The organism is Acidimicrobiales bacterium (assembly GCA_022452145.1).
Taxonomy (GTDB): Bacteria; Actinomycetota; Acidimicrobiia; order Acidimicrobiales; family MedAcidi-G1; genus UBA9410.
In genome coordinates this window covers 1-55,259 of record JAKURY010000007.1, presented here as the reverse complement: position 1 = coordinate 55,259, position 55,259 = coordinate 1, and the positions used below count along the sequence as shown (strand labels likewise).

At 68.7% G+C, this 55,259-nt stretch carries 64 protein-coding genes and 3 tRNA genes (1 of these 67 running past the window's edge); 41 read left to right on the top strand and 26 right to left on the bottom strand.

The features are described 5' to 3' along the window. The 4 genes in view from purB to purQ are tightly spaced (at most 25 nt apart) and all read left to right on the top strand, a layout consistent with a single transcriptional unit that may run on beyond the window. Window positions 1–140: the 3' portion of an adenylosuccinate lyase gene (gene purB, locus MK177_04015; GenBank protein ID MCH2426480.1), read on the top strand. It extends 1,276 nt beyond the left edge of the window; only the last 140 of its 1,416 coding nucleotides appear in the window; its start codon lies off the left edge, out of view; it ends in the stop codon at window positions 138–140. Between the two features lie 25 nt (window positions 141–165). After that, window positions 166–1,065: a phosphoribosylaminoimidazolesuccinocarboxamide synthase gene (locus tag MK177_04010; protein MCH2426479.1), complete on the top strand. Its 900-nt coding sequence runs from the start codon at window positions 166–168 to the stop codon at window positions 1,063–1,065. Between the two features lie 25 nt (window positions 1,066–1,090). Beyond that, a complete protein-coding gene (gene purS / locus MK177_04005) occupies window positions 1,091–1,354 on the top strand; it encodes a phosphoribosylformylglycinamidine synthase subunit PurS (protein ID MCH2426478.1) in 264 nt (87 codons plus the stop codon). Beyond that, window positions 1,354–2,016, top strand: a complete 663-nt coding sequence (gene purQ / locus MK177_04000) for a phosphoribosylformylglycinamidine synthase subunit PurQ (GenBank protein MCH2426477.1) — start codon at window positions 1,354–1,356, stop codon at window positions 2,014–2,016. The genes purS and purQ overlap by 1 nt, the downstream gene beginning before the upstream one ends. 35 nt (window positions 2,017–2,051) lie before the next feature. Here purQ and MK177_03995 read toward each other — a convergent pair whose 3' ends face one another. After that, window positions 2,052–2,423 (bottom strand): hypothetical protein, encoded by a 372-nt coding sequence (locus tag MK177_03995; protein ID MCH2426476.1) that lies wholly within the window; start codon window positions 2,421–2,423, stop codon window positions 2,052–2,054. 229 nt (window positions 2,424–2,652) lie between these two features. Between MK177_03995 and purL the strand changes: the two genes are divergently transcribed. The 8 genes from purL (at window position 2,653) to MK177_03955 (ending at window position 12,416) form a co-directional block, all read left to right on the top strand. Next, complete coding sequence (gene purL / locus MK177_03990) at window positions 2,653–4,851, top strand: phosphoribosylformylglycinamidine synthase subunit PurL (protein ID MCH2426475.1); 2,199 nt, start codon at window positions 2,653–2,655, stop codon at window positions 4,849–4,851. Beyond that, window positions 4,848–6,410, top strand: a complete 1,563-nt coding sequence (gene purF / locus MK177_03985; GenBank protein ID MCH2426474.1) for an amidophosphoribosyltransferase — start codon at window positions 4,848–4,850, stop codon at window positions 6,408–6,410. The genes purL and purF overlap by 4 nt, the downstream gene beginning before the upstream one ends. A gap of 5 nt (window positions 6,411–6,415) precedes the next feature. After that, window positions 6,416–7,495: a phosphoribosylformylglycinamidine cyclo-ligase gene (purM, locus tag MK177_03980; protein ID MCH2426473.1), complete on the top strand. Its 1,080-nt coding sequence runs from the start codon at window positions 6,416–6,418 to the stop codon at window positions 7,493–7,495. Further along, entirely contained in the window at window positions 7,492–8,064 is a 573-nt protein-coding gene (pyrE, locus tag MK177_03975; GenBank protein ID MCH2426472.1) for an orotate phosphoribosyltransferase, read from the top strand. The genes purM and pyrE overlap by 4 nt, the downstream gene beginning before the upstream one ends. A 333-nt stretch (window positions 8,065–8,397) precedes the next feature. Beyond that, the gene (locus tag MK177_03970) at window positions 8,398–9,534 is read left to right on the top strand and encodes an NADP-dependent malic enzyme (GenBank protein ID MCH2426471.1); all 1,137 of its coding nucleotides are present in this window, start codon (window positions 8,398–8,400) and stop codon (window positions 9,532–9,534) included. 34 nt (window positions 9,535–9,568) lie between these two features. Continuing rightward, window positions 9,569–10,291, top strand: a complete 723-nt coding sequence (locus MK177_03965; GenBank protein ID MCH2426470.1) for an HAD family hydrolase — start codon at window positions 9,569–9,571, stop codon at window positions 10,289–10,291. Between the two features lie 50 nt (window positions 10,292–10,341). Continuing rightward, window positions 10,342–11,616 carry an LLM class flavin-dependent oxidoreductase gene (locus MK177_03960; GenBank protein ID MCH2426469.1) on the top strand — a complete coding sequence of 425 codons (1,275 nt, stop codon included), beginning with the start codon at window positions 10,342–10,344 and terminating at the stop codon, window positions 11,614–11,616. Next, the gene (locus MK177_03955; GenBank protein MCH2426468.1) at window positions 11,613–12,416 is read left to right on the top strand and encodes a hypothetical protein; all 804 of its coding nucleotides are present in this window, start codon (window positions 11,613–11,615) and stop codon (window positions 12,414–12,416) included. The genes MK177_03960 and MK177_03955 overlap by 4 nt, the downstream gene beginning before the upstream one ends. Before the next feature lie 87 nt (window positions 12,417–12,503). Here the strand turns inward: MK177_03955 and MK177_03950 are convergent, their stop codons facing one another. Continuing rightward, window positions 12,504–13,595: a Zn-dependent alcohol dehydrogenase gene (locus MK177_03950; GenBank protein MCH2426467.1), complete on the bottom strand. Its 1,092-nt coding sequence runs from the start codon at window positions 13,593–13,595 to the stop codon at window positions 12,504–12,506. Between the two features lie 92 nt (window positions 13,596–13,687). Between MK177_03950 and MK177_03945 the strand changes: the two genes are divergently transcribed. The 5 genes from MK177_03945 to MK177_03925 are packed head-to-tail and all read left to right on the top strand — an operon-like array spanning window position 13,688 to window position 17,525. Further along, window positions 13,688–14,404 carry a TSUP family transporter gene (locus MK177_03945; protein MCH2426466.1) on the top strand — a complete coding sequence of 239 codons (717 nt, stop codon included), beginning with the start codon at window positions 13,688–13,690 and terminating at the stop codon, window positions 14,402–14,404. A gap of 16 nt (window positions 14,405–14,420) precedes the next feature. Continuing rightward, window positions 14,421–15,548 (top strand): nitronate monooxygenase, encoded by a 1,128-nt coding sequence (locus MK177_03940; protein MCH2426465.1) that lies wholly within the window; start codon window positions 14,421–14,423, stop codon window positions 15,546–15,548. Next, window positions 15,548–16,327, top strand: a complete 780-nt coding sequence (locus MK177_03935; protein ID MCH2426464.1) for an enoyl-CoA hydratase/isomerase family protein — start codon at window positions 15,548–15,550, stop codon at window positions 16,325–16,327. Before MK177_03940 ends, MK177_03935 begins: the two co-directional genes overlap by 1 nt. Further along, entirely contained in the window at window positions 16,324–16,902 is a 579-nt protein-coding gene (locus MK177_03930) for a TetR/AcrR family transcriptional regulator (protein MCH2426463.1), read from the top strand. Before MK177_03935 ends, MK177_03930 begins: the two co-directional genes overlap by 4 nt. A 38-nt stretch (window positions 16,903–16,940) precedes the next feature. After that, window positions 16,941–17,525, top strand: a complete 585-nt coding sequence (locus MK177_03925; protein MCH2426462.1) for a TetR/AcrR family transcriptional regulator — start codon at window positions 16,941–16,943, stop codon at window positions 17,523–17,525. Here MK177_03925 and MK177_03920 read toward each other — a convergent pair. Then, window positions 17,500–18,753 carry an acyl-CoA dehydrogenase family protein gene (locus tag MK177_03920; protein ID MCH2426461.1) on the bottom strand — a complete coding sequence of 418 codons (1,254 nt, stop codon included), beginning with the start codon at window positions 18,751–18,753 and terminating at the stop codon, window positions 17,500–17,502. The two genes, MK177_03925 and MK177_03920, sit on opposite strands and share 26 nt — an antisense overlap. 244 nt (window positions 18,754–18,997) lie before the next feature. On the opposite strand from MK177_03920, the gene MK177_03915 reads away from it, so the two are divergent. Both MK177_03915 and MK177_03910 read left to right on the top strand, forming a co-directional pair. Beyond that, window positions 18,998–20,284, top strand: a complete 1,287-nt coding sequence (locus tag MK177_03915) for a CoA transferase (protein ID MCH2426460.1) — start codon at window positions 18,998–19,000, stop codon at window positions 20,282–20,284. Window positions 20,285–20,289: 5 nt separating this feature from the next. After that, window positions 20,290–22,632 carry an arylsulfatase gene (locus MK177_03910; protein ID MCH2426459.1) on the top strand — a complete coding sequence of 781 codons (2,343 nt, stop codon included), beginning with the start codon at window positions 20,290–20,292 and terminating at the stop codon, window positions 22,630–22,632. A gap of 33 nt (window positions 22,633–22,665) precedes the next feature. Here the strand turns inward: MK177_03910 and MK177_03905 are convergent, their stop codons facing one another. From MK177_03905 to MK177_03860, 10 genes are all read right to left on the bottom strand, one after another. Then, window positions 22,666–23,919, bottom strand: coding sequence for a cytochrome P450 (locus MK177_03905; GenBank protein MCH2426458.1), 1,254 nt, complete (start codon window positions 23,917–23,919; stop codon window positions 22,666–22,668). A 4-nt stretch (window positions 23,920–23,923) separates the two neighbouring features. Beyond that, on the bottom strand, window positions 23,924–24,121 hold the full coding sequence (locus MK177_03900) for a ferredoxin (GenBank protein ID MCH2426457.1): 198 nt from the start codon (window positions 24,119–24,121) through the stop codon (window positions 23,924–23,926). A 158-nt stretch (window positions 24,122–24,279) separates the two neighbouring features. After that, complete coding sequence (locus MK177_03895; protein MCH2426456.1) at window positions 24,280–25,707, bottom strand: aldehyde dehydrogenase family protein; 1,428 nt, start codon at window positions 25,705–25,707, stop codon at window positions 24,280–24,282. 176 nt (window positions 25,708–25,883) lie between these two features. After that, window positions 25,884–26,693: a tyrosine-protein phosphatase gene (locus tag MK177_03890; protein MCH2426455.1), complete on the bottom strand. Its 810-nt coding sequence runs from the start codon at window positions 26,691–26,693 to the stop codon at window positions 25,884–25,886. Between the two features lie 91 nt (window positions 26,694–26,784). Beyond that, window positions 26,785–26,857: transfer RNA gene (locus tag MK177_03885), tRNA-Phe, on the bottom strand. 32 nt (window positions 26,858–26,889) lie between these two features. Further along, window positions 26,890–26,967 (bottom strand) — tRNA-Asp (locus tag MK177_03880). 33 nt (window positions 26,968–27,000) lie between these two features. Beyond that, window positions 27,001–27,073 (bottom strand) — tRNA-Glu (locus MK177_03875). 90 nt (window positions 27,074–27,163) lie between these two features. Then, window positions 27,164–27,646, bottom strand: coding sequence for a DUF2017 domain-containing protein (locus MK177_03870; GenBank protein MCH2426454.1), 483 nt, complete (start codon window positions 27,644–27,646; stop codon window positions 27,164–27,166). 11 nt (window positions 27,647–27,657) lie between these two features. Continuing rightward, window positions 27,658–27,960: an ATP-dependent Clp protease adapter ClpS gene (clpS, locus tag MK177_03865; protein ID MCH2426453.1), complete on the bottom strand. Its 303-nt coding sequence runs from the start codon at window positions 27,958–27,960 to the stop codon at window positions 27,658–27,660. After that, window positions 27,957–28,880 carry a COX15/CtaA family protein gene (locus MK177_03860; GenBank protein MCH2426452.1) on the bottom strand — a complete coding sequence of 308 codons (924 nt, stop codon included), beginning with the start codon at window positions 28,878–28,880 and terminating at the stop codon, window positions 27,957–27,959. Before MK177_03860 ends, clpS begins: the two co-directional genes overlap by 4 nt. Before the next feature lie 130 nt (window positions 28,881–29,010). Here MK177_03860 and MK177_03855 point away from each other — a divergent pair, with 130 nt between their 5' ends. The 11 genes from MK177_03855 to serS all read left to right on the top strand — a co-directional run bounded on the left by MK177_03855 (window position 29,011) and on the right by serS (window position 40,236). Further along, complete coding sequence (locus MK177_03855; protein ID MCH2426451.1) at window positions 29,011–29,838, top strand: SDR family oxidoreductase; 828 nt, start codon at window positions 29,011–29,013, stop codon at window positions 29,836–29,838. 51 nt (window positions 29,839–29,889) lie between these two features. Further along, a complete protein-coding gene (locus MK177_03850) occupies window positions 29,890–30,786 on the top strand; it encodes a heme o synthase (GenBank protein MCH2426450.1) in 897 nt (298 codons plus the stop codon). Window positions 30,787–30,954: 168 nt separating this feature from the next. Continuing rightward, window positions 30,955–32,433 (top strand): cbb3-type cytochrome c oxidase subunit I, encoded by a 1,479-nt coding sequence (locus MK177_03845; GenBank protein MCH2426449.1) that lies wholly within the window; start codon window positions 30,955–30,957, stop codon window positions 32,431–32,433. Beyond that, the gene (locus MK177_03840) at window positions 32,433–33,011 is read left to right on the top strand and encodes a cytochrome c oxidase subunit 3 (protein MCH2426448.1); all 579 of its coding nucleotides are present in this window, start codon (window positions 32,433–32,435) and stop codon (window positions 33,009–33,011) included. Before MK177_03845 ends, MK177_03840 begins: the two co-directional genes overlap by 1 nt. Window positions 33,012–33,025: 14 nt before the next feature. Next, complete coding sequence (locus MK177_03835; GenBank protein MCH2426447.1) at window positions 33,026–33,817, top strand: hypothetical protein; 792 nt, start codon at window positions 33,026–33,028, stop codon at window positions 33,815–33,817. 17 nt (window positions 33,818–33,834) lie between these two features. Continuing rightward, window positions 33,835–35,016: a cytochrome c oxidase subunit II gene (gene coxB / locus MK177_03830; protein MCH2426446.1), complete on the top strand. Its 1,182-nt coding sequence runs from the start codon at window positions 33,835–33,837 to the stop codon at window positions 35,014–35,016. After that, the gene (gene ctaD, locus MK177_03825) at window positions 35,016–37,010 is read left to right on the top strand and encodes a cytochrome c oxidase subunit I (GenBank protein ID MCH2426445.1); all 1,995 of its coding nucleotides are present in this window, start codon (window positions 35,016–35,018) and stop codon (window positions 37,008–37,010) included. The genes coxB and ctaD overlap by 1 nt, the downstream gene beginning before the upstream one ends. Continuing rightward, window positions 37,003–37,608 carry a heme-copper oxidase subunit III gene (locus tag MK177_03820; protein ID MCH2426444.1) on the top strand — a complete coding sequence of 202 codons (606 nt, stop codon included), beginning with the start codon at window positions 37,003–37,005 and terminating at the stop codon, window positions 37,606–37,608. The genes ctaD and MK177_03820 overlap by 8 nt, the downstream gene beginning before the upstream one ends. A gap of 16 nt (window positions 37,609–37,624) precedes the next feature. Next, complete coding sequence (locus tag MK177_03815; GenBank protein MCH2426443.1) at window positions 37,625–37,960, top strand: cytochrome C oxidase subunit IV family protein; 336 nt, start codon at window positions 37,625–37,627, stop codon at window positions 37,958–37,960. Between the two features lie 74 nt (window positions 37,961–38,034). Next, window positions 38,035–38,925, top strand: coding sequence for a cytochrome c oxidase assembly protein (locus tag MK177_03810; GenBank protein MCH2426442.1), 891 nt, complete (start codon window positions 38,035–38,037; stop codon window positions 38,923–38,925). A 30-nt stretch (window positions 38,926–38,955) separates the two neighbouring features. Beyond that, on the top strand, window positions 38,956–40,236 hold the full coding sequence (serS, locus tag MK177_03805) for a serine--tRNA ligase (GenBank protein MCH2426441.1): 1,281 nt from the start codon (window positions 38,956–38,958) through the stop codon (window positions 40,234–40,236). 83 nt (window positions 40,237–40,319) lie between these two features. Here the strand turns inward: serS and MK177_03800 are convergent, their stop codons facing one another. Both MK177_03800 and crcB read right to left on the bottom strand, forming a co-directional pair. Further along, window positions 40,320–40,649, bottom strand: a complete 330-nt coding sequence (locus MK177_03800; protein MCH2426440.1) for a CrcB family protein — start codon at window positions 40,647–40,649, stop codon at window positions 40,320–40,322. Then, complete coding sequence (crcB, locus tag MK177_03795; GenBank protein MCH2426439.1) at window positions 40,643–41,017, bottom strand: fluoride efflux transporter CrcB; 375 nt, start codon at window positions 41,015–41,017, stop codon at window positions 40,643–40,645. The genes MK177_03800 and crcB overlap by 7 nt, the downstream gene beginning before the upstream one ends. 76 nt (window positions 41,018–41,093) lie before the next feature. On the opposite strand from crcB, the gene pdxH reads away from it, so the two are divergent. Continuing rightward, a complete protein-coding gene (gene pdxH / locus MK177_03790) occupies window positions 41,094–41,729 on the top strand; it encodes a pyridoxamine 5'-phosphate oxidase (protein ID MCH2426438.1) in 636 nt (211 codons plus the stop codon). Here pdxH and MK177_03785 read toward each other — a convergent pair. The 7 genes from MK177_03785 to orn all read right to left on the bottom strand — a co-directional run bounded on the left by MK177_03785 (window position 41,726) and on the right by orn (window position 46,653). After that, the gene (locus MK177_03785) at window positions 41,726–42,403 is read right to left on the bottom strand and encodes a poly-gamma-glutamate hydrolase family protein (protein ID MCH2426437.1); all 678 of its coding nucleotides are present in this window, start codon (window positions 42,401–42,403) and stop codon (window positions 41,726–41,728) included. The two genes, pdxH and MK177_03785, sit on opposite strands and share 4 nt — an antisense overlap. Next, entirely contained in the window at window positions 42,400–43,500 is a 1,101-nt protein-coding gene (locus MK177_03780; protein MCH2426436.1) for a hypothetical protein, read from the bottom strand. The genes MK177_03785 and MK177_03780 overlap by 4 nt, the downstream gene beginning before the upstream one ends. A gap of 25 nt (window positions 43,501–43,525) precedes the next feature. Beyond that, window positions 43,526–44,032, bottom strand: a complete 507-nt coding sequence (locus MK177_03775; GenBank protein MCH2426435.1) for a TlpA family protein disulfide reductase — start codon at window positions 44,030–44,032, stop codon at window positions 43,526–43,528. A gap of 155 nt (window positions 44,033–44,187) precedes the next feature. Continuing rightward, entirely contained in the window at window positions 44,188–44,523 is a 336-nt protein-coding gene (locus MK177_03770) for a WhiB family transcriptional regulator (protein MCH2426434.1), read from the bottom strand. 129 nt (window positions 44,524–44,652) lie between these two features. Continuing rightward, on the bottom strand, window positions 44,653–44,838 hold the full coding sequence (locus MK177_03765) for a hypothetical protein (protein MCH2426433.1): 186 nt from the start codon (window positions 44,836–44,838) through the stop codon (window positions 44,653–44,655). Window positions 44,839–44,967: 129 nt separating this feature from the next. Then, on the bottom strand, window positions 44,968–46,065 hold the full coding sequence (locus tag MK177_03760) for an MBL fold metallo-hydrolase (GenBank protein MCH2426432.1): 1,098 nt from the start codon (window positions 46,063–46,065) through the stop codon (window positions 44,968–44,970). A 45-nt stretch (window positions 46,066–46,110) separates the two neighbouring features. Continuing rightward, window positions 46,111–46,653, bottom strand: a complete 543-nt coding sequence (orn, locus tag MK177_03755; protein MCH2426431.1) for an oligoribonuclease — start codon at window positions 46,651–46,653, stop codon at window positions 46,111–46,113. 51 nt (window positions 46,654–46,704) lie between these two features. On the opposite strand from orn, the gene dut reads away from it, so the two are divergent. Further along, window positions 46,705–47,142 carry a dUTP diphosphatase gene (dut, locus tag MK177_03750; GenBank protein ID MCH2426430.1) on the top strand — a complete coding sequence of 146 codons (438 nt, stop codon included), beginning with the start codon at window positions 46,705–46,707 and terminating at the stop codon, window positions 47,140–47,142. A 15-nt stretch (window positions 47,143–47,157) separates the two neighbouring features. Next, window positions 47,158–47,811, top strand: coding sequence for a class I SAM-dependent methyltransferase (locus MK177_03745; protein ID MCH2426429.1), 654 nt, complete (start codon window positions 47,158–47,160; stop codon window positions 47,809–47,811). A 9-nt stretch (window positions 47,812–47,820) separates the two neighbouring features. Here the strand turns inward: MK177_03745 and MK177_03740 are convergent, their stop codons facing one another. Then, window positions 47,821–48,099: a hypothetical protein gene (locus tag MK177_03740; GenBank protein ID MCH2426428.1), complete on the bottom strand. Its 279-nt coding sequence runs from the start codon at window positions 48,097–48,099 to the stop codon at window positions 47,821–47,823. A 97-nt stretch (window positions 48,100–48,196) separates the two neighbouring features. On the opposite strand from MK177_03740, the gene MK177_03735 reads away from it, so the two are divergent. Both MK177_03735 and MK177_03730 read left to right on the top strand, forming a co-directional pair. Next, window positions 48,197–48,736, top strand: a complete 540-nt coding sequence (locus tag MK177_03735; GenBank protein ID MCH2426427.1) for a DUF4031 domain-containing protein — start codon at window positions 48,197–48,199, stop codon at window positions 48,734–48,736. Further along, window positions 48,733–49,245, top strand: a complete 513-nt coding sequence (locus MK177_03730; protein ID MCH2426426.1) for a hypothetical protein — start codon at window positions 48,733–48,735, stop codon at window positions 49,243–49,245. The genes MK177_03735 and MK177_03730 overlap by 4 nt, the downstream gene beginning before the upstream one ends. A 35-nt stretch (window positions 49,246–49,280) precedes the next feature. On the opposite strand, the gene MK177_03725 is transcribed toward MK177_03730, so the two are convergent. Next, window positions 49,281–50,018, bottom strand: a complete 738-nt coding sequence (locus tag MK177_03725; protein MCH2426425.1) for a hypothetical protein — start codon at window positions 50,016–50,018, stop codon at window positions 49,281–49,283. 9 nt (window positions 50,019–50,027) lie between these two features. Beyond that, window positions 50,028–50,273 carry a hypothetical protein gene (locus tag MK177_03720; GenBank protein MCH2426424.1) on the bottom strand — a complete coding sequence of 82 codons (246 nt, stop codon included), beginning with the start codon at window positions 50,271–50,273 and terminating at the stop codon, window positions 50,028–50,030. Window positions 50,274–50,310: 37 nt separating this feature from the next. Between MK177_03720 and MK177_03715 the strand changes: the two genes are divergently transcribed. The 5 genes from MK177_03715 (at window position 50,311) to MK177_03695 (ending at window position 53,583) form a co-directional block, all read left to right on the top strand. Continuing rightward, a complete protein-coding gene (locus MK177_03715; GenBank protein MCH2426423.1) occupies window positions 50,311–51,291 on the top strand; it encodes a hypothetical protein in 981 nt (326 codons plus the stop codon). 12 nt (window positions 51,292–51,303) lie between these two features. Continuing rightward, on the top strand, window positions 51,304–51,744 hold the full coding sequence (locus MK177_03710; protein MCH2426422.1) for a nucleoside deaminase: 441 nt from the start codon (window positions 51,304–51,306) through the stop codon (window positions 51,742–51,744). A gap of 323 nt (window positions 51,745–52,067) precedes the next feature. After that, window positions 52,068–52,271, top strand: coding sequence for a hypothetical protein (locus MK177_03705; protein ID MCH2426421.1), 204 nt, complete (start codon window positions 52,068–52,070; stop codon window positions 52,269–52,271). A 50-nt stretch (window positions 52,272–52,321) separates the two neighbouring features. After that, window positions 52,322–53,266 (top strand): DMT family transporter, encoded by a 945-nt coding sequence (locus tag MK177_03700; GenBank protein ID MCH2426420.1) that lies wholly within the window; start codon window positions 52,322–52,324, stop codon window positions 53,264–53,266. A 149-nt stretch (window positions 53,267–53,415) separates the two neighbouring features. Then, complete coding sequence (locus MK177_03695) at window positions 53,416–53,583, top strand: hypothetical protein (GenBank protein MCH2426419.1); 168 nt, start codon at window positions 53,416–53,418, stop codon at window positions 53,581–53,583. Between the two features lie 11 nt (window positions 53,584–53,594). Here MK177_03695 and MK177_03690 read toward each other — a convergent pair whose 3' ends face one another. Further along, window positions 53,595–54,602 (bottom strand): BMP family ABC transporter substrate-binding protein, encoded by a 1,008-nt coding sequence (locus tag MK177_03690; GenBank protein ID MCH2426418.1) that lies wholly within the window; start codon window positions 54,600–54,602, stop codon window positions 53,595–53,597. 58 nt (window positions 54,603–54,660) lie between these two features. On the opposite strand from MK177_03690, the gene MK177_03685 reads away from it, so the two are divergent. Continuing rightward, the gene (locus tag MK177_03685; GenBank protein MCH2426417.1) at window positions 54,661–54,981 is read left to right on the top strand and encodes a hypothetical protein; all 321 of its coding nucleotides are present in this window, start codon (window positions 54,661–54,663) and stop codon (window positions 54,979–54,981) included. The last annotated feature ends 278 nt before the right edge of the window (window positions 54,982–55,259 follow it).

Below are 55,259 nucleotides of genomic sequence, written 5' to 3'. Positions count from 1 at the left end.
CCCTCGACGCCGTGGTCGAAGACCCGTCGGCGTTCGCCGGCAACGCCCCGGCGCAGGTGGCGGCCGTCGTAGAACGGATCGCCGTGGTGGTGGCCGCCCGCCCGTGGGCCGCGGCATACGATCCCGAACCGATCCTCTGATCCACGACCGCACCCTGGAGTCCCGATGAGCCCGACGGTCGACCTTCCGCTCCTGCACTCGGGCAAGGTCCGCGACGTCTATGACGCAGGCGACGGCCGCCTCCTGATGGTCACGTCGGATCGCATCTCGGCATTCGACGTGGTCATGGACGAGCCGATCCGCGACAAGGGCCGGGTGCTCACCGCCATGACGGCCTTCTGGTTCGAGCAGTTCGCCGACCTGGTGGATGGACACCTGATCTCCACCGACGTGGGCGACCTGGACGATGTCCTGGGAGGCCCGGCACCTGACGATCTGGTCGGCCGGGCCATGCTCTGCCACAGGGCCGAGATGCTTCCGATCGAGTGCATAGTCCGGGGCTACATCACCGGATCGGCATGGAAGGAGTACCGGACGTCCGGCACCATGCATGGCAGCCCGATGCCGGCGGGCCTCCTGGAGGCCGGCCGCCTGCCCGACCCCGTCTGCCCCCCGTCGACCACGGCCGACGAGGGACATGATGCCAACATCTCGTATGCCGAGGCCGTCGACCTGGTCGGTGGCGAGGTCGCCGCCCGGGCCCGGGAGGCGTCAATTGCCTGCTACAGGTGGGGTGCCGGGTGGGCGGCCGAGCGGGGCATCGTCATCGCCGACACGAAGTTCGAGTTCGGGCTGGTCGACGGCCGCCTGGTGCTGGCCGACGAGGTGCTCACCCCGGACTCGTCGCGGTTCTGGCCGGCCGATGCCTGGGTTCCCGGGTCCACCCCGCCGTCGTTCGACAAGCAGCCGGTCCGCGACTACCTGGACGGGCTGGACTGGGACAAGCAGCCCCCCGCCCCGCCCCTACCGGACGAGGTGGTATCGGCCACCTCGTCACGGTACGTGGATGCCTATGAACGCATCACTGGCCGGTCGTTCGGCGACTGGCCCGGAGTCGGCGGCTGACCGGGAACTGGAGCAGGAGGCGACAATGGAATTCGACGTGCTGGTGGACGTGCGGCTGCGGGGAGGCATCGCCGACCCGGCTGGGGCCACGATCGAGCGGGCGCTGCCGGCCCTCGGCTACGACGGGGTCAGCGGTGTCACCGTGGGCAAGACGGTGAGGTTCACCATCGAGGCCACCGGTATCGCAGAGGCCACGGCCCGTGCCGAGGATCTCTGTGCCTCGTTCCTCATCAACCCCGTGATCGAGGACGCGTCGGTGGCGGTCTCGCCCGCGGACCCGGTCGGCTGATGGCCACCACCGTCGGAGTCGTGGTCTTCCCCGGCACCAACTGCGAGATGGACGCTGTGGTCGCCGTGGAACGCCTGGGTGGCGACGGCCGGATGCTCTGGCACGCCGATGACGACCTCGGTGGGGTGGACGCGGTGATCGTCCCCGGTGGCTTCGCCCACGGCGACTACCTGCGTCCGGGTGCCATCGCCCGCTTCTCTCCGATGATGGGCGCCGTGGCCCGGTTCGCCGCCGATGGCGGGCCGGTGGTCGGCATCTGCAACGGCTTCCAGGTGTTGACCGAGGCCGGGCTGCTACCGGGCGCGCTGCAGAAGAACACGGGACTCAGGTTCCTCTGCCAGCCGACGATGCTACGGGTGGCGACCTCGGCGTCGGTCCTGACCAGCCGGGCGTCGGTGGGCACCGAGTTGTCGGTGCCGATCAACCACTTCGAGGGCAACTACACCTGCGACTCCGAGACGCTCGCCCAACTCAGGGACGAGGACCGGATCGTCCTGCGCTATGTGGACAACCCGAACGGGTCGGTCGACGACATAGCCGGCGTCTGCAGTGAGGGCCGCAACGTGGTCGGGCTGATGCCCCACCCGGAGCGGGCCTGCGACGAGTTGCTGGGCAGCGCCGATGGAGCGGTGCTCATCGGTTCGCTGCTGGACGCCGCCTGAGGCCGCCAGGCCCCTGCCCCGAGCGGGCCGGAGGGTCAGGTGTTGCGGCGGATGCCGGCCGACTTGAGAGTCGTCGACGACACGCCGACCTCCCTCCAGGCGGCGTAGGAGATGCCCCGACGGCCGCCGTAGGCCGCAGCGTGGGTGGCGAACCCTGCCTCCAGCGCAGACAGGTCGACCGACTCGGCCTGCTGGAGGGCCTCCAGGTCGGTTTCCAGGTTGATGCGTTGCTGGATGAGGCCGAGCCGCTTGGTGACCGAGGCACCCTCCATCTCGCCTTCCAGCACGGCGAGTTGCCGTTCCACGCTCTCAGGGGTGCGCTTGCGGCCGCGCCGGGGGGCGTTCTGCTCCAGCGCCTTGAGGTAGTCGCGGACCGCTGCGACCTCTGTCTTCTCGGTTTCGGTCATCTTCGTACGCGCCATAGGAATCGCTTTCTTGGTGAAAATTAATTGGTATAAGGGGCAGTTTGACCCCGACGGAAATTGAGGATATAGCAATTCATTCAGAGACTGAAACGTGTTCTACTGCTGTGACCTTTCGCCCTACGACGCCGTTCACGGACTGGGGAAGGACGGTGCTGGACGTCACCGGGGAGGCGGGACCGGAGGGTATCCGGCGACGAGTACGGTGCCCGACGTGAGCCAGCCACTCCACCGCGCCCTCGGACTCACCGACGACGAGGCCGCGAGGATCGACAGGATCCTGGGACGACCGGCAAACGGCCTCGAGCTGGCCATGTACTCGGTCATGTGGTCCGAGCACTGCTCCTACAAGAGCAGCCGCACCCACCTCGGGCGCCTCCCCACGGAGGCCCCGTGGGTCCTGGTCGGGCCCGGTGAGAACGCTGGCGTGGTGGATGTGGGCGACGGCATAGCCGCGGCCATCCGCATCGAGTCCCACAACCACCCGTCGGCCATAGAGCCGTACCAGGGTGCCGCAACCGGCGTGGGTGGCATCCTCCGCGACATCTTCACCATGGGCGCACGCCCGATCGCCCTTATGGATCCACTGCGCTTCGGACCGCTCGACGATCCTCGCAGCCGGTGGATTGCCGAGGGCGTGGTGTCCGGCGTGTCGGGCTACGGCAACGCCGTCGGGGTGCCGACGGTCGGTGGCGAGGTGGTCTTCGACCGCACCTACAAGGGCAACCCGCTGGTGAACGTGCTGTGCCTCGGGGTGCTTCCCACCGAGCGCCTGGTGCTCGGCCGGGCATCTGGCGTCGGCAACCTGGCCGTGCTGCTGGGTTCCAGCACCGGCCGGGACGGCATCGGCGGGGTCAGCGTTCTGGCCTCGGCCGGCTTCTCCGAGGACGACGACGGCGACAAGCGGCCCAGCGTCCAGGTCGGCGACCCGTACGAGGAGAAGCGCCTAATCGAGGCGTGCCTCCAGTTGCTCGACGAGGGGCTGGTTGTCGGCATCCAGGACCTGGGTGGCGCCGGGCTGACGTGTGCCACCAGCGAGACGGCGTCGCGCGGCGGGGTCGGCATGGACGTGGACGTGTCGGCCGTGCCCCGACGGGAGCCGGGGATGGAGGCCCACGAGGTCATGACCAGCGAATCCCAGGAGCGGATGCTGGCCATCGTGGAGCCCGACGGCCTCGACCGGGTGATGGCCATCTGCGAGAGGTGGGAGGTCCGGGCCGCAGTCATCGGCCGGGTCACCGACTGCGGCTCGTTGCGCATCCTGGACGGCTTCGACGGCGAGGTGCTGGCCGACATGCCGGCCGCCTCCCTCCACGAGGACGCACCCCTGTACGACCGTCCCTGCTCCGCACCGGAGGCACCCACGGGCCCATCGGGCGAAGACCTGGAGGCACCGGAGGATGCGGGTCTCGACCTGTTGGACCTGCTGGTGGATCCGGCCTGGGTCTACCGGCAGTACGACCACCAGCTGTTCCTGAACACGGTGGTGGGTCCGGGCGACGATGCCGCGGTGCTGAAGCTCCGGCACCCCACCACCGGCGTCGAGACCGGTCGGGGCCTGGCCATGACCACCGACGGCAACCACCGCTGGTGTGCCGTCGACCCCCGCGGTGGTACGGCCCGGGTGGTCGCCGAGTCGCTGATGAACCTGGCCTGCGTTGGGGCCCGACCGTTGGCCGTCGTGAACTGCCTCAACTTCGGCAATCCCGAGCACCCCGAGGTGATGTGGCAACTCTCGGAGGCCGTGGACGGCATTGCCGAGGCCTGTGTCGCCTTCGGGGTCCCGGTTGTCGGTGGCAACGTCAGCCTCTACAACGAGTCGGCGGGCGCCGACATTGATCCCACGCCCGTCATCGGCCTCCTTGGCATGGTCGACGACCTGGACCGGCGACCTCCCGGGGCCACCCTCGTCGATGGGCACCGCCTGGTTCTGCTCGGGCCGTCCGACGTCTCGTTGAGCGGATCGCTGTGGGGAGCGGCCCGGGACGCCCGGGGCGGGCACCTGGCGCCGCTTGACCTGGAGCTCCACCGCAGCGTCGTCCACCTCGTGAGGGCGCTGGTCGTCTCCGGCCAGGTGGACGGGGTGCACGACGTCTCGGCCGGGGGCCTGGGCGTCGCCGTCGCCGAGATGGTGGCCCGGTCCGGCGGCGGTGCCCACCTGGCCCGGATCGCCGACCACCGGGCCCTGTTCGGAGAGGGCCCGAGCCGCGTAGTGGTGGTCGTGGACCCCGAACGCCTGACCGAGGTCCTGGCCGCCGCCGAGGCCGGCGGGGTGCCCACCACCCGCATAGGCCTGGCCACCGGTGACCGCCTCATCGTGAAGGGCCTGTTGGATCTGGCGGTGGACGCCGTGGTGGCCGCCCACGCCGGTCGGCTCCCTGCGGCATTGGGCGCAGGGACAACGAACCGATGATCCTTCCGGCGACCGATCCCGTTGTCGCCGGGGTACGTCCGGACGATGACACACCGAAGGAGGCATGCGGCGTCTTCGGCCTCTACGCCCCGGGTCTGCCGGTCGCCCACCTGACCTACCTCGGCCTGTACGCCCTGCAGCACCGCGGCCAGGAGTCGGCCGGCATGGCGGTCAGCGACTGCGGGGCCCTTACCGTTGTCAAGGACATGGGCCTGGTCTCCAACGTCTTCGGCGACCGCACGCTGGCTGCACTCACCGGCGACCTGGCCATCGGCCAGACCCGCTACTCGACCACCGGATCCAGTACCTGGCGCAACGCCCAGCCGGTTTACCGGGGGGTCGACCACTTCGAATTCGCCCTCGGCCACAACGGCAACCTGATCAACACCGAGCAGCTGGCCGCCGATGCCGGGATGCTGCCCGGCACCGTCACCTCGGACAGCGACCTGGTGGCCGAGCTCCTGGCTGCGGAGTTGGCAGCGCGGGGCGGGATGGATCCTGGTGAGGCCTTCGACGAGGCACTGATCGAGGTTCTGCCGCGCCTGCGGGGGGCCTTCACCCTGGTGCTGGCCGACAACGAGCGGATCGTCGGGGTACGCGATCCGAACGGCTTCCGGCCCCTCTGCCTCGGGCGCCTGGAGGGCGGCTGGGTCCTGGCATCGGAGTCGCCGGCCCTGGACGTGATCGGCGCCCACATGGTCAGGGAGCTGGAGCCGGGCGAGGTGGTGGTGATCGACCAGAGCGGCTGTCGCTCGATTCGACCCTTCGACGACGACGTCGTGGACCCCAGGCTGTGCCTGTTCGAGTTCGTCTACTTCGCCCGTCCGGACGCCGTCCTGTACGGGCAGAGCGTCCACCATGCCCGGGTGCGAATGGGCGAGATGCTGGCGGCCCAGGCCCCGGTCGAGGCCGACCTGGTGATGGGTGTGCCGGAGTCCGGTATGCCTGCCGCCGAGGGCTACGCCCGGGCCAGCGGGATCGCCTACGGCCAGGGGCTGGTCAAGAACCGGTACATAGGCCGCACGTTCATCGCCCCGACGCAGGCACTGCGTTCGGCCGCCGTCCGCATGAAGCTGAACCCGCTGCGTGACAGCACCGAGGGCCAGCGCCTCGTGGTGGTGGACGACTCGATCGTCCGGGGGACCACGACACGTGCCATGGTTCGGATGCTGCGCGCCGCGGGTGCCACCGAGGTGCACATGCGGGTCTCGTCACCGCCCTACCGCTGGCCGTGCTTCTACGGGATGGACACCGGGGCCCGCAGCGAGTTGCTGGCCGCCAACCTGACCGTGGACGAGATCCGCGAGTACCTGGAGGTGGACAGCCTCACCTACCTGACGCTGGAGCACCTCCTTGAGGCCACCGGGGCGGTCGGTGCCGGCTTCTGCGACGCCTGCCTGACCGGCACGTATCCGATCGAGATCCCGGTCAACCTGTCCAAGGGCGTCCTGGAGGTCGGCGAGGGGCCGCCTCCAGAGCGGGCCATGCCGGTGCGCGATGGCGACCCGGACATGGAGATGCCAACCGATGCCGCCAACCGCCTGTTCGGGAGGGGTTGATCAGCGTGTCCGACGAGAAGGGCACCGCCGAGGTGGGCTACCTGGCGGCCGGTGTCGACATCGATGCCGGAGCCGAGGCTGTCCGCCGGATCGGCCCCCTCGTGAGGTCCACCTACCGCCCTGAGGTGGTGGGCGACCTCGGCGGCTTCGGAGGGCTGTTCGATCTGGCGCGGTCGGGCTACAGCGACCCGCTCCTGGTGTCGGCAACCGACGGGGTGGGGACCAAGGCGGAGATCGCCCGCCTGACCGGTCGCCTGGACACCATCGGTCGCGACCTCGTCGCCATGTGCGTCGACGACCTGGTCTGCTCCGGAGCGGCACCCCTGTTCTTCCTGGACTACCTGGCGGTCGGCCACCTGGATCCCGATGCCGTCGAGCAGTTGGTGGCAGGCATCGCCGCCGGCTGTTCGGAGGCCGGTTGCGCCCTGATCGGCGGTGAGATGGCCGAGCATCCGGGCGTGATGGCGGCCGACCAGTTCGACCTGGTGGGGTTCGCCGTCGGAGCCGTGGAGCGTGCCGACGTGATGGACGGCTCGGCCACCTCGGCGGGTGACCTGCTGGTGGCCCTGGACAGCCCGAACCTGCGATCCAACGGCTTCTCCCTCGCACGCCACCTGGTCTTCGAGGTGGCCGGCCGGTTGCTGGACGACCCCGCATGGGCCGGGGCCGACACCACGCTGGCCGACGAGCTGCTGGCCCCCAGCGTCATCTATGCACCGGCCGTGGTGGCCGTCCTGGCCGCCCACGAGGTCCACGCGGTGGCACACGTGACCGGTGGTGGCCTACCCGGCAACCTGCCACGGGTGCTGGGCGACACGGTCGATGCCGTCGTCGACCCCACGGCCTGGGAGGTGCCCCGGATCTTCCGGGAGTTGCAGGACATGGGTGGCGTCAGTGACGGGGAGATGGCCAGGGTGTTCAACCTGGGCGTGGGCATGGTGCTGGCCGTGCCGCGGGCCGAGGCCGATGGGGTGGTGGCCACCCTGGCAGACAACGACCGCCGGGCCCGGGTGATCGGCGAGCTGGCGGCCGGCACCGGCGCCGTGGTGTACCGGGAGTCCGGCGGAGGGGAGGCGGGGCCGTGACGAACACACGGGATGCCCTGGTTGCACACCTGATGGAACACTCCATAAGGACCGGGGAGTTCACGCTGAAGTCCGGTCGGACGAGCTCGTGGTTCTGCGACGCCAAGCAGACGGCCTGTCGGCCCGACGGCATCCTGCTGGTCGCCGACGCAGCCCTGGAGGCCATCGCCACCCTCGAGGACGAGGCTGGCCCGATCACCGCCATCGGCGGCCTGACAGCGGGCGCCGACCCGGTGGCGTTTGGGATCGCAGCGGTGGCCGCCACCCGCGGCCGCCACCTGCGGTCGTTCAGCATCCGCAAGGAGTCCAAGGGCCACGGCGTCGAGGGTCGCCTGGCCGGCGCCCTTCGACCCGGCGACCGGGTCGTGGTGTGCGAAGACACCGTCACCCGCGGCGTCTCCCCGCTGGAGGCCGCCGCTGTGGTCCGTGACCTGGGTGCTGATCCGGTTGCGGTACTTGCGATCGTGGATCGGGGAGGGACGTGCGGTGAGGCTGCCGCCGAGGCCGGCATGTCCTTCCTTCCCCTGGTGACCGCTCCGGACCTCGGCTTCCCGTACGAAGGGCCCTGAACCGGGTCGGCGACAGGGGTCGATTCCGGTGGCATGGCCACGTTGAACCACTCCTAGGCTCGGCTGATGCCATTTCTTCCCACGGCCGCCTACTCCATCCACCTGCAGGTGGCGCTGGACAACGTCCCCAACACCCTCGGTCGCCTCGCCACCTCGATCGGGGAGGCCGGCGCCAACATCTTGTCCATGGGCGGTTTCGACGTTCGGGGGGACCTGCTGGTCAACGACGTGGTCGTGAACTGTCGCGACGAGGAGCACGCGGCGACGGTGGTGGCCGCCGTCAGGGAACTCTCGGGAGTCGAGCTCCTGCACTGGCACGACCGCACCTTCGACATGCACGAGGGCGGCAAGATCGAGGTGGTCTCCCTCGCCGAAGTGAACGACCGGCACGACCTGTCGATGGCCTATACGCCCGGGGTGGCCCGCGTCTGCATGGCGATCCACGAGAACCCGGCCCGGTCCCACGACCTGACCATCAGGAAGAACACCGTCGCCGTCGTGACTGACGGGACCGCCGTGCTGGGCCTCGGCGACATCGGTCCGACGGCCGCCATGCCGGTCATGGAGGGCAAGGCGCTCCTGTTCAAGGAGTTCGCCGGGGTGGATGCCTTCCCGATCTGCCTGGACGTGGATGATCCGCAGGAGATCATCGACACGGTGATCCGCATCGCGCCGACGTTCGGAGGCATCAACCTCGAGGACATAGCCGCACCGGCTGCCTTCCAGGTGGAAGAGGCGCTCCGCGAGGCCCTGGACATCCCGGTCTTCCACGACGACCAGCATGGAACGGCGGTGGTGGTGCTCGCCGCCCTCTGGAACTCCTGCCGGCTGACCGGGCGCGACATCGGGGACCTGTCGGTGGTGATAGCCGGGATGGGAGCGGCCGGCGTGGCCGTCGGCAGGATCCTCCTGGATGCGGGGGTGGGTGGGATCGTCGGGGTGGACCGGTCGGGCGCCGTCTACTCGGGTCGTGACAACCTGAACCCGGCCAAGACCTGGTTCGCGGAGCACACCAACGCGGAGAGGAAGATGGGCGCCCTCGCCGACATCCTCGTCGGTGCCGACGTGTTCATCGGCCTCAGCGGACCGGGCCTGATCGACGCAGCCGACCTGCGAACCATGAACCCCGAGCCGATCGTGTTCGCCATGGCCAACCCGGAACCGGAGATCCGCCCTGAGGAGGCCGACGGGCTGGCCGCCGTGATGGCCACCGGCCGGAGCGACTACCCGAACCAGATCAACAACGTGCTGGCCTTCCCGGGAATCTTCCGGGGGGCACTGGACGTAGGTGCCACCGACATCACCGAGAACATGAAGTTGGCGGCGGCCAGGGCCATCGCCGATTCGGTGCCCGAGGTCGACCTGGCCTCTACCTTCGTGGTGCCGTCGGTGTTCGACAAGACGGTGCCGTACCGCGTGGCCGAGGCCGTCTCGGCCGCTGCGGTGGCCGACGGCGTCTGTCGCTCATGATCTGCACCCCCTGACGGGCCTGACGCAGTTCGAGATGGCGCCTCTCCGTGCGGTCACCTTCGACCTCTGGAACACGTTGCTGACGAGTGCTCCGGGTGGCCTGGAGATCCGACGTCGGTACTGGCAGGAGGTCATCGACAGGCGGAACCTGGACGTTCCGCCAGACCTCCTGGGGGGAGTCCTGTCGATTCTGCCTGATCGGTTCGAGACCGAGTGGCGGGCCGGTAGGCACTACGGCCCGGAGCGTGCTCTCGAGGAGTCCTTCACTGCCTTCGGTGATCGAGTCGACGCCGAGGACCGGCAGGCCCTCATCGAGGCATTCGATCTTGCGTCGTACCACCTGCAGGTGATGCCGGTGCCCGACGCGGCGGACGTCCTGTCCGCCGTGGCGGATACCGGCATCACCATCGGCATCGTGTCGGACACGAACCTGGCGGTAGGGAGGCACCTGAGGACATACCTCGACCACCACGGCATCCTCGAGCACGTCTCCTTCGCCGCCTTCTCCGACGAGGTCGGCGTCTACAAGCCCGACCCGGCGATCTTCGCCGCAGCGATGTCGGGGCTCGGCGTCACCGATCCCTTAACCGTGGCCCACGTTGGCGACCTGAAGCGGACCGACGTGGCCGGTGCCCGGGCCGTGGGCATGGCGACGGTGCGGTTCCGAGGGGTGGTCGACGATCCCGACGGTGGCGACGAGGCCGACCACGTCATAGACCGTCTGGTCGACCTGCCGGCCGTGCTGGACCTGGGCTGATCCCGGGGCCGGGTTGGTTCTGGGCGGGTGAACGGGGAGAGGATCGTGAAGTGAAGGCCCTGTGGTTCCACCTGATGCCCTACCCGGAACTCCCGGAGGGGTTCCGTGACGACCACCGGTCGGTGTGGGTCGACATCGATCCGGCCCTCTACGACCCAGCGGTCGGCCATAGGGCGTACAACGACTACCTCGACGAGTTGGAACACGCGGCAACGTGTGGCTTCGACGGGGTTTGCGTGAACGAGCACCACGCCAATGCGTACGGCCTGATGCCCAGCCCGAACCTCATGGCATCGGCCCTGGCCCGCTCGACCGAGGACGCCGCAATCGTCGTCATGGGCACCTCCCTGGCCCTCTACAACCCGCCGATCCGGGTGGCCGAGGAGTTGGCCATGATCGACGGCCTGTCCGGAGGGCGTCTGGTGGCCGGGTTCCCGGTCGGCACGCCCATGGACACCTGCTTCGCCTACGGGATGAACCCCGCCACCCTGCGGGAGAGGTACCACGAGGCCCATGACCTGGTCATTCGGGCCTGGACCGCTGACGAGCCGTTCGCCTTCAACGGGACGTACACGAAGTTGCGGTACGTGAACTCGTGGCCGAGGCCGGTACAGGACCCCCACCCTCCCGTCTGGATTCCCGGTGGCGGCTCGGTGGAGACCTGGGAGTGGTGTGCCCAGATGGGCTACGTGTACTCGTACCTCTCGTACTTCGGGTACAAGGCGGGGCAGGCCACCATGAAGGGCTTCTGGGACCGCATGGCCGCCTTGGGACACGAACCGAATCCGTTCCAGGCCGGATTCATCCAGTTCGTGGGGGTGGCAGACAGCGAGGCCGAGGCCCGGCGCCTCTACCGGGGACCGGCGGAGTACTTCTTCAACCGATGCCTGCACCTCTACCCGCCGTTCGCCGATCCGCCGGGCTACCGGACAGAGGCCACGGTCCGGGCCGGGGTGGAGGGCATGGTCAAGCAGGCGGCCGACAGGGTGAAGGCCGCCTCCGGGCCCTCGAAGTCCGGGTCCTCCGGGGGCCTGTCGTTCGACGAGATGGTCGATCGGGGCTATGTGGTCATCGGTACGCCGACCTCGGTCGCCGAACAGCTCACCGAGGTGGCCACCAGCCTCAACGTGGGCAACCTCATGCTGCTCTGCCAGTTCGGGAACATGGACCGCGACCTGACCAGGTTCAACACGGAGCTGATGGCCCGGGAGGTCCTGCCGGAGATCCGGGACCTGTTCGCAGACGAGTGGGAGCACCGGTGGTGGATCCGCCCGATGGAGGCCGACGAGAGCGGGTCACCGACACCGCCGGGGATGGCCTGGTGATAGACCCGGGGATGGACGTCGACCGGCGCGAGGTCCACGTGGCCGGTGGGCAGGTGGCGGTGTTCGAGCTCGGGTCGGGCCCGGCGCTGGGGGTCCTGCACGGCATGGCAGGCCTGGACGGACCCACGGCCGCCATGGTTGACCTGGCTACCGACCATCGGGTGATCGCCCCGTGCCTCCCCGGGTTCGGTCCCACCGCGGATGATCCGTCACTGCGTTCGATCCACGACTGGGTTGTGGCCCTCTCGGAGATCGTCGACGCCGTGGGCATTACCGGAGCCCCGTGGTTGGCCTCTTCGACCTCGGCCATGCTGGCCCTGGAGTTGGCCGCCATCCGGCCCGAGGCCTTCGCCTCCCTGGTGGCCGTGGCCCCGACGGGGCTCTGGGATGACGATGACCCCGGCGCCGACCTGTACTCCTACCCCCTGGGCGCCCAGGCCCGCCTACTGGCCAATGACGTCGGGGCACTCGGGCTGCTGGCGGCCGATCCGGACGGGTTGGGCGGCGACGACCTGATCGAGGTTGGGGTGTCGCGCTACATAAGACGCCGGACCGCGGCCTCGCTGGTCTGGCCCCTGCCCGACCATGGCCTGGCCGGCCGACTCCACCGGGTGTCGGCGCCGGTCACCCTGGTCTGGGGCGCCGACGACCGCCTGGTACCACCGTCCTACGGGGTGCGCTTCGCCGGCCTCCTTCCGGAGGCGACCCTCGTTCCGCCCATCGCCGGTGCCTCCCACCTGGCGGAACTGGATGCCCCGGCCGAGGTGGCCGGCCTCGTGCGGGAGGCCACCCGTGCGTGATGGCCGACAGGGCGACGGCGCCGGCATCGTGATCCGCGCCCTTTCGGGAAAGGGCTCCCTCCGCTGGGGCTCTCGTCGGGCCGACGCTCAGTCGAAGGTGATCACGGATCGGACGGTGGTGCCGGCGCGGAGCTCTGCGTAGCCGTCGTTCACCTCGTCGAGGGAGATGCGCGCTGAGACCAGGCGGTCCAGCTCCAGGCGTCCCTCCAGGTAGTGGTGGGCCAGCCGGGGCATCTCCACCCTGAAGTTGCTGTTGCCCATGAACAGCCCGCGGACGCCCTTGGCCTGGAGAACCATGGCCGCACCGGAGAGGTTCATGGTGCTGGTTACCGGTGGGACGCCCACCAGGTACGCGGTGCGGCCCGGTCGGACCATGGCTAGGGCCTGGTCGGCGGTTGCCGTCAGCCCGATGGCCTCGAACGCTGCGTCCACCCCACCGTCAGTGAGCCGCTGGACGACCTCCACCGGATCCTCCACCGATGCGTCGACCACCTCGGTGGCACCGAACCCGCGGGCCATCTCCAACTTCTCGGGGTTCAGGTCGACGGCGATTATCCGCCCGGCTCCGGCCAGGCGGCAGCCCTGCACGATGTTGAGGCCGATACCGCCGCAGCCGATCACGGCGACGGTCTCGCCGGGACGGATCCGGGCGCCGTTGATTGCAGAACCCACACCGGTCAGCACAGCGCAGCCGATGAGGGCGGCCACGTCGAACGGTACGTCCGGGTCCACGGCCACCACGCCGTTCTCGTGCACCAGCATCTGCTCGGCGAACGCACCGAGGCCGGCCATCTGGAGGACCGGTTGGTCGCCCAGAGCCAGGCGGGGGATCTCGTTCGGACCCCGGACGAGGCTGTGGCGGTTCGGACAGATCCAGATCCGGCCGGCCAGGCACTCGGCGCAGATGCCACAGAACTGGGTCAGGCAGGTGATGACGTGGTCGCCGGGGCCGAAGGCCGTCACGTCGGGACCGACCGCCTCGACGATTCCGGAGGCCTCGTGGCCGAGCGCTGCCGGCAGCGAGGGCAGGGGCAGCAGCCCCTCGATCACGTGGAGGTCGCTGTGGCAGAGGCCGGCGGCCTTCGTGCGGATGAGCACCTCGCGGCCGGTGGGCGACGCGATGTCGAGGTCCTCGATCATGAGGTCGCCGGGTGCTTCGTGGAGGACCGCGGCGCGCATGGGTGGCTCCTTCGACTATGGGTGCATAACGGCTGGTCAGAGAGGTTAGCCGACTGGCTAAGAGGCTGCCCTGCCCGGCTAGGGTCGAGCCGGTGTCCCCGGTCGAGATCCTCCTCGTTGTGGTGGCCGTCGTTGTCGGGGCGATGGTCCAGGCTTCGGCGGGCATCGGCATAACCCTGGTCGCCGCACCCGTCCTGCTGGCTGTCGATCCGGCGTTCGTCCCGCTTCCGCTGATCCTCGGAGGAACCGTGGTCGGCGTCCGGAACGTGGTCATGGAGTTCCCCGGATTCGACGCCCATCGGTGGCGACGGTGCCTGCTGGGTGCCCCGGCCGGGCTGCTGCTGGGTGAGGTGGCTCTGGCCAACCTGTCCGAACGGGGGCTGACCTTGGCCGTCGGGCTGCTGGTGGTGGTGTCGGTGGTCGCTGTGGCCTCGGGGTGGCATCCACCACGACGCTCCTGGACATCGGTCCTGACAGGGGTGCTGGTGGCACTCACGCATCGGGTCGCCGCCCTCCCGGGCCCGCCCTACGCCATCCTCCACCATGACGATCCGCCTGAGGTCCTGCGGCCGAACATCTCGTCGTTGATCCTGGTTCTCAGCGGCACGATCTTCATAAGGTTGCTGGTCGGTGGTGAGGTGGACGCGGCGGATATGGGTCGGAGCGCCCTCGTGATGGGATCGGCGCTCATCGGGCTCCTGCTGGCTCCGCCGGTCCGCCGCTATGTCGACACCAACTGGTTCCGTCCGGCGGTGCTCTGCGTCTGTGGGCTGGGTGGCCTGGCTACCACGATCGGGGTGATCCTGTGACCAGGACGAAATGGGGATGACTGCGGTGGTGACGACAAGGATCTGCGAGCGGTTGGGATGCGTGAACCCGGTCTTCGGCTTCAGCTGGTGGGAACCCGACGTGGCCATGGCCGTGTCGAGGGCGGGCGGCGTAGGCATATGGGGCTGCACCCGACGGACGCCTGACGAGATCGAGGCGGGCATCAGCCGGATGAAGGCCGGGTTGGGGGGACTCCCCTGGGGCGTGGACCTGGTCATCCCGGCCGGCATGCCCGAGACGGACGACCGGTCGGCCATCGAGGCCACCCTCCCGCCTGCCCACGTGGCCTTCGTCGATTACCTGCGGGATAAGTACGAGGTGCCGGACGACGGCCTACCGGGCTTCCGGTCCCGCTTCGTCAGGAGCGAGGAGACCGCCCGCGAGCAGTTAGCGGTGGTCATGGACCACCGGATCCCGGTCCTGGCACTCGGGATCGGGTCGCCCACCTGGGCCGTGGAGGCGGCCCACGAGTGGGGTTCGCTCATCGTGAGCCTGGTGGGCGCGCCCGCGCACGCAGAGTCGGCGATCCGGGCGGGTGCGGACCTGCTGGTGGCCCAGGGGACGGACGCCGGCGGCCACACCGGGCCGATCGGTACGTTCTCCCTGGTCCCCCAGGTGGTCGACGTGGCCGCAGGTCGACCGGTGCTGGCGGCCGGAGGAGTGGCGACCGGTCGCCACCTCGCCGCCGCCCTGGCCCTCGGTGCCGAAGGGGTCTGGATGGGCACGGCATTCCTGGCTTCGGTGGACGCACGGCCCAGCGGGTCGGTGTTGGACAAGTTGCTGGCAGCCGGTCCCGGCGACACGGTGGTCAGCCGTTCCGACAGTGGGAAGACGCTACGGATGCTCCGCTCGGCCTGGAGCGACGAGTGGGAGGCCCCCGAAGCCCCGACGCCGCTGGGCATGCCGTACCAGGACATCCTCATAGGGGACCTCCTGGGCCAGATACTCCGGCACGAGGTGGCACCGCTGGTCCACGAGGCCGCCGGCCAGGGCGTGGCACACCTGACGGCTCAGGAACCAGTGGCCGAGATCATGGGCCGGCTCGTCCGCGAGGCCGATCAGGTGCTGGCAGACCTCGGCACCGCCCGCTCGGCGTCACCGGCTCCGATGCGACCGGCGACATGATGGACGGCATCCGATCAGAGGAGCAGGCCTACGGTCCTGAGGTCGTGCTGTCGGTGGACGAGGGTGTGGCGACCGTCGTCCTGAATCGTCCCGCCCGGAAGAACGCCATCACCGGTCCGATGGGTGACCTGCTGGCTGAGGCGTTCCGCGACGTCGCCGCCCGTGATGACGTTGGAGCGGTGCTCTTCCACGGTGCCGACGGTGGCTTCTGCTCCGGCCTCGACCTGAAGGAGTACAACGCTGATCCGCCACCGGCCTGGCTGTCCACTGCGCGTGAGTCGCTCATCGGCGCACATCGGGCCATCTTCGATTGTCCGGTGCCCATCATCGGAGCCCTCGAGCACTTCGCCATCAACGGTGGTGCTGCATTTGCCCTGTCCTGTGACCTCCTCGTGGTCGGGGAGTCGGCCTTCCTACAGGTGGGCGAGATCCGCCAGGGCATGGCGGCGCCGATGAACCTGGCCTGGCTGCTGGCCCGCCACCCCGCCTCGGTCGCCGAGCAACTGGCCCTCACCGGTCGACGGTTCAACGGCCGCGACCTCCATCGCCTCGGTGTCGCCCTTGATGTTGTCGCCGACGACGCCGTCCTGGAGGCGGCCAGGATACTGGCCGCGGAGATCGCCTCGTATCCACGGGCCGAGGCCCGAGCCATCAAGGCCACCATCCGGGTCCTCGCCGTACCCGGTGGACCCGTTGGCGGCGCCGACCGGTTCGACCTCGCCCAGAGCGGCAACCCCCTGCCTGCCGGGGGATTGCTGCGACCGAGGCGGGCCGAATGAGCGCCTCATCGCCCGGTCGGTCATCGACGGCGCGCCACGACCTGATGGACGCTGCCATCCGCCTCATGTCCAGACGACAGCCATCGACCATCTCGGGTCGTGACCTGGCCGCCGAGGCCGGGGTCAACTACGGGCTGGTCCACTACTACTTCGACTCGGCCCGGGACCTCATGCTCGAGGCCCAGCGTCGGCACGGTTCGTGGCTCGTCGAGGACCTGATGGAGGGTGGTACCAGGCCCCTGGCCGTGGAGGTGGCACTCGAGGACCGGCGCATCTTCGGCTTCATGGCCCACGTGGCCCTCGACGACGCATATCGGGATCCCGGGGCTCCGCATCCGGCCTTGGACGCGATGCTGGACCTGGTACGGGGAGCCGACCCCGACGGCGATCCGGCCCACCATCGCGCAACTATCGCCGCCATCGCCCTGTTGCTCTTGGGATGGCCGATATTCGTCGAGCACATCGCCCACAGCCTCGGCCTGGATCCCGAAGGCGATCACGACCGGATCCGGTCCCGATTCCTCGGCGTGGTTCTGAGCCTCTACGCCTCGGTCGGCCTGGAGGTCGACGGGTGACGGCCGACGGGCGGCGACCCCGGGGAACCGACGAGGTCGTGGAGGCACTAGTCGCCGCGGCGGCACGTCTGCTGGGGGATGACCCACCGGAGCGCATCTCCGGGCGCAGGCTGGCGGCCGAGGCGGGGGTGAACTACGGCCTGATACACCACTACTTCGGTGGCAAGGAGGCGGTCCTACGCGAGGGGTTCAATCGCCTGGCCGAGTCGTATGGCGCAGGACCCGAGGACGGCTCCTGGGCGCCTACCGATCCGTTCTCGATGCGCCAGCGACCTGACTTCGTCCGGGCGCTCGCCTTCGCCTCCCTCTCCGGCGAGGTTTACGACGCCCACGTCGTGCATCCGACGATCGATGCGGCCCTTGAGCGGGCCAGGCGGGGCCGGCCCGCGGATGAGGATGCCGCGGTCCGCGTCGACGTGGGGATCGCCGCGGTCCTGCACCTGAGTCGATGCCTGTTCGAGTCCACCCTGTCCCCGTGGATCGAGGCGGATGGCCCGGAGACCGCAGAGGTCGTGGAGGAACACCTGGTCCTGGTCCTCCGGGCCCTGATGTTCGGGTTGGACCCCGGCGTAGCCGCCAGGGGTGAGCGTCAGACTGTCAGCCGTTCTTCGGCACCTGGCTGAACGGGATCCCCCGGTCGGTGGCCGGTTCGCGTGGAAGGCCCAGTACCCGTTCACCCAGGGTGTTCTTCTGCACCTCGTCGGTTCCGCCTCCGAGCGAGTGGGCCCTGGAGTCGCAGATTCCGTAGGCCCAGTGCGAGCCGTCGGCGTCGGCGAAGTCGCCGGGTTCGGTGGTACCCAGGGGATCTCCCAGCCAGGCGGCACCACCCGGGAAGGCCAGGCGTGACGTGACCTCGGCGGCATCGCGCCCCTGACGGCTGCGCCAGAGTTTCGGGATGGACGGGTGAATGCCGGGACGGAGGTTCAGCCACCGGACGATCCGGGTGCCGGTAACGAGGCGGGCGAGGTCCTGGCGGACCAGGGGGTCGGCGGCTCGTCCCGCCGATCGGGCAAGATCGACAATTCGGTCGGTCGGGATGGGCTGGCGACCCCCACCACCACCGATCGATGAGCGTTCGTGTGCCAGCAGGGCAACTGCCATGCGCCAGCCGTCGCCCTCCTCGCCGACCACCCAGTCCGCTGGGACCCGGGCACCGTCCATGAAGACCTCGTTGAAGTGGGCGACGCCGGTCATCTGGTGGAGCGGCCTGACCTCCACATTCGCCTGACGCATGGGGAGGACCAGCATTGAGATGCCGGCGTGCTTCGGAGCCTCCCAGTCGGTGCGGGCCAGCAGGATGCCGAAGTCTGCATCGGTGGCTCCGGACGTCCAGACCTTCTGGCCTGTTACCACCCATTCGTCGCCGTCCCGGACGGCCCGGGTGGTGAGGCCGGCGAGGTCCGAACCGGCCCCCGGTTCCGAATACAGCTGGCACCAGACCTCGTCGCCGCGGAGGCCGGGCCTCAGGAAGCGCGCCCGGAGGGCGCTGCTGCCGTGGTCGCGGATGGTGGGGAGGCACATGCCGATGCCGATCCCGAAGCCCGAGGCACCGTCACTGGTGATCCGGTCGGCCGACTCGGCGCGGAAGACCTCCACGTACCGTCGGTCCAGGCCGCGCCCCCCGTCGTCGACCGGGTAGTCGATGGCCCCCAGGCCCGCGTCGAACCGGGCGGCGAGGTATGCGCGGCTGCGCTCGAGGGTCCGTTGGCCGGAGGCGTGCGCTGTAAGGTCCCCGACGTCGTCCAGGAACCGCCTTACCTCGGTCCGGAACGCCTCCAGCCCGGCGTCGTCGCCGGGATCGGCGACAGGGCCGTCGGTGGCGTCGTCGACCATGGGGAGAGTATTAGCCATACGGCTAACATTGGTCAACACGGGTCCACGAACATCTCGGGGCTACGGTCTGGCGGGTCGGTCGGGCCGGGCGGCCAGGCCAGGCAGAACCGGCACGAGGGGGATTGCATGCTTCGATGGATCCGTGTCCGTCCGTGGTGACGGTCGACTACGCGGGCGACAGCGGATTCGGGGGAAAGTGACCACCACAGGGCCTGAAGCCTTTACCCCCGCTGACCCTGTAGGGACGCTGTCCGGCATACGGGTGGTCGAGATCGCCCAGAACGCCGCGGTGCCCTACTGCGGTCGCCTTCTGGCCGGCATGGGCGCCGACGTGGTCAAGGTCGAGCCACCGGATGGTGACGCCATGCGCCGCCTGGCCGACCTCGGCCCGAACGAGGCAAGGGCATACGCGGCCATCAACCCCGGCAAGAGGAGCATCGTGCTCGACCTCGGGACCGAAGATGCCGGTGAGGTGCTGCACGGGCTCTTCCGGTGGGCCGACGTCGTGCTGGTCGGGGTAAAGGGCTCCGACCTGGACCGGTTCGGCATCGGCTGGGACCATGTCAGGGAGGTGAATCCCCGTGCAGTGCACCTCACCCACACCGCGTTCGGACCCGACGGTCCGGATGCCGATGTGGGTGGCTACGACGTCCTAGTCCAGGCGTTGAGCGGCGCCGGGTTCATCATGAACCGGTCGGAGAACGGGGTCCCCATACCGACGCGGCCGGCTGTCAACGACTTCGGGACCGGTATCGCCTCTGCGCTCGCCGTGGTGGCGGCCCTCTGGGACCGGGACCGGACGGGCGAGGGCCAGCGGGTCGACACCTCGCTGCTGGCCACCGCCCTCGGCCTCGGGACGGCGCTCCTCCATCGGTTCGAGGCCGACGGGGACGACCTCAGGTCCTTCCGTTCCGACCTCGAGGAGATCCGGTCATCGGGGGGTGGGTTCGACGAGCAGCGGGCTCTCTACGAGAGCGACATGCTCCAGGGCCAGACGGCCTTCCGCCTCTACTTCCGGACTTACGCGACCGTCGACGGCCTGGTGTCAGTGGCCGGCCTGTCACCCGGGCTGTACCGCAAGTTCCATGAGGTCACCGGGATCCCGCGGCCTGCATCCCGGATCGGAGCCTCGTCGCCGGAGTTCCTGGCGGTGGTCGACGAGGCCGAGCGGTGCTTCGCGGCCGAGACCACCGGGCACTGGTTGGAGGCGTTCAGGACAGTCGGGTACCCGTGCGGCCGCTACAACCTTCCGGACGAGGCGCTCGAGGATCCCCAGGTGGTGGCCAACGACTTCGTAGTGGGCCTGGACCACCCGGAGTTCGGCCACTACGTCACGACGGGGATGCCGTTGCGGATGGAGGCGTCCCAGGTCGCCGTCCGGGGACCGTCGCCGGGCCTGGGTGCCCACACGGTCGAGGTCCTGTACGAGATCGGATTCAGCCGGCGACGCATCGAGGAGCTGTCGTCGGCCGGTGCCGTCACACCGGGTGGGTCGCAGTCGGAGGCGTCCGGACCCGGCGAGCAGCGATCGATCCAGAAGGGCCCTTGATCCGGATGGACGACCCGACCGGGATAGCCATCCCCCGCCCCACGCAGCCGTACGCCGGCACCACCAGCCGGCTCACCGACGATTGCGAGCCGGCCCGGATGGTTCTTGACGGAGCCCCGGAAGGCGCCCCAAACGTGGTGATCGTGCTGCTCGACGACGTGGGCTTCGGCTCGTTCTCCACGTTCGGTGGGCCGGTTCCGGCGCCGGCCCTGGAGCGGGTCGCCACAGATGGGCTGCGGTTCAACCAGTTCCACACGACCGCGATCTGCGCGCCGACGCGTGCGTCGCTTCTGACCGGCCGCAACCACCACACGGTGCACATGGGAAGGATCACCGAGGCGGCCAACAGCTTCCCGGCCTACGACACGGTCATCCCCCGTGAGGCGGCCACCATCGCCGAGGTCCTCCGACAGAACGGCTACGCCACCGGCATGTTCGGCAAGGGCCACCTCACGCCGCAGTGGGAGATGGGTCCGGCGGGGCCATTCGACCGGTGGCCCACCGGGCTGGGATTCGACCGCTTCTACGGGTTCCCGGGGGCCGAGACCTCCCAGTTCGAGCCCGACCTGTACGACCAGACCACCCCCATAGCCCCCTACCTCGGGCGCGGCGACTACCACCTCACAGAGGACATCGCCGACCGGGCAATCGACTGGATGCAGCGGGTCAAGGCGCACCGACCGGACAGGCCCTTCCTCTGCTACTTCGCCCCCGGCGCCGTCCATACGCCGCTGCACGTGCCCGATGCCTGGCTGGACCGCTTCAAGGGGTTCTTCGACGAGGGCTGGGACGACCTGAGGAAGGACATCTTCGAGCAGCAACTGGACCTGGGGGTGATCCCGTCCGACACGGTCAACACGCCGCGACCCGACGTGATCCCGTCATGGGACGAGTACCCGGACCGGTTCAAGCCGGTGGCCCGCCGCCTCATGGAGGTATTTGCCGCATTCCTCGCCCACACCGACGCCCAGGTCGCCCGACTCATCGAGGCCATCGAGGCGATGGGCGAATGGGACGACACGCTCTTCGTCTACATCACCGGGGACAACGGAGCCTCGGCCGAGGGGCGCATCCACGGCACGTGGTCGTTGCCGGCCCTCCAGAACGGTGCCGAGGAGGATCCGGAATTCCTGCTCGAGCACATCGACGACCTCGGAACCGCCCGGAGTGAATGCCACTACAACGTCGGCTGGGCATGGGCCCTGGACGCACCCTTCCAGTGGATGAAGCAGGTCGCCTCCCACTTCGGCGGCACCCGCAACGGCCTGGCCATCTCCTGGCCTCGGCGGATCACCGACGGCGGCGGCCTGCGCACCCAGTTCCACCACGTCATCGACCTGGCACCGACCATCCTGGAGGCGGCCGGCATCGAGGCGCCGACGTCGGTGAACGGCATCCGACAGATGCCGATCGAGGGCACGTCGATGGGCTACACGTTCGGCGATCCTGAGGCGGCCAGCGCCCGTCGAACCCAGTACTTCGAGATGATGGGCAACCGGGGCATCTACCACGACGGCTTCATGGCCTCCTGCTTCCACGGGAGGGTGCCGTGGGTGCGCTTCGGCTCTGCACCGTTCGACGGCCCGCAGGAACAGTGGGAGCTGTACGACATCAGGGAGGACTTCTCCCAGGGTCGGGACCTCGCCGCCGACCGGCCCGAGCTGCTGGCCGAGATGCAGGACCTGTTCGACTCCGAATGCCTGCGCAACGGCGTGTACCCGCTGCGCGATGCCGCCATGAACATTTCGCCGGAGGCCCGGGCACCCAGCCCGCTGTCCGGGTTGACCCGGATGACCTACACGACGGCCCACGTGCGCATGCCAGAGCGGTCGGTGCTGAACCTCAAGAACCGGTCGTACCTGATCTGGGCCGACCTGGAGGTGCCCGAAGGCGGAGCCGAGGGCGTCGTCGTCTGCCAGGGAGGCAGCTTCAACGGTTGGTCGATCTACCTGGACGACGGCGTTCCAACCTGGCACTACAACCTCTACGGCCACGAGCGCACCACGGTGGTCGGAGATTCGGTCCTGGATCCCGGGCGCCACGAGGTCCGGTTGCTCTTCGACCATGACGGGGGCTTCGGTGCCGGTGGCACCGCCACCCTTGCCGTGGACGGCGTGGTCGTCGGCTCCGGGCGCCTGGAGCGCACGGTTCCCGTGGTGTTCTCGGGGGGTGGCGAGACGTTCGACGTCGGCGTGGACACCGGGTCACCGGTAGGGCCGTACCCCCACGGGTTCGAGTGCACGGCGACCATCCACGGGGTCACCATCGAGTTGCTGGACGAGGTGGACGAGGCCACTCGGGCCGCCGTGGCGGCCGGGATGCTCCACGCCGAGGCGGTCAACCAGTAGCGGCCTGCCCGCAGCGGTGGGTCAGCGTCTGGTTCAGCCGAAGGTGACGGGCAGGATGCGTGGCCCGCGGACCTGGCCGCCGGCCCACGTCACAGCGTCCGGGTCGGACAGCGTGAACTCGCCGATGCGCTCGAACCACGACTTGAGCGCCACCTCCATCTCCATGCGGGCCAGGTTCGACCCGGCGCACCGGTGGATGCCGATGCCGAAGGCGACGTGTCGGTTGCGCTGGCGGTCGAGTTGCACCTCGTGTGCGTTCTCGAAGTGGTCGGGGTCGTGGTTGGCTCCCGGGAAGTTCATGAGGATCTTGTCGCCCTTCTTGAACTCGACCCCGCCGTACTCGACGTCCTCTGCTGCGTTGCGGGCCATAGTGACCGGGGCGTAGAAGCGCAGTAGTTCCTCGATGGCGGTGTCCCACAGGCCGGGTTCGGCGACCATGCGCCTCCGGTCGTCCTCGTGGCCGGCGAAGTGCCACAGGGCCGAGCCGATGGACGACCAGGTGGTGTCGATCCCGGCCACCAGCTGCAGGTTGCACATGCCGACAACGACCTCGTCGGGAAGCAGTTCGCCCTCGTGCTCGGTCTGGCAGAGGGCGGTGATGAGGTCGTCCTTCGGGTTGGCCCGACGGTCCGCCACCTCGGCGGCGAAGAAGGTCCGGATGATGTCGCGGTACTTGGCCCGCAGCTCGGGCTGCTGAAGGCCGAGCTCCAGGACGCCGCGCACCCACTCGATGAACTCGTCGACCATCCCGTCGTCGACGCCCAGCTTCTTGGCGATCACCCGCGGCGGGATCTGCTGGGCGTAGTCGACCGCTGCGTCGCACCTTCCCTCGTCGATGAAGCCATCTATCAACTCGTGGCAGAGCCGTTCGGTGTACTCCCGGTCAGCCGCGATGCCCTTGGGGGTGAAGTGGGGGAGCAGGGCGCGACGGGTCCAGCTCTGCTCGGGCGGGTCGGCGCTGATGGGGGAAGCCGCGTTGTAGCCGGTGGCGTCCTCCTTGACGAGCGCCTCAGGCATATCGATCACGATGGGCGACTTGGACGACAGGACCGGGACCATCTTGGCCATGGCCTGGAGGTCGTCGTACCTGGTGGGCAGCCAGGACCCGCCGTAGCGCTCAGTGTGGGCTATCGGGCAGGTGTCGCGCAGCTCGGCCCATGCCGAGTACGGGTCCCGGAGGTAATCGGGGTCGAACATGTCGTAGTCGGTGGCCAGATCGGTCACCGGGCAACGCTCGGGGATGGAGTCGGCCACCGGGTCGGTTGAGGTGTCGGCGGTGTCGGTCATCTCGTCAGCCCTCCTCGATCATGATGGCGAACTCTGGGCAGTTGTCGACGATCAGCCGGGCCTTGTCCTCAAGCCCGGCCGGTACCTCCCCGGCGTCCAGCTCGAAGGCGTTGCCCAGGTCGTCGACGTCGACCAGCTCGGGAGCCAGCGAATAGCAGCGGCTGTGGCCCTCGCACTTCTCAGCGTCGACCCTGATCCTCATCGTGTCCCCCTCGTCCTTCTAACGGGCTTCCGGGCCCGCGAACCGTCAGGTCCCACCGTATGGCGGCCCGCTGTGTCGACCGTACCGAAACCCGCCGGTCGCGTGAGAACCCGGGGATACCGTCGTCCGACCGGCTTTGGGTGGGTCATGTCCACGGGTCAGCCCATGGGCAGGTTGATCGACTTCGACTCCACGAACTCAGCCAGCCCGTAGCGGCCCAGCTCACGTCCGTTGCCGGACTTCTTGTAGCCGCCGAACGGGGCATCGGTGTTCAGGAAGGCGCCGTTCATGTCGACCAGGCCGGTCCGGAGCCGCTTGGCGACCTCCAGGGCCTTGTCGGGGTCGGTGCCCCACACCCCTCCGGCCAGCCCGTACTCGGTGTCGTTGGCGATGGCGACCGCGTCGTCGACGTCGGCGTAGCCGATGATCGAGAGGACCGGCCCGAAGATCTCCTCGCGGGCGATGGTCATCGAGTTCGAGACGTCGGCGAACACCGTGGGCTTGACGTAGTAGCCGGTGTCCAGACCGTCCGGCTTGCCAGTGCCGCCGGTGACCAGGGTGGCGCCCTCGTCGATGCCGGCCTGGATGAAGCCCTGGACCCGGTCCCACTGGACCTGCGACACCAGGGGGCCGAGGCGGCTGCCGTCGTCGTCGGCCGGACCGACCGTGTAGCCGGCCGCGGTCTCGCCGGCGATGGCTGCCACCTCGTCCATCTTGTCGGCCGGGACCAGCAGGCGGGTCAGAGCCGAGCAGGTCTGTCCGGAGTTGAGGTAGCACGCACCCACCGCGGCGGGAATGGCAGCCGACAGGTCGGCGTCGTCGAGGATGATGTTGGCCGACTTGCCGCCCAGCTCCTGGTGGACCCGGGTGACGTTGGTGGCAGCCACCTCGGCGACCCGGGTGCCGGCCCTCGTCGAGCCGGTGAACGACACCATGTCGACATCCGGATGCGCCGCGATGGCCTCTCCGACCACCGGGCCGACTCCGGACACGAGGTTGAAGACGCCGGGCGGGAAGCCCAGGCCGTCGATGATCTCGGCCAGCAGGAAAGCGCTCAGCGGCGCCACCTCGCTGGGTTTGAGGACCACGGTGCAGCCCACGGCCATGGCCGGTGCGATCTTCGCCATCACCTGGTGCAGTGGATAGTTCCACGGGGTGATGCACCCCACCACGCCCACCGGCTCACGGGTGACCAGCGTCCGGTTGATCGTCTCCTCGAAGGCGAACTCCCGGGCCGTCGCCGGTACGCCACCAGTGGTCGCTGCCGGCATCCCGGCCTGGATCATCGTGGACATGCCACGGGGCATCCCGACCTCGTCTGAGATGAGCGTGCCGATCTCCTCCATGCGGGCGCCCAGTTGGCCGGCCAGCCCCTCGATCAGGCCGAGGCGGTCCTCCAGCGGCGTGGCCGCCCAACCGTCGAACGCGTCGCGGGCCGCGGCAACCGCGCTGTCGACGTCGACCGCCGTGCCTGCGGGCACCGAGCCGATGACCTCCTCGTTGGACGGGTTGACGACGTCGATGCTGTCGTCGCCGTCAGATGCGACCCACTTGCCGCCGACGTAGATCTGCTCATGCTTCTGCATGGTTCCACCCTCTCCATCGCCCCCTCGGGGCCGGGTCGTGCACACTGGCTGGCCAAGATCATGCGACAGGACGGGCCGGGTTGCCAACGGGGCCGCTGCACCGTTGAAGAGCACGGCTGTACCCCTCCCCGGTGCCCGACCGTGACCCGGGTCCGGTGACCTGCATGGTCCAGGCGTCAGTCCAGGAGGGCATCCCGGTAGGTGGCGAAGCGGTCCTCGTCCAAACCCAGCCCGTCCCGGCGGAACGCCTCCCAGGATCCCCAGCCGTCGTGGACCGCATCGAAAGCGGCCTTCAGAAAGCGCGCGTCGCATTTCAGGAGCGAACGGGAAGCCTCGAGGCGGGCCTCGGGAACCTCGTCTGGCCGGACTCCTAGACGTTCGGCGATGAGGTTCCTGTGTTCAGCCTCCCGTTCGGCGATCCAGTCACGGCGCACGACATTCGACAACAGGTAGTCGTCGAGGGCCGTCCGTTCGTCGACGCCTAGGAGTCGGAGGAGGACGCCCGCCACGAACCCGGTCCGGTCCTTGCCGGCTGTGCAGTTGAAGAGCAGCGGGAGGCGATCGGGGTCGGTGGCCACAGCGAAGACCGGCCGGTAGCGGTCCAGTCGGTCGGTCACGTTGCCCCGGAAGTAGGCGGCGATGCGATCCGGTCCGATTGGTTCGGCGTCCGGATCCAGCATCGCGTTGGCGAGCACTGCGAACTCGTTGTCGTCGCTGGACACCGACACCTGGATGATGTCGACGCCGGCCATGGCCGGGTGTGGTCGGTCGGCGACCTCGGTCGGACGGCGCAGGTCGATGATGGTCCGGAGTCCGAGCGAATCCACCGCCATCCGGTCCGGTCCGGCCAGGTCGTACAGGTACCCGCTCCGGAAGAGGAGCCCGCTACGGACCCGTCGTCCGCCTGTGGTCGTCAGGCCACCCAGGTCGCGGAGGTTTGCGGTCGTGACCAGGACCCGCGGGTCGGTGGTCTCAGCGTCTGGCATGGTCACCGAACGTAGACGCTGCCGTGTGCCCTCCCGGGTTCAGGTGGCTCCGGACGACGGAAGGCCCGCCCTGTGGGCGGGCCTTCTGCGGTGGTCGGGCCCGGCGTCGATCCGGGGACCCCTCGCTTTTCAGGCGAGTGCTCTTCCAACTGAGCTACCCGACCGCGTCTCACCTGCTCCAAAGAGCCGGTGAGATTGGCGGTCCTGACGGGATTTGAACCCGCGACCTCCGGCTTGACAGGCCGGCGTGCACTCCAAACTGCACCACAGGACCAGAGTGGAACGTCCGGAGTCGTTCCATCCTTCGTACCCCCAACGGGATTCGAACCCGTGTTACCGGCGTGAAAGGCCGGCGTCCTAGGCCGCTGGACGATGGGGGCCGGACCTCGCTGAGAGCGGGGCCACGATAGCAGCGGCCCCCGATGACGCGTCACGGGTTGGGCGGCAGCGCCCCACCCGCCGAGGCGGCATCACGCGCAGCCGAGGTCGGTCGACGCGGCCACCACAGCCTCCTCGAGGAGGAACCCGAGCCAGGAGAGCAGTGCCCGGGTCGGGGCGTCATCCGCGTCCGGGTCGAACTCGTCCGCCTCGGAGAGGTTCAGCCGGGTGCCCAGCAGGAGCCGGAGCCCGTTCAGTACCTGCATCCAGGCCGCCAGCTGGTCGGCGTCCAGGGACACCGCCCCGGCGGTGGCCATGACCGTGTCGGCGGCGGCGATCCGGGTACGGACCAGGTCGTCGTGGACCAGCCCCGAATAGTCGGCGTCGCGCTCCGGGTCGTCGGGATAGGCGGTCGGGTAGAGGCGCCTGAGGTCGGGATCGGCGTCGTCCACCACCACGGCGCGGAACTGTCCGGCCAGGTCCACGAGCATGGACCGCTCGTCGTCGCCCAGTCGGATCGCCGTGCGATCGCCGTCCCGTTCGAACGCATGTGGCCGTCGCCGTCTCAGGATCATCGGACGGTGCCTCAGTCGTCCCGCTGCATGGTGGCCCAGAGCCCGTGCTCGTGGAGCCGGAAGACGTCCATCTCGGCCTTCTCCCGGGCCCCGTTTGACACCACGGCCCTCCCCTTCTCGTGGACGTCGAGCATGAGCCGGTCGGCCTTCGCCTTTGAGTAGCCGAACAGTTTCTGGAACACGTGGGAGACGTACGACATCAGGTTGATCGGGTCGTTCCAGACCAGGACGATCCAGGGACGGTCGGCATCCACGACCTCACCGTCCTCGAGGTCTGTGTCCTCGACCCCTAGTGGCACGGGAGCAGGGCTCATGGTGCTGTACCTACCGGCGTGCGGGGGGTGGTCACGTCCGCCTCCTGGTCGCCGGTGGCTGCCAGGCGCACCTTCACCACAACCATCCAGAGCGCGGTGGCGCCGGCCACGTGGAGGCCGACCAGCAGCACCGGTACGCCGGTGAAGTACTGGGTCCATCCGATGGTCGCCTGTGCGGCCACCACCGCCGCCAGGAGGCGCGCCGTCGGCCGTAGCCGGGGTGCGTCCCGGTAGATCGCCACGACCAGGACGCCCACGAGGAACAGGAGGAGCACAACCGTCGACCCGTGGACCCGGGCGGCCTCCCTCACGACGATCGGGAGCCGGGCAATGGGTTCGTCGCTGCTCCCGGCGTGCGGACCGGCCCCGGTTACCAGGGTGCCAGTTGCCAGCACCACCGTGGCCAGGCCGACCAGCAGCGTCGTGAGCCAACGCACCCCGGCCGACGCCGGGTCGTCCCTCCGGTCGTGGTCACCGGCCCGATGGTGGAGCACGACGGCGTTCGCGACCAGCACCATCGACAGGCCGAAGTGGCCGAGCACCAGCCAGGGGTCCAGGTGGCTGAGGACCACGATCCCCCCGAGAAGGACCTGACCGACGACGCCGGCAACGAGGCCCCAGGACCAGCGCTCCAGGTCGGGCCGTCGTGGGCTGCGGGCCATCGAGCCCAGGACGGCGAGGACGACCGTTACCGACACCAGGCCGGTGAGGAGGCGGTTGCCGAACTCCACCCAGCCGTGGAACTCGGCCTCGGGAACGAAGCGGTCCTCCGCGCATGTGGGCCAGTCGGAGCAACCCAGGCCGGAGCCGGTGAGGCGGACCGCCGCGCCGGTCACGACGATGACGGCCAGCAGGGTCAGGGCGATGCCACAGATCCGGCGGTAGGCGTCGGGCGTGAGCCGGAAGGACTGTGCGGGCACCCTGCCGAGGCTATGAGCGTCGATGCCCCGTAGGGCCGTAGAGGTCGTGGGCCTCGATGCCGTCCAGGGTCGTCGACGCCCATCTGCCCGATCGGGACCCGGCCACCGTCGCTCCGTAGGATCCGCACCCATGGAGATCAGGGACAGGGTCGTGGTCGTCACGGGCGCGGCGAGCGGGATTGGCGAGGCGCTGGTCGAGCGGTTCGCAGCCGAGGGCGCCCGTGCAGTGGTGGCGGCCGACCGCGACACCGAAGGAGTGGCGGAGGTGGCCGGACGGGTGGGTGGCACTCCGGTTGCCTGCGACGTGACCGACGAGGCGGCGGTGAAGGCCCTTGTCGACGGCACGGTGGCCGCACACGGAGGGATCGACCTGATGGTGTCGAACGCCGGGTACGTGACGGTTGGTGGGCTGGAGGCTCCCGATGACGAGCTGAGGCGCATGTTCGACGTCCACGTGATGGCCCACCTCTACGCCGCTCGTCACGCGATCCCGCACATGGTGGCGGCCGGTGGCGGCTACCTCCTGAACACCTCGTCGGCGGCCGGCCTGCTCACCCAGATCGGGTCGCTCCACTATTCGGTCACCAAGAACGCGGCCATCTCACTCGCCGAATGGGTCAGCATCACGTACGGACACCTGGGCATCGGCGTGTCGGTACTGTGCCCGCAGGCGGTCGAGACGAACATCAAGGCCAACAGCCCTACAGCCGGGATGCTTCCGGCCGACGGTTCGGCGAACGCCGCAGCGGTGGACGGCGTGCTCACCGCAGCAGAGTTGGCCGACGACGTCGTCGTCGGGCTGGCCGACGAACGGTTCCACATACTCCCGCACCCGGACGTGGCCGAGTACGTGCGCCGCAAGGGAGATGACGTGGATCGCTGGTTGAGCGGAATGCGCCGGTTCCAGGAACGCCTGTTTCCCGATGGACCCGGCCCGTCCGACTGGCTGGTCGGCTGATAAGCCTGTCGTACCGACCGGTCGGCTTGACGACCTCCTAGCCTTCTCCACGTGTCCGCCCCCCCGACCGGCCAGAGCACGTTTAGCCGGCGCGAGCGGGTTGCCGGCTACGTGGCGCTCACCAAGCCCCGCATCATCGAGCTGCTCCTTGTCACCACCGTGCCCACGATGTTCGTGGCCGAACGCTCGGTGCCGTCGGTCTGGCTGATGGTGGCCACCGTGGTGGGCGGCACCCTGGCCGCCGGCGGGGCCAACGCCATGAATATGGTGATCGACCGCGACATCGACGGCCTCATGGAGCGCACGATGCACCGCCCGTTGGTGCAAGGGGTGATGTCGCCCCAGGCTGCGCTGACCTTCGCCGTGGGCATCGAGGTGGTCGCGTTCGTCTGGCTGTTCACCACCGTCAACCTCCTGAGCGCCCTGCTGGCGGTATCGGCGACGTTCTTCTACGTGTTCGTCTACACGCTCTGGCTGAAGCGGACCACGACGCAGAACATCGTCATCGGCGGCGCGGCCGGGGCCGTTCCGGTGCTGGTCGGCTGGTCCGCCGTCACCAACTCCCTCGGCTGGGCACCGGTCGTCCTGTTCCTCGTCATCTTCTTCTGGACCCCGCCGCACTTCTGGGCGCTGGCCATCAGGTACCGGGAGGACTATTCGGCGGCCTCGGTACCGATGTTGCCGGCGGTTGCCACCCTCGCCGCGACGGCCCGCAAGATCACCCTCTACACGGTCATGCTGGTCGGCACCACCCTGGTGTTTGCACCGGTGGCGGACATGGGAGCGGTGTACGTAGCTGCTGCCCTGATCCTGGGTGCGCTGTTCGGGGTGTTGGCCCTGGCGGTCCAACGGGACCCGACGGAACGCTCCGCCATGCGGCTCTTCTCCTACTCCATCACCTACGTGACCCTCCTCTTCGCCGCGATGATCGTGGACGTCCTGGTCTGAACGCCACCGTCGCCCGCCGGGACAGATCGCCGACGTCCGAGCGGACTAGGTTCTCGCTGGCATGTCAGCGTCCGATTCGGCGTGGGCACGCCTAACATTCTGTGGTCCGAGCCCGCTCGGATCGAGGGACGAGGGTGCAGTCCGGGCCCGCCGAGCGAAGAAGTTTCGATGACGACGACCGACACCGACGCGAGCAGCACCGCACTCGAGGAGGCGATCACCTCCACCGACCCTGTGACCCTCGCGAAGGTGTGGGGCATGGGTGGCATGACCGCCGTGCTGGTCGGCCTGGTTGCCGGGTTGCTCGTGAGCCTCGAGCGACTCGACCTCGATGGTGCAGGCGTCTTCGGTAGTGCGGACGAGGTATTCCAGTTCTGGTCGGTCCACCGTGTGGCCCTGGTCCTGCTCGGGGTGCTACCGGTTCTCATCGCCCTGGGAACGACGATCGTGCCCCGCCAGTGTGGGGCCAACACGCTGCTGTTCCCCAGGGCTGCCGCCCTCTCCTGCTGGACGTGGCTGATCGGTGCCGGCATGACGGTGGTCGGCTTCCTGGTCGATGGTGGCCTGGGAACTCCGGGCGGCGGTGGTCAGCGCCAGGCGACCGCACTCACGCTCATGGGCCTCCTCCTGGTCATCGGTGGCCTGCTGGTGGCCACCATGTGCATCCTCTCCACGATCCTCTCCGGGCGCGCTGCGGGCATCGGGCTCGGTGACCTTCCCTTCCTCAGCTGGACCACGCTGGTCGCCGGCACCGTCTGGCTGGGCATGCTCCCGGTGCTGGCCGCCAACGTCGTGCTGGCCTACGTCGACCTTCGGGGTCGACCGGCCGTCAGGTTCGGTGCCGAGGACGCCATCTGGGAGCAACTCTCCTGGATGTTCACCCATCCCGCCATCTACGTCCTGGCCCTGCCCGTCCTGGGCATTGCGCTTGACGTCATCTCGTCGGCCACCGGAACCGAGACTGCCAACCGCGGTGTACTGCTCGTCGCTACGGCGGCATTCGGATTCCTTTCCTTCGGTGCTTACGCCCAGTCGTTCTTCGACACGCCGGGAACCCCGATCATGGAGGAGGCCATCTACGTCCTGGATGCCTTCGCCATCATCCCCATCGCGCTGGCGATCCTGGGCGGCGTGGCCGACTTGTTGAGGCGCGGTGGATCAAACCTCGGCTCGAAGCCGCCTGCGCCGGTCGTGCTGTTGCTGCTGGCAGTCCTGCTGGTCGTGGCGGGCACCGTGCTAGGTGCCCTCCGGGTCGTGGCGCCCTGGGACCTGCTGGGCACGTCGGTGACCGGCGCCCAGTTCACCCTCATCGTCGGTGCGGCCATCATTGGCATGGTGGCCGGCCTCAACCACTGGGGTGAGGATCTCCTTGGTAGCCCCGGATCACCCGGCCTGATCCTGCTGGGTGGCCTGGCCGCCACCCTGGGGGTGGCCCTGATAGGGGCGGCCGATGCGATCAGCGGCTTCGGTGGTCAGGCCGACTTCACCGGCGTCGACCTGGCTACCGCCGGCTATCCGGGGTCGGGGGTGGGTGCCCTGAACGCCGTCGCCCTGCTGGGCGCCGCTGCGTTCCTCGCCGCTGGCCTCATCTGGATGTTCGCGGGTGTCAGGCACCTGATGGCCGACACGGAAGCCGAGGTCGCCTGATGGCCAGTGTGGTCCCGACCACCCCCACCCGTCCGCGGTCGCTTGTTGTCGCCTCGGCGTTCGGAACGGGCGCCGTGCTGGCCTACTTCGGTGGCTTATTCGCCCTCTACTTCTCTATTCGGGCCGACGCCATGGCCTGGGGCACCCGGTGGTTTCCCGAGGGGGCCATTGAGTTGGCGCCCGGCGGCATGAACATGGCGACCATGGCCTTCTCGGCCGTCACCATGGGCTGGGCGGTGCACGCGGTCCTGAACGACGACCGGGTCCACGCCTACCTGGCCATGGCGCTGACTGCGGCCATGGGCATCGCCATGGTCAACCAGACGGCCTTCTACATCTCCGACATCGGCCTGCCCATCGACACCAGCCAGGCGACGACGCTCATGTTCGTCATCGTCGGCTCGCATCTGGTGATGGTCGTCGTCGGCGTGCTCTGGTTGGGGCTCCTGCTCCTGCGGGCGCTGGGCGGCCAGGACACCAGCCGACACCGTGACCTCGTCTCGGCGGCCGCCCTCTACTGGTATGCCGTGACCGCCATCTATGCCGTGATCTGGATCGGCATCTACATCGCCAAGTAGGGCGGGGGATCGGCATGCTCACAACGGGATTCAAGCTCTGGTTCGGCCTCTTCATGGGAGCGGTGCTGGCTGCTGTGTTCGCCGGGTACACCTCGGGGGGCACCGAGACCGGGCCGATCTCGATGGGATGGAAGGGCGGGGTCGGAAACCACGTCTCGTACGTCATCCTCGTGACGGCGGCAGCCGGTCTGGCCATGATCGGCCTGGTCGCTGCCGCCTTCCGTGACGCCGACGCCGAAGCACAGGCCGAGGTGCTGGGCCTCGACGAGGCACCGGAGGCCCAGGCGGTCGTCGGCAACTCACTCTGGCCGGTCTTCGGCGCCCTCGGCATCGGTGCGGTGGCCGTCGGCCTGGTCGTCCATCCGGCCATCTTCGTCATCGGGCTGTGCATCCTCGCGGCCGTCGGCGTGGAGTGGACGATGACCAACTGGTCCGAGAAGGTCTCAGGCGACGCGGCTGCCAACGCCACCGCCCGCGAGAACCTGATGCGACCCATAGAGATCCCCGTTCTGGGGATCGTGGGCATCGGCGTGCTGGTGCTCGCCGTGTCCCGGGTTCTGCTGGCCTCCTCGGTCAACGGTGCCGTCCTGGTGGCCACCGTGGCCGGCGTGCTCGTGTTCGGCGGCGCCATGTTGGTCAGCAAGCAGCCGGAGATGCCCCGCAGGACCGTGCGGAGCATCCTGTTCGTCGGATGTGTGGCGGTTCTGCTGGCTGGCATCCTGGCCGCCGTGAACGGAGAACGGGAGTTCCACCAGCAGGGTGGTGGCGCCCAGCACGACGACGCCCAGGTGGAGACGGACCATTGATCCCGAAGCTTCTGAGAATGGTGCGCCTGACCGCCCTCGCCGGTGGTGTCCTGCTGACGCTGAACGGTTGCGCGTCCGATGCCCCGCTCGACACCCTCGAACCGCAGGGCCCGATCTCCCGGTCGATCGACTCGCTGTCTGATCCGATCTTCCTGGTTGCCGGCATTGTTTTCGTCCTCATCTTCGGCGCCACCGCGGTCATCTGGTGGAAGTTCCGTGACGACCACAGCACCGAGGAGTTCCCACACCAGCTCCACGGCAACTTCCGGGTCGAGATCGCCTGGACCATCGGTCCGGCGGTGATCATGGCGGTCATCGCGGTCTTCGCGCTGGTCAGCCACTTCGACCTGAACAGCGAGGACCGTCGGGACATCGTGCTCCTCGTCGACGGCGAGCAGACATCCTGGGACCCGGAGATCGTGGTCGTCGGGCAGCAGTGGTGGTGGGAGTTCCGCTACTACTTCGACGGCCTGGACGGCGTGGACCTCAGCGATCCCCGCCACCTCCCGCCGGCCGACATCGTCACCGCCAACCAGATGGTGATTCCCACCGGTTCTGAGATAGGCCTGTCGATCACCAGCCGGGACGTGATCCACAGCTTCTGGATCCCGGCGCTGAACGGCAAGCGCGACGCCGTACCCCGCCGGGTCTCCCCCTGGAAGATCGAGGCCGACGTGCCCGGCTTCTACTTCGGCCAGTGCACGGAGTTCTGCGGCCTCAGCCACGCCCGGATGCGCATGCAGACCGTGGCGATGACCCCGGCGGACTTCCAGGTCTGGGTCGATGAGCAGATGCAGCCGGGCGTCGAGCCGACGGATGCCGCGGCGCTGCGGGGCATGGCGGTGTTCGAGGGCCAGTGCGCCCGGTGCCACGCGGTCAACGGCGTCTACACCAAGGCGACTGAGGTGGGCGCTGACCTGGTGGCCAATGCGGCGCCCAACCTGACCCACTTGATGAGCCGCACTACCTTCGCCGGCGGCATCTTCGACCTGTACGAGCCGGACGGGTCGCTGAACCGGACCCAGCTGGAGGCCTGGCTGCGCAACGCGCCGGCCGAGAAGCCCGCCTACGCCGAGGGCCGCCGGGGCATGCCTGCCATGGGGCTCAGCGAGGGCCAGATAGATGACGTGGTCGCCTACCTCCAGACCCTGGGGGCGAGGCCCGACATGGGCGTCATCGCCGCGACGGAGGTCGAGTGATGAGCTATACGAAGGAACTCGAGGCGCCCGCCCGGCCGCTCGGTGTCTATACCCGGCCTAAGGGCAACACCGGGTGGCGTGACTGGATCACCACGATCGACCACAAGAAGATTGGCATCCTCTACGGCGCTACGGCCATGGTGTTCTTCGGAATCGGCGGCCTGGAGGCCCTGCTGATCCGACTGCAGCTGGCTACGCCCAACGGCACGGTGCTGGGTGCGGACACCTACAACCGGGTGTTCACCATGCACGGCCTGACCATGGTCTTCATGGTGATCATGCCGTTGGCAGCGGCGTTCGCTAACTACCTCCTGCCCTTGCAGATCGGTGCCCGCGACGTGGCGTTCCCCCGCCTGAACGCGCTCTCGTTCTGGGTCTTCCTGGCCGGCGGCCTGTTTTTGAACATGGCGTGGCTCCTGGGCGACGCCCCCGACGGCGGCTGGTTCGCCTACGCGCCCAACACCGGGGTGATCTTTTCCCCCGGCCACGGTATGGACTACTACGCCATCGGGCTCCAGATCATGGGAATCGCGTCGCTGGTCTCGGCCATGAACCTGATCGTGACCGTGCTCAACATGCGGGCACCCGGCATGACGCTGTTCAAGATGCCGGTGCTGACCTGGATGATCCTGGTCGTCCAGTTCCTGCTGCTGTTCGCCGTGCCGGTCATCACGGTGGCGCTGTTCCTGCTCATGTTCGACCGCAACTTCGGGGCCAACTTCTTCAATCCGGAGATGGGCGCCGATCCTCTCCTGTGGCAGCACCTCTTCTGGATCTTCGGCCACCCTGAGGTGTACATCCTGATCCTGCCGAGCTTCGGCATCGTCAGCGAGGTCATCCCGACGTTTTCCCGCAAGCCCCTCTTCGGCTACCCGTTCATGGTCTTTTCGGGCATCGCCATCGGCTTCATGGGCTGGGGCGTGTGGGCCCACCACATGTTCGTGTCCGGGATCGGACCGATCTCGGTAGCGGCCTTCTCGGTCTCGACGATGTTCATCGCCGTACCCACCGGGGTGAAGATCCTGAACTGGCTGGCCACCATGTGGGGTGGCAGGATCAGGTTCACCACGGCGATGCTGTTTGCCACGGGAGTGGTCTCAATGTTCACCGTCGGTGGTCTGTCGGGCGTTACCCACTCGCTGGCTCCGGCCGACACCCAGCAGACGGACACCTACTACATCGTCGCCCACTTCCACTACGTGATCTTCGGTGGTTCCCTCCTCGGCATCTTCGCCGGCTTCTACTTCTGGTGGCCGAAGGCGTTCGGCCACCTGCTGGGCGAGAAGTTGGGCAAGTGGAACTTCTGGCTGATGCTCATCGGCTTCAACATGACCTTCGGCCCGATGCACATCCTGGGCCTGCAGGGGATGTCCCGCCGGATCGACTCCTACAGCCCAGGGTTCGGCTTCGAGTTCTGGAACATGTTCGCCTCGATCGGCGCGTTCATCATCACCGCGGGCGTCCTGATGTTCGTCATCAACGTCGTCGCCTCGGCCCGCCGGGCCAGGCACGAGCCACCGGTCGGTCCCGACCCGTGGGATGCCCGCAGCCTGGAGTGGTTCACGCCGAACCCGACGCCGGTCCACAACTTCGACGAGCTCATCCAGGTCGAATCGCTGGACGAGTTCTGGCACCGCAAGTACGGCGAGGACGAGGACGGTCGGGTGGTCCGCGTGGCGTCGGCCGAGGAGGTCTGCCAGGACGGTTCGGCGACCGACGTCCACCTGCCCTCACCGTCCTACTGGCCGATAATCCTGGCGGCAGGATTTCCGTTCATCGGCTTCGGGCTCATGTACACGCTGTGGCTCTGCGTGCCGGGAGCCGTGCTGATGCTGATGGCAATCTACGGCTGGATCTTTGAACCGACCGACGATCCGGACGGACCCCAGGGTCATCACGACGACCCGTCCGGTTCGGATCCCGGCGAGGACGTCCCATCCGAGGGCGCGTCCGACACCGCCCTGGAGACCGCTGAGGAGGCCCCCGTTGGCTGAAGCCACTGCCGTGGACCACGGCCACGGGACGGGCACCGGCCTGTCCAACAACAAGTTGCTCATGTGGGTGTTCCTGGGATCGGAATGCATGCTCTTCGGCGGCCTGATCTCGACCTACCTGATCTACCGCAGCCGCTTCGCCGAGGGTCCGGCGCCCGGTGACATCTTCGACATCCCGTTCACGTCGGTCAGTTCGTTTGTGCTGCTCATGAGCTCGCTGACCATGGTGCTGGCGCTGTCAGCGCTGCAGCGTGGCGACATACGGAACAACCGGGTCTGGCTCCTGGCCACGGCGCTGCTCGGTTCCCTGTTCATCGGCGGCCAGGTCTACGAGTTCACCACCTTCGTCAGGGAGGGCCTCGGCTACACGACCAGCCCGTTCTCCTCGGCCTTCTTCACGCTGACCGGCTTCCACGGCGTGCACGTGAGCCTCGGCATCGTGATGCTGGTGTCGCTGCTCATCTCGTCATTCCGGGGAACCCTCACGAGGGAGCGTTCGGAGACGGTCGAGATCGTCGGCCTGTACTGGCACTTCGTCGACGTGGTGTGGATCTTCATCTTCACCGTCATCTACCTGGTGCCATCGCCCACCAGCTGATCCGGGAGCCGACCCCATGAGCACCGCCACCGAGAACGTCGCCACCCACGACACCGAACACGACGCCGGACACGACCACCCGACGGACGCCAGGTACATCCGGGTGGCGATCATCCTGGGCGTCGTGACCGCGCTGGAGGTCGCGACCTACTTCTTCAACATCCCCGGAGCGGTCCTCATACCCGCGCTCTTGGCGATGATGGTCTTCAAGTTCTTCTACGTGGCTGCCTGGTTCATGCACCTGCGGTTCGACAGCCCGATGTTCACGAAGTTCTTCGTGACAGGCCTTGTGCTGGCGACAGCCGTTTACTGCATAACCCTCACCGTCTTCGAGTTCTGGACCAAGGGCTGACATGACCCGTCGCCGTCCGGCGGCGGACGGTCGTCGGCCTCCGGAGCGACGGCCTCCGGAGCAAGGGTGATCACGTGTCCGGCGATGTGATCCCGGTGCTGGCGGCCATTGATCCGTGGCGGTGGCAGGCCCACCCCGAGGTCTGGTTCCTGGTGCTGGCGATCCTGGCCTTGGGTTGGTGGGCGACCCGCGTCATCGGGCCGAGGGTCGTGCCCGTAGGCCAGCCGGTGGTCACGTCGTTCCAGAGGAGGGCATTCGTGGTCGCCACGATCCTCCTGCTGGCGTCGGCCGACTGGCCCGTGCACGACATCGCCGAGGCGCACCTCTACGCCGTGCACATGGTCCAGCACCTGATGATCACCTTCATCGTGCCACCCCTCTACCTGCTGGCCGTGCCGGCCTGGCTTGTCCGCCTGCTGGTGCTAGAGGGGGGCGTCGGCTCGCGGGTGCTCCGTCGCATGGCCCATCCGGTGGTGGCCGGCGTGGCGTTCAACGGGCTGGTCGCCCTCACCCACTGGAGCGGCGTGGTGCAGCTCTCGTTCGACTCGGGGGCCTTCCACTACTCGCTCCACCTGACCCTGTTCGGCCTGGCGTTGCTGATGTGGGTGCCGGTGGCCTCACCGCTGCCCGAGCTGCGGATCTCGGTGCCGGGCCAGATGATCTACCTGTTCCTGATGTCGATCATCCCGACCATCCCCGCGGCCTGGCTGACCTTCGCAGAGGGCGTCGTCTACAAGCACTACGACGACGGCTTCGAGATGTGGGGGGTCTCGGTCCAGTCCGACCAGCAGGCAGCCGGCCTCATCATGAAGCTCCTGGGCGGCTTCTACCTGTGGGGGATCATCGTGGTGAAGTTCATCGGGTACTCGCGGATCCACCATCGGGAGAACCAGAAGATGCGTCCGGCCGACGGCAGGCACCTGGACCTGCATCGGCGCAGCGCCGACCCCGAACCGGTCGAGTAGCGGTACGACGGTCCCGCTAGGTTCGGGGCCGTGATCGACATCCGGCTGCTCCGTACCGATCCCGATGCGGTCAAGGGGGCCATCGCCCGTCGTGGGGAGGACACCTCGAGCCTGGATCGGGCCGTCGAGCTCGATGCCCGGCAGCGTGGCCTGGCCGAGGAGCGGGACCGGGTACGAAGCGAGGTGAACACCATCTCGAAGGAGGTGGGCGGGCTCCACCGTGACGGCAGAGCGGACGAGGCGGCCGAACTCCAGGCGAGAAGTCGGGCGCTCGGCGACCGGGAGGATGCCCTGGCCGCCGAAGCCGACGGGCTGGCCGCAGAGATCCGGGAGATCCTGCTCAGGGTGCCGAACGTCCCGTCACCCGACTGTCCAGACGGTGCCGGCGAGGTCGACAATGTCATCACCCGGTACGAGCACTGGGACGAGGACGCCTACAGCGAGCACCAACGGGTGCCCCACTGGGAGGTCGGCGAGCAGTTGGGGATCCTGGACGTGGAGCGGGGGACCAAGCTCTCCGGCTCCATGTTCGTGATGTACACGGGCATGGGGGCCACCCTCTGCAGGGCGCTCGTCCAGTACGGCCTGGACCGCAACGCCGACGCCTACCGCGAGATGCGACCACCCACGCTGGTCAAGACGGCGACCATGGTGTCGACCGGGCACCTGCCCAAGTTCGAGGACGACGCCTACCACCTGGAACGTGACGACCTGTGGGCCATTCCGACCGCCGAGGTACCGCTCACGTCGTTCTGTCGTGACGAGGTGCTCGACGAGGCCGACTTGCCCATGAAGCTCATGGCTCATACGTCGTGCTTCCGGCGTGAGGCCGGTTCGGCGGGCCGTGACACCCGAGGCCTGCTGCGGGTCCACGAGTTCGACAAGGTCGAGCTCCTCGCCTATGCCACCGAGGAGCAGTCCCCCGAGGTCCACGCCGACATCCTGGCCCGGGCTGAGGCGGCCATCACCGACCTGGGCCTGTCCTACCGGGTCCTGGACCTCTGCGCCGGTGACCTGGGGGGCTCGTCTGCGCGGACCTTCGACCTGGAGGTATACGCCCCGGGTGTCGACCAGTGGCTGGAGGTCTCGTCGGTCTCCTGGTTCAGCGACTACCAGGCCCGGCGGGCGAACGTGCGTTACCGGCCGGCAGAAGGCAGGGGCACGCAGGTGGTCAACACGCTGAACGGCTCCGGCCTGGCCGTGCCCCGGGTGTGGGCGGCCGTGGTCGAGACCCATCGCCAGCCCGACGGCACGGTCGCCGTGCCAGAGGTCCTCCAGGGGTACATGCGGGGCGCCACCCACATCGGGTGACCCGGGGTTCGTAGGGAGGCCGGGCCTGTTGGGGCGGGCTTCCTGAACGGGAGCTTCCTGAACCGGGGTTCAGGATCCGGGGTTCAGGAACCGATCGCCAGCCCGATCGTCGCTGCGGCCAGGCCCAGGACCACAGTGGTCGCTACGTGGCCGACGGCCCGCCACGGGCTGTTGGCTGCCAGCGCCAGGGTGTCGGAGGCGAACGTCGAGAAGGTGGTCATGGCGCCGAGCCCACCTGTGCCAACGACCACGGTGACCGGCGCAGATACCCCGGCGAGCAGGCCGAGGAGGAGGGAGCCGGCCACGTTCACCAGGAGGGTTCCACGGTGGCCCCCAGGCCGGCGATCGGCGGCGAGGAAGCGGACGGCGGCGCCCACGCCGGCCAGCCCGATGAAGGCGCCGGCGGTCAGCACGTGGCGCTTACGATCCGTGCGCCCGCCGTCCGTCCGATGACCGCTGCGGCCAGGCCCCCCACCACCGAGCACAGGACGTAGGCGACGGCGAGGACCGTGTCGTCGGCCCGCACCAGCTGAGCGGCCTCGACGGAGAACGTGGAGAAGGTGGTGAGGCCGCCGCACAGCCCGGTTCCGAGCAGCAGCCGGGTCGACAGTGGGACGTCCCGTCCGATGAGCAGGCCGAGGGCGGCGCAACCCACCAGGTTGACCAGCAGGACAGGCCACGGGAAGGTCGCCTCCCCGGTGGCGTCCAGCACCACCCAGCGCAGGGAGGCTCCCACCGCTCCTCCGAGCGCGACGTTGACGATCGGCGGTACCCGGAACATGGCCCGCACCCTAGGGCCGCGCCTCGTCGAGCCTCAGGTGTTTGCCGGGCCCGGTGGTGACGTGTTGACTTCCCGGATGGACCTCAGCCGGGTGCGCGAGACCTATGAGACCGCGGGCCTCGACGAGGCCGACCTGGCCGCCGACCCGGTGGCCCAGTTCCATCGCTGGTTCGGCGAGGTGGAGGCGGCCGGCTACTGGGAGCCCAATGCCACGATCCTCAGCACGGTCACCGCCGAGGGCTGGCCGTCGGCCCGCAACGTGCTCCTAAAGCGGATAGACGACCGGGGCTTCGTGTTCTTCACCAACTACACGAGCGACAAGGCCGTGGAGTTGGATTCCACGGGCCGTGCGGCGCTCACGTTCAGCTGGACGGAGCTGCGGCGCCAGGTGCGCGTGGTCGGGACCGCCCGGAGGTTGTCCGACGACGAATCCGACGACTACTGGACGACACGCCCGCGGGGCAGCCAGTTGGGAGCCTGGGCTTCGGACCAGAGCGCCGTGGTCCCCGACCGGTCGGTCCTTGAGCGGGCGTTTGCAGCGGCCGACGAGCGGTGGGCCGGCCGGGACGTGGAGCGCCCAGACCACTGGGGCGGATTCCGGGTGCGCCCCGACTCGGTGGAGTTCTGGCAGGGTCGACCGGATCGCCTGCACGACCGGTTGCGGTACCGCCGGCGCGGCGACGGTTGGACCGTCGAGCGTCGCGCTCCCTAGGAGACGGGACCGGTTCCTTCCGGCGGGTCCACGAGCGCGGCCGCCAGGCCGTCGATCAGGAGGTCCAGGTGTTCGGAGCGGGGCGTGTCGGCGTGGTCGGACCAGTCCCGGTGGTCACGGTTCCAACGGATACTGGGCGGCAGCTCGACCTGTACCCCACCACCCGGAGGTCGGTTCACCGGGTTCTCCGGGTGCATCCCCCGAAGGGTGTGGGGCATGGCGTGCACGTCGTCGACCACCCGGTAGTGCTCGGGCAGCGTGCCTCGGAGGTGGCCGGCCACGTGGTGGGCCAGCCGACGGTTGGCGCCGCCGACGAGTACGGCCCAGAAGTCGTCGTGGCGGCCGTATCCGTGGATCGACATCACCGTGTCGACCCTGTCGAGGAAGGCGTCCAGCCTGTCGGAGACGCCGGAGGTGAAGCGGGTGGACGGGAGGTGCCGCCGGGAGCCGTCCGACTGGACCAGGGCGTACAGGGACGAACCCGTGCGGGCGGCGACCTCCCGGGCGACCACCTCGGTGACCCGCTCAAGGCCGCCGCCGTGGAGGGCACAGACCCCGACCCTTGAACGGATCTCCAACTCCTCGGACACGCCGCCCAGGGCCAGGAGCTCGGTCAGGCTCCCGATGGGCGTGACGGCGACGGGCTCGGTGGCATCGGGGGTGACCCGGGTCATCGTCTGCGTCCGGCCAGGAAGCCCCGCAGGATCCCGTAGGCGATGAGGGCCACCACGAGGGTGGCGACCAGCTCTAACGGGGTGGCCCAGCGCCAGGGCCGGTCCACCCAGTTGGGTATCCGGGCCGGCCAGTCCAGCAACAGGCGCCCGACCGGTACGACCACCAGGTTCCCGCGGTGGAACAGCCCCTCGGCCACCAGCCACGCACCGAGGAGGGTGATCCATGTGTTGCGCCGGGTAGCGGCGGCCAGGGCCGGGCTGATGCCCCATACCATGAGGGTGGCCACCACCAGCCAGAGGGCCAGGCCGAGCCGTAGGCCACCGATCCCGGCTGCCCAGTTGGTGAGGTGGGACTGAAGGTCGGTGACCGCGTCCACGATTCTGTTGGACGGAACCGACGGGTTCCGGAGGATGCGGATCTCGTAGATGCCGTAGACGATCAGGTAGGCGCCACCCAGCATGAGGGCCACGGCGCTGATGCGGTCCACGTGGGGGAGCAGCCGGCGCAGGTGGCGGGCCATCCCACCGCGGGCGATGGCCAGAGAGAGGGTCAGCGAGGTGACGACGGCCGCCATTCCGGCCGCGTAGGCGAGATAGACGGCGATGCCATCCACGATGCCGTCCCGACCGAAGCTCCCCGCCACGTGCAACAGGAAGATGGGGGCCGCACAGCCGACCGAGACCACGGCGTACGAGATGCCGAAGCCCAGGACGGACCAGGCCTCCCGACTGCTTGGTCCCCGCCCGGGCTTGAAGAACGGGATCCTGAGCTGGCGGCCGGTGAGCAGGGCGAGCCCGTAGGGCACGAACAGCATGCCCAGCACGACGGTCACCCACGGCGTCCTGGAGGCGACGGCCTCCTCGCTGACGATCGAGTTGACGGCGAGGCCCAGGGCCCCGAACACCAGCACGAAGGCCGCGGTGAGGATGAGGCTGACCGACAGTCCCCGGATGACCTGCTCGGGTCGGGCTTCACGGTCGGCGGTGTCCCGGCCCAGGAAGTATCCGAGCCAGGTGGGGAGCATGGCAAAACCGCATGGGTTGACGGCGGTCACGATGCCGAGGGTGAACGGAACGGCCAGTCCGACGCTGATCACGTTCGGCTCCGGTACCAGGATCGTTTCACGAGAGGTGCTCCAGGATCGCTGCGGCGAGGTCCGTGGCGTCGAGGCGGCCGTGGTGGACGTGGGCCAGGGCGCCGCCCGAGTCGATGAAGGCGGTCACCGGTAGCCCTACGGCGCCGAGCGCCACGGTGAACCCACCCTCGGGGTCGCGGCCCTGAAGGTAGGTGATGCCGAGTTCGGTGACCAGTCGGGCGGACCTTGTGGGTGAGTCGCTGACGTTGATTCCCAGGAAGCGGACGTCACGGCCGTGGGACTCGTGCATGGTCTGGAGGTCGGGCATCTCCTCCAGGCATGGCGTGCACCAGGTGGCCCACAGGTTGACGACGATCGGCCTGCCGTCGATGGCCACAAGGTCGGCCAGGGTCGTAGTGGATCCGTCCCACAGCTCGAATGCCATCGTGGTCACCGGGTCGCCGGAGGCTGCTCCGGTGCCTCCATCGGATGAACCACAGCCGCCCAGGATGACGGACCCGGCCAGGATGGCGCCGCTGAGTCGTCGGGTCACGACGCCAGACCGTAGTCGGAGCCCGGATTGGTGCCCACGGGCCGGGGCTCGCCTAGGCGTCACCCCGGCCCGTGCTTCTGGCGATCCGTGTGTCACAGCTCCGCCGGTCCGGTGGGGGGTCGGACCGGCGGAGCTGCGTCCGCTGGAGGGGCGGTTCAGGCCGAGAGCAGTTCCTGTTGGAGGCGCACGGGTATCGGCACCACCGGGAGCTGGTCTTCGGGGCGCGGCACCTTGGAGGGTCGTCCTCGACGCCGCTTGGTGGTCAGGATGTGTCCGTTGCGGAAGAGCTGTCCGCCCCACACGCCCCATGGCTCGCCACGCCTGATGGCACCCTCGAGGCACGACTCCATCACGGGGCAGTCGGCGCAGATGAGCTTGGACTGGGCGATGTCGCCCAGGTCGTCGGAGAAGAAGACACCCGTGGGGACGCCCAGGCGGGCGCAGGCGGCCTGTTGGCGCCAGGTCTCCCGTTCGTACGTCAGTGCCTGCATGGTCCTGCTGCTTTCTCTCTGTTGGTTGTGGTCTGTCCCTATGGGACGCCGGTAGGTCGGTGGGCTGAAAAACGGAGAAGGCCGCCGGATTTCTCCGGCGGCCTCGGGGGTTTGTCTGCGTTCAGCTGATCAGCTGTTCGCTCCCCGGGGCCGCTGGTGGATGGTCCAGAAACCGGTGGTCCGGAACACGGTCTTCGTCGACGCCGGATAGGCGACGTTCATCGACGTGTCCGGCTTCACGGACAGATGTGCACGCGACGAGAACACGTGCGCGCCGGCCGAATGGCCGTGACGGTTGCAGTGGAGCTCGTTCATCGTGGGTCTGTTTCCGTGGGTTCCTGTGCTCGTCGGGCGGCTGATTCCACCCGGCCGGACGTCCATACTACGGGTGTCCGGACGGCCATCACTCTCCTCGGCCGGGTGCCCACCCGTCAAACGATTAAATCAGTGAGTCCGATATATGGTCTGACCTGCGACTTCGTCACGGGTCGCCCTGCCAAGGATTCGTAGGTGCTCGAGGTGGGCGTAGGTCTCGCTGGCTGCCATGTCACCCCACGAGCGTTCCTTGAAGAGACGTCGCATGAACGACTCCACCGTGCCATCGCCGAGGTCGTCGCCGGCCTCCCGGATCGTTTCCAGACGGTCCTCGTGGTGGCCGAGGATGGCATCCACCCGGCCTCCCACGTCGGTGAAGGGATGACCGTGGGCCGGCAGGACGTTGCTCACCCCCGGCAGCTCCTTCATGCGCTCCAGGGACCGGAAGAAGGTGGCCAGGGGGTCGTCCATGGGGCCGATTCCGCCGATGTGCGGGGTGATCGTGGGCAGCACGTGGTCGCCGGATAACAGCAGTCCGTCAGCCGGGTCGAAGAGGCAGAGGTGGTCGTGCGTGTGTCCGGGGGTGTGGATGGTCAGCCAGGTCCGCCTGCCGAGGCTGATCTCCTCGCCGTCGTCGACGGTGACCGAGGGCTCTGGAACCATCCAGGACCGGGAGCCGCCGGTGACGTCCATCTCCGACCACTTGCGGAGTTCGGCTGCCGAAGGCGGCGTCCGGGTCGCTCCCCACGGGGTGGGTCGGTTCATCGTGGAGCGCAACCTCTCGATGTGCTCGTCGTCGGCCAGGTCCAGCTCGTCGGCGCCGAGGTCCTCGGTGAGGTCGGCGTCGACCCACACCGACCGGAAGTCGGCATGCGTCAGGACCCGGGTGCCGTGGTCGTCGCGCAGCCGGTGGACGCCTCCGAAGTGGTCCGGGTGGCTGTGTGTCACCACGGCGGTGTGGACGTGCCCGTAGCGGGCACCGACCTGGGCGAGGCGGTCGCCGAGGGCCTCCCATGAATCCGCACTGGGTAGGCCGGGGTCGACGACGGTGAAGCCGTCCGAGTCCTCGAGTGCGTAGCAGTTGACGTGGCCCAGCCCCGGCATCGATATGGGGAGCTGGAACCGGTAGAGCCCGGGCGCCACCTCGGTCACGTCGGGCGACGCATCCTCCTGCTCCTGGCGGACGGGCCTGGTGGGTCCCCCGTCGGGAGCGGTCGCCTCGGTCACTGCGCCACCCTAGGAGGGAGTGCATCCCGCGGCCGAAGCGGCTGGTCAGTCGGCCGGCTTTGGGAACAGGTGCTGCCTGTAGTGCCGAAGTTCGGCTACGGACTCACGGATGTCGTCCAGGGCTCGGTGGCCGCCGGACTTCTCGGGCGCCGACTTGAGGGCCTCCGGGTTCCAGCGTCGGGCCAGTTCCTTGATGGTCGAGACGTCGATCGACCGGTAGTGGAGGAACTCCTCGACCTCGGGGAGCCATTGGGCCAGGAACCGTCGGTCGGTGCCGATTGAGTTGCCACACAACGGCACGGTGCCCGGTTCGCCCAGGTGCTCCCGCAGGAACGCCAGCGTCGCCTCGCCGGCCTCGGCCAGCGTGGTGCTGGAGGCTGCGATGGCCTCCAGCAGGCCGCTCTTCGTGTGCATCGCCCGGACGTACTCGCCCATGCGGTCGAGCACCTCGGGTGGCTGGTGGACCACCAGGGCGGGGCCCTCGGCGATGATCTCCAGGTCGTCGTCGGTCACGAGCGTGGCGATCTCGACGATCACGTCGGAGCCCGGGTCCAGCCCGGTCATCTCGAGGTCAATCCATGCCAGCACGTCGCCGAGCCTACGGCCTCGGGTCGGATGCTCCCGGCTAGGGTCGCCGCCGTGCTGGAGATCCCCCTTGTCCGACTCGTCGCGGACCTTCCCCTACCCGCATACGCCAGGTCCGGTGACGCCGGTGCCGACCTGGTGGCCGCCGAGGACGTCACGCTGGCCCCCGGTGGCGGGCGGGCGCTGGTTCCGACCGGGGCGGCCGTCGCCATCCCCGACGGCTATGCGGGGTTCGTGCAGCCCCGCAGCGGGCTGGCGTTGAGGCACGGGGTGACCTGCCTGAACACCCCCGGCCTGATCGACTCCGGCTATCGGGGGGAGCTGAAGGTGCTGCTCGTCAACACGGACCCCACCGAACCGTTCGAGGTGGTGCGAGGCGAGCGCATAGCCCAGCTGGTCATCCAACGGGTCGAGGAGTGCCGGTTCGTGGAGGTCGACGAGTTGCCGGTGTCCGACCGCGGCGAGGGCGGCTTCGGTTCCACCGGTCGTTGAGCGGCGCCGGGTCAGATGTCCACTGGAGCCATCGAGTACCTCCCGCCGGTCGCCGGGCTCGACGAGGGGACCCGGGGCACGGTCGTCAACCACCGCATGCGCGAGGTGACCGAGCAGGTCGCCCACCGGGGCACCTGGAACGGCGAGGTGCTGGGCGAGGTGCGGGCGCTGTTCGACTCCCTTGCCCCCGGGTGGACGGCCACCCGCGACCATCCCGGAAGGAACGCGCCGCTGCTGGACGCCCTGGACCGGGGACGGGTCGAGGGCCGGACGGTCGTCGAGTTGGGTGCTGGAACCTGCATCTCGGCCCGGGACCTGGTTGGACGGTTCGACCGCTACGTGGCCGCCGACCTGTCCCCGATGATGCTCGCCCACGCCGTGGACGGGGCGCCGCCACTGCTGTGTGCAGACGCATCGCGCCTGCCGCTGGCCGACGGCGTGGTCGACGTGTTCGTCCTCCAGAACATGCTGCTGTTCCCGGCCGAGGTGGACCGTTGCCTTGGCGCTGTCGGAGCGGTGGTGTGGGTCAACAGCCGGGGGTCCGAGACGCCGATCCACCTGTCGACCGGGGACGTGGTCGCCTCGCTCGAGGCTGCCTCCGGCTCGGGGTGGCGCGCCATTGCCTCGGCGGTGGGCGAGGCTACGTGGGCCGTGGTCCGTCGGGCCTGATCGCCCTGCTCAACTCCGCGGCGAGCTGATCCGGATGGTGCGACCGTCCCCGGTCAGGTCGACGGCCACCTCGGCATCCGTGACCCGGAACTCGACCACCACCTCGGACCCGGCGGCGGCCAGCTTCGTGGCTGTCTCGTGGACTGACGTGGCCAGGTCTCCGACGTCACCCGGGTCGATGCGGTGGATCCGGAGGAGGGCGGCCAGGCCCACCCGGGGAAGATCGGCGAAGTCCAGGGACGCTGGGAGGCGCAGCGTGATGGTGTCCTGCTGGTCGACCCGCGCCATGCGCCGGAGTCTCCCACCCCGACCCGGACGGCGCGGGGTCAGGCTGACGGGCAGGTGCGTCTGGCGGCGACGGGTCGACGTAGGTCAACATGGTCCCATGGCCGTGCTGGTCGACGAGGCCGTATGGCCATGGCGGGGTGCCCGGTGGGCCCACCTGGTGAGCGACGTGAGCATTGCCGAGCTCCATGGGTTCGCCGACCGCCTGGGCCTTCGCCGGATGTCCTTCCAGGGCGACCACTACGACGTGCCGGAGGCTGTGAGGGCCGAGGCGTTGGCGATGGGGGCCGAGGCGGTCCGCGGACGCGACCTGATGCGGCGCCTACGGGGGGCCGGGTTGCGCCTGGCGCTCGCCGACCGTCCGGGTCGTTGGGAGGAGGTCGGCCGTTGGGAGGGCGGCGGGTTGTCGCCGGAGGTCGGGCTGGTGGTGCCCGACCTCCTGGGCTGGGCCTTCCAGGCGGTAGTGGCCGAGTGGACCACGGCCGTGACGGCGGCGTTCCGACGATCCGCGGAGTCGGCCCTGGTGGTGGAGGACCATGCCGGCGTGTCGCTCGTCCGGTCGTTGCCGGACGGAGTCGAATCGCGCCGCCACGGCGACCGGATGGTCGAGTTGCTCGTCGTGCACGGTGGCGGGTCGTGACCGGCCGGCGACTTCCCCTGGCGGTGCTGGCCTGGACCCTGGTGGTGGCGGGCTGTGGTGATGACGGACCGGCGGTCCAGACGGTGCCCGTCGCTGGGGCGCCGACCACGTCGACCGCGGTTCCGGAGCCGGACATCGTGACCACCGGCTGGGTACAGGTCGGCGAGCTGACGTTCGACCTGGCCTTCACCTGTTATGCACCCGGGCCCGGCGACGTGGTGGCGATCGGGGTGGGGGAGCATCCGGAGAGCGGCCAGCACGTGGAGGCGCTCATCCAGGGGTTCCTGGGCCAGCCCTATGTGGGTGTGACCGTCGGGGGGTCGGTGCGCTACGAGGCCACGTTGGACGGACCGTTGGAGGTGTTCGTCCATGATGGCACGATCAGCGCCGGGGCAATCGAGTGGACCCGGGGCCTGGACCTGGGGTCAGGGCGGGGGGAGCGGGTCGGGTACGGGGCGGTCTTCGTGAGCTGCGAGGACTACGTACACGACCTGCCCGAGGGCTACTGAGCGGGTCCGGTGGGTTGCCCCGGGATGCAGGTCGTTCAGGAGGACGGGCAGCCGCCGAGTTCCTCTGCCCAGGGGAGGCGGCCGGCCCAGAGGCGGATGACCTGCACGCCGTTGGTGAGGAACATCACCCTGTAGGTGGCGTCGGCCACGTCCTTGGGGACGTAGGCGAGCAGGTTTCCCGAACCGTCGGGGAGCGGGGTCGTGTGGATGCGCTCCCCGAACATCTCGCGGATGCGGTCCTCGGTGTTGCCGATGCCTGCCCCCGAGCGGGTGGTGATGGTGCGGGTGTCGACGTCGACCCGTTCGACGGTTCCGGCCACCACCCAGAACGTGAGGCCGGCCTGGCCGTCGTCAGGCGTAACCAGATAGCAGTGCCCGATCGGGGTGACCGGGGTGAACCGGCTGCCGGCTGCCACCTGGGCGTCGTGGACGGTCATACCGAACATGATCCGGTCGATGCCGACGGTGCTGACCGACGAGGTGGCGTCCAGCGTCGCTACGCCCAGGTCGCTGATGGGTGGCAGGGTGCCGATCGGCTTGGGCGGGATGGTGGCGGCCGGGACTGTGGAACTCGTCGTGGTCACGGCCACGAGGGTGGGCTCAGCGTCGTCAGCCTCCGTGGCGGCCGGCTCCGCGGTGGTTCCAGGCGCCACCGTCGTGGAGGGGACCGCCACAACGGTCGGGGCCTGAGGCCCGGTAGCGCCGCCCAGCCCGAAGAACAGCACGGCGACCACCGTGGCGATCGCCAGGAATCCGACGAGCAGGTTTCGCATCGCCTCAGGCTATTCGGAGGCCAGCGGGGGCCCGTGTCGGGGTCGCTGCCTGTCGGTGCCCGCGATGTGGTGCACTGGCACCATGCGGTGCCTGGTAGTTGCCGGAGTCCTGGCGTTGGTCGCCGGGGGGTGTGGTTCGGCCGAGGAGGCGTCACCGGAGACCACGGTGGCGGTAACCACAACCACCGCTGCGGCGCCGGATCCGACCACCGGCACGACGACCACGAGCACTACGACGTCCACGACGACGACCACCACGACCCTTCCTCCGGGTCCCACGGCGATCCAGTGCGTGGGTGACCTTCCGATCGGGCTGCGCGTCGGACAGGTCCTGCTCCCGGTCGTGGACCAGGCCGGGCTGGTCGTCATCGCCGACCTGGCCGGGCGGGGCCTGGTCGCAGGTGCGGTGGTCATCGGCTCGCCGGGAGACGGGTTCCCGGCAGCGGTCGCCGCGGTGCAGGAAGCCTCGGCCACCGGGCCGGTGGTCATAGCCGTGGACGAGGAGGGAGGCACCGTCCAGCGCTTCGGCGCGCTCCTGGGCGAGCTTCCGTCGGCGGCCGAGATGGGTGCGATGCCGATCGGTGACGTACGGGAGCTGGCCCGTGAGCGGGCGGTAGCCATCGCCACCCTCGGTGTCACGGTCAACCTGGCGCCAGTCCTGGACGTGGGGTCAGGCCCGGGAATCGGTACCCGTTCGTTCTCTGACAATCCGATGGTGGTGTCCACCCACGGGCTGGCGTTCGCCGAGGGAATTCTGGACGGCGGGCTGGTGCCGGTGGCCAAGCACTTCCCGGGGCATGGCCGGGCCAACGCCGACAGCCACGAGGAGACGGCCACCACCCCGCCACTCGACGACCTGCGCCTCGTGGACCTTCTGCCGTTCGGCGTCCTACCGGATGGCGCCGCGGTCATGGTCGGACACCTCGTCGTGCCCGGCCTGACCGACGGCGTGCCCTCTTCGTTGTCGGCAGCGGCGGTGACTGGAATCCTGCGCGACGAGCTCGGATTCGACGGCGTGGTCATCACCGACGACCTCTCCATGGGTGCCGTGGCCCAGATGATCGACGTCCCGACGGCGGCACGCCTGGCCCTGATCGCCGGGGCCGACCTGCTGATGGTCGGTCCCCATGAGAATGTGGTCCCTGCCGCCTGGAGCCTGATGGTCGCCCTCGACGACGGGTCACTGGACGAGCGCTGGCTGGACGAGGCAGTCGAACGCGTCCTGGCGATGCGAGGCGTGGACCCGTGCGCCCTCGTCGACCCGGAAGGCTGAGAGGCTGCACGCGTGACCGACACCTTCTTCCAGGCGGCTATCGACGAAGCGCGGATCGGGCTCGCCGAGGGCGGCGTGCCCATCGGTTCGGTCCTGGTGATCGACGGGGAGGTCATCGGGCGGGGGCACAACCAGCGGGTGCAGCGCTGGTCGGTGGTGCTCCACGCTGAGATGGCGGCGCTGGAGGATGCCGGGCGGCTGACAGCCGCCGACTACCGACGATCGGTGCTCTACTCGACGCTCTCGCCGTGCTCGATGTGCACCGGCGCCGTGCTGCTCTACGGCATCCCGAGGGTGGTGGTCGGGGAGAACCGGACGTTTCAGGGTCCTGAGGAGCTCCTCCGGGACCAGGGCGTCGTCGTCGAGGTCGTGGACGATCCCGTGTGCGTAGACCTCATGACCACCTTCATCGCCGAGCACCCGGACCTCTGGAACGAGGACATCGGCGAGTAGGGCGGAGACCACCGGCCGGTCGTGGGTCGCCCGGGGCTCGAACCCGGCACCTGAGGATTAAAAGATCGCCCGGCGTTGATTCTGCTGGTTTCCGCAATTCCAGCCGACCCCTGTATTCGTTGGGATAGCAGCGAAGTCCACGGGTTGGCCCGCGTCCACGGTTCCGCTCCTGCCGGGACTTTTCGACGGGATGGGAAAACGCGTGGAAAGCCTGGCGACAAACAGCCCTGCCAGAACGGACTAGGTCAGTCGTCCTCGCTCTTCTTAAATGGAAGGTCCGCAGACTCCGCCACGACCCAGCCGTCGAGCTTCAGGCCAGCGACATGGGTGGGACCGTCACCGAGGGCTCCACCGCCGTGTCTGGCACGGCCGAGGTCGTCGACGGTGATGCCTACCGGGAAGTTCGCACCGCCATACGGCGAAAGTACGGAATCCAGTATGTCGGCACCTGGTTGGCCAGTGCCGTGGGACGACTCCTTGGAAGGAAACCCAACGGGGACTGTGCCGTGATCGTCACGCTCGACTGACCACCGAGGTGTTTTGGCAGGGCTGCTGGTCGGCCCGTAGCGTGGATGGCGTGGACCGAGTGCTCACCCGCTTCCAGGGGTCGATGTTGGTCCTGGCTGCGGGGACCACCTTCAGTCTCGGACCGCTGACCTTCCGCGCTCTGCTGGAGGCCGACGCCTGGCAGTACCTGTTCTACAGGAGCTTCTCGGCCGCTGTGGTCGCCACGCTGACCATCATGGTTCTCGGTCGGAATCCGATCCGTTCGATCGTCGAAGCAGGCCCTTGGCAAGCGTTGGCTGGCCTGGTCCTAGGAAGTTGCTTTGTCCTGTTCATCCTGTCGCTCAGCCGGGCCACTGCTGCGTTCGTCCTGTTGTTGCAGTGCACCAGCCCGTTCGTCGCGGCGATCCTTGGTCGTGTGTTCCTCCGGGAGAGGGTCCGACGGGACACGGTGGCAGCCATGCTCGTGGCGTCGATCGGTGTGGTGATCATGGTGGAAGGAGGGCTTGATGGCGGTGATCGCCTCGGGATTCTGTTCTCTCTCCTGCTTCCGGTCGGCCTGGGCGGATACGTGGTCCTGATCCGTAGTTCCCCGGCCCGGGACCCGGGGGTTCCGACTGTGGTCGGGGGCTTCGTGGTTGCCGTGGTGGCTGGCCTGGTGTCACTGGTTGGGCCGGGCCTCGACCTGCCGATCCGGGACGTGGCTATGGGTTGTATCGCCGGGGGACTACTGATCGGTTTGGGCACACCGGTGTTCAACTACGCCCATCGGTTCGTGCCCCCTGCGGAGACCTCTTTGCTCCTGATCGCTGAGGTCGTGCTGGCGCCGCTCTGGTTGTGGGCCTGGCCCGGCGAGGTTCCGGCGACTAGCACTCTGGTAGGGGGCGGGGTGGCTCTGTCCGCCGTGGCATGGCTGACCGTCCGGACTGCGCTCCGGGAAGGTTCTACTCGTCTCCGATGGTCGCATGGCCTCCACGCCGGCGCAGTAGCCGCTGAGCCCAATCACCCCGACCGGTAGCGTCAGGATCGTATGAGCACCCGAGTTGATTTCCTGATCCGTTGAGTGGTACGCCCCCCGACGCACGAGACCTATTCCACACTTTGAAATGACCTCCCGCATGGCGGTGGAGGTGCACACCCAGTGCATCAACACCCATGGGGGATGGTATGGAAACTTCAGCAGCGATCTACGTACGCCGCTCGGCGATAGACGACCGGGAGGGCGACAACCGCAGCCTTGGCGCTCAGGAGACTGAGTGCCGGGCCTGGGCCGAACGTGAGTGCCTAACCCGTCTGGACAAGGTCTTCACAGGGGCGGTCGACGCGTTGGCCTGAAGGTCGGGTCCCTACGAGGCCGGGACCTCGCCGGTCCAAAGGGCCCCGGTGAGGTCGGCCAGCATCGACTTGAGATCGTCGGATGGCCAAAAGGTCCGATTAGGGACTCCCGTCTTGTGGGCGCCCCAGAGGTTGAAGAAGTGCAGGCCGACTGGTCCGACGTGACCACCGGATGGGGTGCCTCCGAGGAGGAACTCCTGGTTGATGAGGGCCAGCGTGGAGTAGGAGCGCTCGCTCTCGTATTCGGCCGGCAGGTCCAGCGCCTCCTCGTAATGCTTGATGTGAGACGGCCGACCCGGGCGCCAGTACATGCTGTGGAATTCGTTGGGCAGTTTCAAGACGCTGGTGAGCAGACACCGCCGGGCCTTGATCACCTGAAGCCAATCGTCGGCCTCTGCGCCAATGCATAGTGCTCCGTTTCGGGCGTTGTACCCCGTTCCGGCCACCTCCACCAGCACTCCGCGCCCGCTTCCGCTCCCGGGTCCGAACACGACGTCGGCGCCGCCATCGAGGGCTTCACGGGCCGCGGTCGCTCCCCAGTCGGCGTCCGGTTCCCCTCTGTCGCCCGGGTGGACGATCGAGAGGACCTCGACGTCGGGATCGACGTGGGCAACCCCGTTGGTGAAGCCGGTGCCGTAGGCGACCGACGAGGGTTCGGTGCCCGAATCCAACACCACGGCGACGATCTCGGTCACGGTCGCCGACGCGGCGAGTGCTCCGACGAGGAACCCTGCACGATCCTCGGGGAAGACCAGCCCGGCCAGATTCGGGAGTTCCTCGCCGTGGTGCTGGTCGATGCCGATGAAGTCGACATCGGGATGCCGACGGGCACTGGCCGTCGTCGCCTCGCCCATTTCGGCTCCGATGGTGACGATGAGGTCACAGCGCGCGTCGGCGAAGCCGTCGATCAGGGCCACGTGGTCACCCGCTTCCCGAGAAGCGGCGGATGCGGTGGTGGCGCCACCTCCGTCCGGCATGAGGGATCTCTGGATTTCCCGGCGCTGCCGCTCGAGGGACATCCAGGTTTCGTGGTTGAGCCACTCGTACCTGCGGCCCGCGGGGGCGGTCACGAGGCACATGTCCCAGGTCGAATCAGACGTCCAGGTCGGCTCGGATGTGGCGGTTGATACAGCGGTGGTGGTCGGCTCGGATGTGGTGGTTGGTGCCGCGGTGGTGGTTGGTGCCGCGGTGGTGGTGGTATCCACGGTGGTGGTCGGCGTCACCGAGGACTCGGATTGCAACGCCGTGTCGGTCGTCGCCCCTCCGCACCCAGCCAGAAGACCTCCAGCAACGATGATCCCGACGAACCTCTTCATCACAACAGGTTTTCACAGTGGGATGATCACATTCTCTGATCATCTGCAGGCCGCGTACAGGCCGCGAGACCTTGTGAATTGACACAAACCGGCTGGTAGCGGGCACCCTGTCACAGGCGACAGTTACGCTCTCTGTATGGACCTTCTCCAGATCAATTCTCTTTCTCCTGAAGATCAGGTTGTGGCACAACCCACTGGCTTTGCCGGCGTTTCGGCAGCCGGATCTGAGGAGTGGGCCGTCTTCCAACGAAAGAGATCCGCCATCGGGCGGAACCTTCGGAAGGAAGGCCTATGCCACACGTCATCTCACACAAGGAGCCCCGTCGAGCCAAGATGCTCGACTTGGCAAACAAGTCAGTC

Bases quoted from the DNA above. Each gene is read 5' to 3' on its own strand.
- MK177_04010 (MCH2426479.1), top strand. From the start codon at position 166: ATGAGCCCGACGGTCGACCTTCCGCTCCTGCACTCGGGCAAGGTCCGC.
- purS (MCH2426478.1), top strand. From the start codon at position 1,091: ATGGAATTCGACGTGCTGGTGGACGTGCGGCTGCGGGGAGGCATCGCC.
- purQ (MCH2426477.1), top strand. From the start codon at position 1,354: ATGGCCACCACCGTCGGAGTCGTGGTCTTCCCCGGCACCAACTGCGAG.
- MK177_03995 (MCH2426476.1), bottom strand. From the start codon at position 2,423: ATGACCGAAACCGAGAAGACAGAGGTCGCAGCGGTCCGCGACTACCTC.
- purF (MCH2426474.1), top strand. From the start codon at position 4,848: ATGATCCTTCCGGCGACCGATCCCGTTGTCGCCGGGGTACGTCCGGAC.
- MK177_03970 (MCH2426471.1), top strand. From the start codon at position 8,398: ATGCACGAGGGCGGCAAGATCGAGGTGGTCTCCCTCGCCGAAGTGAAC.
- MK177_03965 (MCH2426470.1), top strand. From the start codon at position 9,569: ATGGCGCCTCTCCGTGCGGTCACCTTCGACCTCTGGAACACGTTGCTG.
- MK177_03950 (MCH2426467.1), bottom strand. From the start codon at position 13,595: ATGCGCGCCGCGGTCCTCCACGAAGCACCCGGCGACCTCATGATCGAG.
- MK177_03940 (MCH2426465.1), top strand. From the start codon at position 14,421: ATGACTGCGGTGGTGACGACAAGGATCTGCGAGCGGTTGGGATGCGTG.
- MK177_03935 (MCH2426464.1), top strand. From the start codon at position 15,548: ATGGACGGCATCCGATCAGAGGAGCAGGCCTACGGTCCTGAGGTCGTG.
- MK177_03930 (MCH2426463.1), top strand. From the start codon at position 16,324: ATGAGCGCCTCATCGCCCGGTCGGTCATCGACGGCGCGCCACGACCTG.
- MK177_03920 (MCH2426461.1), bottom strand. From the start codon at position 18,753: ATGGCTAATACTCTCCCCATGGTCGACGACGCCACCGACGGCCCTGTC.
- MK177_03910 (MCH2426459.1), top strand. From the start codon at position 20,290: ATGGACGACCCGACCGGGATAGCCATCCCCCGCCCCACGCAGCCGTAC.
- MK177_03905 (MCH2426458.1), bottom strand. From the start codon at position 23,919: ATGACCGACACCGCCGACACCTCAACCGACCCGGTGGCCGACTCCATC.
- MK177_03900 (MCH2426457.1), bottom strand. From the start codon at position 24,121: ATGAGGATCAGGGTCGACGCTGAGAAGTGCGAGGGCCACAGCCGCTGC.
- MK177_03895 (MCH2426456.1), bottom strand. From the start codon at position 25,707: ATGCAGAAGCATGAGCAGATCTACGTCGGCGGCAAGTGGGTCGCATCT.
- MK177_03890 (MCH2426455.1), bottom strand. From the start codon at position 26,693: ATGCCAGACGCTGAGACCACCGACCCGCGGGTCCTGGTCACGACCGCA.
- MK177_03870 (MCH2426454.1), bottom strand. From the start codon at position 27,646: ATGATCCTGAGACGGCGACGGCCACATGCGTTCGAACGGGACGGCGAT.
- clpS (MCH2426453.1), bottom strand. From the start codon at position 27,960: ATGAGCCCTGCTCCCGTGCCACTAGGGGTCGAGGACACAGACCTCGAG.
- MK177_03855 (MCH2426451.1), top strand. From the start codon at position 29,011: ATGGAGATCAGGGACAGGGTCGTGGTCGTCACGGGCGCGGCGAGCGGG.
- MK177_03845 (MCH2426449.1), top strand. From the start codon at position 30,955: ATGACGACGACCGACACCGACGCGAGCAGCACCGCACTCGAGGAGGCG.
- MK177_03840 (MCH2426448.1), top strand. From the start codon at position 32,433: ATGGCCAGTGTGGTCCCGACCACCCCCACCCGTCCGCGGTCGCTTGTT.
- MK177_03835 (MCH2426447.1), top strand. From the start codon at position 33,026: ATGCTCACAACGGGATTCAAGCTCTGGTTCGGCCTCTTCATGGGAGCG.
- coxB (MCH2426446.1), top strand. From the start codon at position 33,835: ATGGTGCGCCTGACCGCCCTCGCCGGTGGTGTCCTGCTGACGCTGAAC.
- ctaD (MCH2426445.1), top strand. From the start codon at position 35,016: ATGAGCTATACGAAGGAACTCGAGGCGCCCGCCCGGCCGCTCGGTGTC.
- MK177_03815 (MCH2426443.1), top strand. From the start codon at position 37,625: ATGAGCACCGCCACCGAGAACGTCGCCACCCACGACACCGAACACGAC.
- crcB (MCH2426439.1), bottom strand. From the start codon at position 41,017: ATGTTCCGGGTACCGCCGATCGTCAACGTCGCGCTCGGAGGAGCGGTG.
- pdxH (MCH2426438.1), top strand. From the start codon at position 41,094: ATGGACCTCAGCCGGGTGCGCGAGACCTATGAGACCGCGGGCCTCGAC.
- MK177_03785 (MCH2426437.1), bottom strand. From the start codon at position 42,403: ATGACCCGGGTCACCCCCGATGCCACCGAGCCCGTCGCCGTCACGCCC.
- MK177_03770 (MCH2426434.1), bottom strand. From the start codon at position 44,523: ATGCAGGCACTGACGTACGAACGGGAGACCTGGCGCCAACAGGCCGCC.
- MK177_03765 (MCH2426433.1), bottom strand. From the start codon at position 44,838: ATGAACGAGCTCCACTGCAACCGTCACGGCCATTCGGCCGGCGCGCAC.
- MK177_03745 (MCH2426429.1), top strand. From the start codon at position 47,158: ATGTCCACTGGAGCCATCGAGTACCTCCCGCCGGTCGCCGGGCTCGAC.
- MK177_03740 (MCH2426428.1), bottom strand. From the start codon at position 48,099: ATGGCGCGGGTCGACCAGCAGGACACCATCACGCTGCGCCTCCCAGCG.
- MK177_03735 (MCH2426427.1), top strand. From the start codon at position 48,197: ATGGCCGTGCTGGTCGACGAGGCCGTATGGCCATGGCGGGGTGCCCGG.
- MK177_03725 (MCH2426425.1), bottom strand. From the start codon at position 50,018: ATGCGAAACCTGCTCGTCGGATTCCTGGCGATCGCCACGGTGGTCGCC.
- MK177_03705 (MCH2426421.1), top strand. From the start codon at position 52,068: ATGGGTGGGACCGTCACCGAGGGCTCCACCGCCGTGTCTGGCACGGCC.
- MK177_03695 (MCH2426419.1), top strand. From the start codon at position 53,416: ATGGAAACTTCAGCAGCGATCTACGTACGCCGCTCGGCGATAGACGAC.
- MK177_03690 (MCH2426418.1), bottom strand. From the start codon at position 54,602: ATGTCCCTCGAGCGGCAGCGCCGGGAAATCCAGAGATCCCTCATGCCG.
- MK177_03685 (MCH2426417.1), top strand. From the start codon at position 54,661: ATGTCCCAGGTCGAATCAGACGTCCAGGTCGGCTCGGATGTGGCGGTT.